The organism is Pseudomonas reinekei (assembly GCF_001945365.1).
GTDB lineage: Bacteria > Pseudomonadota > Gammaproteobacteria > Pseudomonadales > Pseudomonadaceae > Aquipseudomonas > Aquipseudomonas reinekei.
The window spans coordinates 343,504-401,174 of record NZ_MSTQ01000003.1; the positions used below are offsets into that span (position 1 = coordinate 343,504).

The window sequence follows — 57,671 nt, forward strand, 5'->3', positions numbered from 1 at the left end:
AAAACCCGCCCTGCTCGTCGCCCTCCTGATCATCCTGGCAGCGCTGGGCGTGTGGTACGCCACCAAACCCGCCAAAGCAAAACCGGCCACCCCCACGGCCATCCCGGTGCGCGTGGTCAACGTCACCGAAAAAGATGTCCCGCGCTTCGTCAGCGGCATCGGCTCGGTGCTCTCACTGCACAGCGTCGTGGTCCGCCCGCAAATCGACGGCATCCTCACCCAAATCGTGGTCAAGGAAGGCCAACGGGTGAAAAAAGGCGACCTGCTGGCCACCATCGACGATCGCTCGATCCGCGCCAGCCTCGACCAGGCCAGGGCGCAACTGGGTGAAAGCCAGGCGCAACTGCAAGTGGCGCTGGTCAACCTCAAACGCTACAAACTGCTGAGCGTCGACGACGGCGTCTCCAAGCAGACCTACGACCAGCAACAGGCGCTGGTCAACCAGCTCAAGGCCACCGCCCAAGGCAATCAGGCTTCAATCGATGCCGCGCAGGTACAACTGTCCTACACACAGATTCGCTCTCCAGTCACCGGTCGCGTCGGCATTCGTACAGTGGATGAGGGCAACTTCCTGCGCATGACCGATGCTCAGGGCCTGTTCACCGTGACCCAGATCGACCCGATCGCCGTGGAGTTCTCTCTGCCGCAACAAATGCTGCCAACCTTGCAGGGCCTGATCAACGACCCGCAGCACGCCCAGGTTAAGGCCTACATCGGTGCCGACACCGACGGCGAAACCGGCAACCTGTTGGGCGAAGGCCATTTGACCCTGATCGACAACCAGATCAACGCCAACACCGGCACCATCCGCGCCAAAGCCGAATTCAACAACCCGGGACAGAAACTCTGGCCGGGCCTGCTGGTGACGGTGAAAATTCAGACCGCACTGGATAAAGATGCGCTGGTCGTGCCGCCCAACGTCGTACAAAGGGGCCTCGATCAACATTTCGTCTATCGCCTCAAGGGCGACAAGGTCGAAACCGTCCCGGTACAAATGGTCTATCAGGACAGCGGCCAGAACATCATCAAAGGCGTACAGCCTGGGGATAAACTGGTCAGCGACGGTCAATCCCGCCTCAAGCCCGGCTCGACGGTGCAGGTGCTGACCGAACCGCCGCAGGTGGTGCAATCGGAGCCAACACCATGAAAGGCCAAGGCTCGATCTCCGCCTGGTGCATCGACCACCCGGTGGCGACCATTCTGTTGACCTTTGCCCTGGTGCTGCTGGGCGCGATTGCCTTCCCGCGCCTGCCCATCGCGCCGCTGCCGGAAGCGGAATTCCCGACCATCCAGGTGGCCGCGCAACTGCCCGGCGCCAGCCCGGAAACCATGGCCTCGTCGGTGGCCACCCCTCTGGAGGTGCAATTCAGCGCCATTCCGGGCGTGACCCAGATGACCTCGAGCAGCGCCCTCGGCTCGACTAACCTGACCCTGCAATTCACCCTCGACAAGAGCATCGACACCGCCGCCCAGGAAGTGCAGGCCGCGATCAACACCGCCGCCGGCAAGCTGCCCAAGGACATGCCCAACCTGCCGACCTGGCGCAAGGTCAACCCGGCCGACAGCCCGGTGTTGATCCTCAGCGTCAATTCGTCGTTGATGCCCGGCCCGGAACTCAGCGACCTGACGGAAACCCTGTTGTCCCGTCAGCTCAGTCAGATCGACGGTGTAGGACAGGTCTCCATTACCGGTCAGCAACGTCCGGCGATTCGTGTCCAGGTGTCCGCCGATAAACTGGCGGCCATCGGCTTGACCCTGGCCGACATCCGTCTGGCCATCCAGCAAACCAGCCTCAACCTGGCCAAAGGTGCGCTCTACGGCGAGTCGAGCATCTCAACGCTGTCGACCAATGATCAACTGTTCCATCCCGACGAATACAGCCAGCTGATCGTTTCCTACAAGGATGGCGCACCGGTTCATCTCAAAGATGTCGCCAAAGTCGTCAACGGTTCGGAAAATGATTACGTTCAGGCCTGGGCCGGATCGCAGCCGGGCGTAAACCTGGTGATCTTCCGCCAGCCAGGCGCCAACATCGTCGAGACCGTGGATCGCATTCAGGCGGCACTGCCGGCGCTGCAAGCGATGTTGCCGGCCTCGGTGCAGGTCAAGGTGCTGATCGACCGCACCCAGACCATCCGCGCGTCGCTGCATGAAGTGGAAATCACCCTGCTGATCGCCGTGCTGCTGGTGGTGGCCGTGATGGCGCTGTTCCTGCGTCAGTTGTCAGCCACGCTGATTGTGTCGGCGGTGCTCGGCGTTTCGCTGATCGCCAGTTTTGCCCTGATGTACGTCATGGGCTTCAGCCTGAATAACCTGACGCTGGTGGCGATCGTGGTGGCCGTGGGGTTTGTGGTCGACGATGCGATTGTGGTGGTGGAAAACATCCACCGTCATCTGGAGGCCGGCGACGGCATGCGCGAGGCGGCGATCAAGGGTGCCGGGGAAATCGGCTTCACCGTGGTCTCGATCAGTTTCTCGCTGGTGGCAGCGTTCATTCCGCTGCTGTTCATGGGTGGTGTGGTCGGGCGGCTGTTCAAGGAGTTTGCCTTGACCGCCACCTCGACCATCATGATTTCAGTGGTGGTGTCCCTGACATTGGCACCCACCCTGGCCGCGCTGTTCATGCGCGCGCCGGTGCATCATGCCCACGACAAACCGGGCTTTGGCGAGCGCTTGTTGGCGTGGTACGAAAAAGGCCTTCGCCGCGCCCTCGCCCATCAGAAAACCATGATTGGCGTGTTCGCGCTGTCGCTGGGTCTGGCCGTTGCCGGGTACATCTTCATTCCCAAGGGCTTCTTTCCGATTCAGGACACTGGTTTTGTCCTGGGAACCACTGAAGCCGCTGCCGATATTTCCTACGGCGACATGGTGAAAAAACACCTGGCGATGGCCGAAATCGTCGCCGCCGATCCAGCGGTCGAAACCTTCTCGCATTCGGTCGGGGTGTCGGGCAGCAACCAGACCATCGCCAACGGACGGTTCTGGATCACCCTGAAAAAACGCGGAGACCGCGACGTCTCGGCCAGCGAGTTCATTGACCGGATTCGCCCGCAATTGATGAAAGTGCCGGGCATCGTCCTGTACCTGCGTGCCGGGCAAGACATCAACCTCAGTTCCGGTCCGAGCCGCGCCCAATACCAATATGTGCTCAAGAGCAACGATGGCCCGACCCTGAGCACCTGGACCCAGCGCCTCACGGAAAAACTGCGCGCCAACCCGGCCTTCCGCGATATTTCCAACGACCTGCAACTGGGCGGCAGCATCACCCACATCAGCATCGACCGCAGCGCCGCGGCCCGTTTTGGCCTGACCGCCAGCGATGTCGACGAAGCGCTGTACGATGCGTTTGGCCAGCGGCAGATCAACGAATTCCAGACCCAGATCAATCAGTACAACGTGATCCTGGAACTCGATACCCGGCAACGCGGCAAAGCCGAAAGCCTCAACTATTTCTACCTGCGCTCGCCATTGAGCGGGGAGATGGTGCCGCTGTCGGCCCTGGCCAGATTCGATGCACCGACCATCGGCCCGCTGTCCATCGCCCACGACGGCATGTTCCCGGCCGCCAACCTGTCGTTCAACCTGGCCCCCGGCGTGGCGTTGGGTGATGCGGTGATCATGCTCGATCAAGCCAAGCTCGACATCGGCATGCCGGCGGCCATCAGCGGTAATTTCCAGGGGGCGGCGCAGGCGTTCCAGAGTTCGCTGGCCAGCCAGCCATGGCTGATTCTCGCGGCACTGCTGGCGGTGTACATCATTCTCGGCGTGCTCTACGAGAGCTTCGTGCATCCGCTGACGATCATCTCGACATTGCCTTCGGCCGGCCTCGGCGCGGTGATCATGTTGTGGATCTGCGGCCAGGACTTTTCGATCATGGCGCTGATCGGGCTGGTGCTGTTGATCGGTATCGTGAAGAAGAACGGCATCCTGATGATCGACTTCGCACTCGAAGCGCAGCGCAACGATGGCCTGTCGCCGGAAGAGGCGATCTTCAAGGCCTGTATCACCCGTTTCCGGCCGATCATCATGACCACCCTGGCCGCGCTGCTCGGCGCCCTGCCGCTGATGCTCGGCTATGGCACCGGTGCCGAACTGCGCCAACCGCTGGGGATCGCCGTAGTCGGCGGTTTGCTGGTGAGCCAGGCGCTGACGCTGTTCACCACGCCGGTCATATACTTATGGCTGGAGCGTTTACTTCATAGGCACACTCTCCCACCAGCACCTGCGCCCACACCGGCGCTGGCGACCACAGACTGAGGCGGGGTCATGCGCGTTCTGATTATCGAAGACGAAGAAAAAACCGCGGACTATCTGCACCGCGGCCTGACGGAACAGGGTTACACCGTGGACCTGGCTCGCGATGGCGTGGAAGGTCTGCACATGGCGCTGGAAAGCGACTACGCGGTGATTGTCCTCGATGTGATGCTGCCGGGCCTCGACGGTTTCGGCGTCCTGCGCGCCTTGCGTGCGCGCAAGCAAACCCCGGTGATCATGCTCACTGCCCGCGAGCGGGTGGAAGATCGTATCAGGGGCCTGCGCGACGGGGCCGACGATTACCTCGGCAAACCGTTTTCCTTCCTTGAACTGGTGGCGCGCCTGCAAGCGCTGACCCGCCGCAGTGGCGGTCACGAACCGGTGCAAGTGAGCATCGCCGACCTGTGGATAGATTTGATCAGCCGCAAGGCCACCCGGGCCGGCACGCGACTGGACCTGACCGCCAAGGAGTTCTCGCTGCTCAGCGTCCTGGCCCGGCGCCAGGGTGAAATCCTCTCGAAAACCGCCATCGCCGAAATGGTCTGGGACATCAATTTCGACAGCGACGCCAACGTTGTCGAAGTCGCGATCAAACGCCTGCGGGCCAAGCTCGACGGGCCTTTCGACGAGAAACTGCTGCACACGATTCGTGGCATGGGTTATGTGCTGGAGAGCCGTGGTGTCCAGTAATTCCATTGCGCTGCGCCTGAGCGGGATGTTCACGCTGGTGGCGCTGCTGGTGTTTTTGTTGATCGGTTGGGCGCTTTACCAGCAGGTCGACAAAGGCCTGGGATTGTTGCCCGAAGCCGAACTGGATGCGCGCTACAGCGTGCTCGAGTCCACCGTCGGCCGCTACGGCACGCCCGAGCATTGGGTGAAGATCAACAACAAGCTCAAGCTGCTGGGCGAAGAAGACAAGCGCATCCGTTTCTGGATCGTCAGCGGCGATCCGCGCTACGAATACGGCAACCCGACGCCGCAGATCCGCGCCTTCGCCGAAGGCTCGCTGGGCATGCGCGACATGCTCCTGCCAGGTCAGCCCTACCCGCTGAAAGTGCTGGTCAGCGAATTCCCGGCCAAGGATCAGCGCCCGCCACTGCGCTTCATGATTGCCATCGACACCGAGACCTTTCACCAGACCCAGCATCAACTGCTGATTGCCTTGATCGCTCTGGCGATCATTGGCGTGCTGATGGCCTCGGCACTGGGGTATTGGGTGGCGCGCATAGGCCTCAAACCATTGATAAAACTGTCCCACGAAGCCCAGCGGCTGGCCCCGCCCCTGCGTTCCGGGCGCTTGCGCCTGTCGCCGTTACCGCCGGAGCTGGATCAGTTCGTCAACGCCTTCAACTCCACCCTGGAGCGGGTCGAACAGGCTTACTCGCGCCTGGAGTCGTTCAACGCCGATGTCGCCCATGAGTTGCGCTCACCGCTGACCAATCTGATCGGCCAGACCCAGGTGGCACTGACCCGTGGTCGCTCGGCGGAGCATTATTTCGAAGTGCTGCAATCGAACCTCGAAGAGCTTGAGCGGCTGCGCTCGATCATCAATGACATGCTGTTTCTCGCCAGTGCGGATCAGGGCAGCAAGGCGACCAAACTGACCTCGACTTCGCTGGCCGATGAAGTGGCGACCACCCTGGAGTACCTGGATTTCATCCTTGAGGACGCCCGGGTCGAAGTGCAGGTCAGCGGGGATGCCCGGGTGCGCATCGAGATCGCGCATTTGCGCCGGGCGTTGATCAACCTGTTGAGCAACGCGGTGCAGCACACCGAGCCCGGGCAGGTGATTGAAGTACGGATCGACGCCGGGGAGCATCAGGTCAGCATCGCTGTGGCCAACCCCGGTTCACCGATTGCCAGCGAACATCTGCCGCGGCTGTTCGAGCGCTTCTACCGCGTTGACGCCTCGCGCAGCAACCGCGGCAACAACCATGGTCTGGGGCTGGCGATCGTCAAGGCGATTGCGTTGATGCATGGGGGGGATGTGTTTGTACGCAGTGACCACGGGATGAACACGTTCGGCATTCACCTTCCTGTCTGAGACACACAAAATACCGTGGCGAGCGAGCTAGCCCGCGCTGGGATGGCATCACCACTATTGCCGTAACCGCAACAGTCCTTTCATGAATCCGCGCTTTTTCCCAACGCCCGACATCCTTATCTTTGCCCGCACCAAACAGCACTTGCCAAGCAAGAAGGTTTTAAAGATGTCCAACAGTATGGGTATTGCCAGCGCTTTCGTTTTGTCCTCTTTGTTCCTGTCGCCATTCGCCATGGCTGAAGAGTCGCAGGCCTTTGTTGCACAAAACAGTGCACGCGCGGCTGCGTATCAAGCGCATCAGAGTGAGATGACGGCCAAAGCCCAGGAAGCCACCCAAGCTCCGCAAGCGGCGAACACTCAAGGTCGAATTGAGAAAGACAGCTGACCCAGGCGCATCGCTCCAGTTTCCCTCGACACTTTTCATCGGCTCTTCCCTTTGAAAAGTTGTCTTCAAAAGCCGCTACCATCAGCGGCTTTTTTTTTGCATAAAAAAAGGCCACCCGAAGGTGGCCTTTAAAAAACTAGAGAGGTTTTTTACTTACACGGCCGCAACAGGACGCATGTAAGAGATCGGTGCAGTGCTGGCGTCTTCGAAAGTCACGACTTCCCAAGCATCTGTCTGCTCAATCAACTTGCGCAGCAGCTGGTTGTTCAATGCATGTCCGGACTTGAAGCCCTTGAACTCACCAATCAGGCTATTGCCCAGCAGGTAGAGGTCACCAATTGCATCGAGGATCTTGTGCTTCACGAATTCGTCTTCATAGCGAAGGCCGTCTTCGTTCAGTACACCATCCGCGTCGACCACAATAGCGTTTTCAACGCTGCCGCCGAGTGCGAGGTTGTGCTTGCGCAGGTACTCGATGTCACTCATGAAACCAAAGGTACGGGCGCGGCTGACTTCTTTTACGAACGAAGTGCTGGAAAAATCCACGCTTGCACTTTGTGTGCGGTCACGGAAAACCGGGTGATCGAAATCGATCTCGAAGCTCACCTTGAAACCTTCGAAAGGGACGAAAGTGGCGCGCTTGTCGCCGTCTTCCACTGTCACTTCACGCAGGATCCGGATGAACTTCTTGGCGGCGTCCTGTTCTTCCAGGCCAGCCGACTGAATCAGAAATACGAAGGGTCCAGCGCTACCATCCATGATCGGGACTTCGGACGCGGAGAGCTCGACGTAGGCGTTATCGATGCCCAGGCCAGCCATGGCCGAGAGCAAGTGCTCCACCGTATCCACTTTGGTGTCACCATTGACCAACGTGGTCGACATCGTGGTTTCACCAACGTTTTCCGCGCGAGCCGGGATCTGCACCACAGGGTCCAGGTCGGCACGAACAAACACGATGCCGGTGTCGACAGGCGCAGGCTTGAGGGTCAGGTAGACCTTCTCCCCGGAGTGCAGACCTACACCTGTGGCACGGATAATATTTTTCAGTGTGCGTTGTTTAATCATGGCTTGGGCCGCTTCAGCGCAAATTGCGAACTGGTATCAACAAAGGCTGGCGATGATAGCAGACCACGCCTTTGCTGAACACCAATCACCTTCATAGCCCTGATACATTTCATCAATCGGCCTGACGACGCAGGAATGCCGGGATGTCCAGGTAGTCCAGATCATCTTGCGGATTCATCTTCGCGGCAGCCGCAGCACCGGCCTGAGCCTGGTTGCGCATGACGGTCGGACGGTCCAGGTCACGGTAGTTAACCGCTGGAGCTTCCTGACGAACAGGGGCTTGTTGTTGTGGCTGCGAAGGCATCGAAGTGTGAACAGTATTGTCGATGACCTTCACAGGCTTCTCGATTTTAGCGCCCAGACCGGTTGCAACGACAGTCACGTGCAGCTCGTCGCGCATGTCCGGATCGATAACGGTACCGACCTTGACCATCGCGTGCTCCGAAGCGAAGGCTTCGATGATGCTACCCACGTCGGAGTACTCACCCAGGGACAGGTCAGGACCGGCGGTGATGTTCACCAGGATGCCGCGTGCACCTTGCAGGTTCACGTCTTCGAGCAACGGGTTGCGAATGGCCGCTTCAGTGGCTTCACGTGCACGGTTCGGACCGCTGGCGCAGCCAGTGCCCATCATTGCCATGCCCATTTCGCTCATCACGGTACGCACGTCGGCGAAGTCGACGTTGATCATGCCCGGACGCTTGATGATGTCGGAGATACCGCGAACGGCACCAGCCAGTACATCGTCGGCCTTGGCGAAAGCCGACAGCAGGCTGGCGTCTTTACCGAGGATGGTCAGCAGCTTCTCGTTGGGGATGGTGATCAACGAGTCGACGCTTTCAGACAGCAGGCGAATACCTTCGTCGGCCAGCTGCATGCGCTTGCGACCTTCGAACGGGAATGGACGGGTCACCACCGCAACGGTGAGGATTCCCATTTCCTTGGCCACTTCGGCAATGATCGGCGCAGCACCGGTACCGGTACCACCGCCCATGCCAGTGGTGATGAACACCATGTTGGTACCCTGCAGGACTTCGGCAATGCGCTCACGGTCTTCGAGAGCGGCCTGACGACCTACTTCAGGGTTGGCACCGGCACCCAGACCTTTGGTCACGCCGGTACCCAGTTGCAGGATGGTCCGCGCGCTGATGCTTTTCAGCGCCTGGGCATCAGTGTTGGCGCAGATGAACTCAACGCCTTCAATGTTGCTCTTGACCATATGATTCACGGCGTTGCCGCCGCCACCGCCAACACCGATAACTTTAATGACCGGGCTTGCGGGGATGTTGTCTACGAGTTCGAACATTTTCCCTCTCCTTTACGTTCTCTAGTTTTTTTCGCCTACTGCGTGTCTCTACAACGGTGCTGCGGTAAATCGTTAGAAGTTGCCCTGTACCCAGCTCTTGATGCGATCGAGCAAGGCGCCTTTGGGCTCTTCGTTGCTGTAGCTGTCGCGACTGCCGATGCCCGAGAACGAAATGCCGTCGGATTGCTTCTGCAGGCCGTACATCAACAGGCCAACGCCAGTGGAATAAATCGGGTTGCGGACCACGTCATCCAGGCCCCTCACGCCATGAGGAACGCCCAGGCGTACCGGCATGTGGAAGATTTCTTCGGCCAGTTCGGTGGCGCCTTCCATCTTCGACGTACCGCCGGTCAGCACGATGCCGGCCGGGATCAGGTCTTCGTAGCCGCTGCGACGCAGTTCGGCCTGGATCAGCGTGAACAGCTCGTCGTAACGCGGCTCGACCACCTCGGCCAGGGCCTGACGGGACAGTTCGCGCGGTGGACGGTCGCCAACACTCGGCACCTTGATGGTTTCACCGGCACCCGCCAGTTTGGCCAGGGCGCAGGCGTAGCGAATCTTGATTTCTTCGGCGTACTGGGTCGGGGTGCGCAACGCCATGGCGATGTCGTTGGTCACCTGATCGCCTGCAATCGGGATCACTGCAGTGTGGCGGATCGCGCCTTCGGTGAAGATCGCGATGTCGGTGGTGCCGCCGCCGATATCCACCAGGCACACGCCCAGCTCTTTCTCGTCGTCGGTCAGGACCGAATAGGCCGAAGCCAGTTGCTCGAGAATGATGTCGTCGATTTCCAGGCCACAGCGGCGCACGCATTTTTCAATGTTCTGTGCGGCGTTGACGGCGCAGGTGACCACGTGAACCTTGGCCTCCAGACGAACGCCGGACATGCCCAGTGGCTCACGGACGCCTTCCTGGTTATCGATCACGTAATCCTGCGGCAGGGTGTGCAGCACACGCTGGTCGGCCGGGATCGCCACGGCCTGGGCGGCGTCGAGTACGCGCTCAAGGTCGGCGGAGCTGACTTCGCGATCACGAATCGCCACGATGCCGTGGGAGTTCAGGCTGCGGATGTGATTGCCGGCCACGCCGACAAATGCCGAGTGAATGCGGCAACCCGCCATCAGCTGCGCTTCTTCAATCGCGCGCTGGATCGATTGCACGGTGGACTCGATGTTCACCACCACGCCTTTTTTCAGGCCACGGGACGGGTGCGTACCGATCCCGACGATTTCCAGCGTGCCGTCGTCCGAAACCTCGCCCACCAGCGCCACCACCTTGGAGGTGCCGATATCGAGACCGACGATCATTTTGCCGCTTTGCACGTTTGCCATGGGTCCTGCCTCTTCTTAATTCTTCGCGACAGCGGGTTGGGCTGCCGTCGGCGCTACTGGTTCCCGCCAGCCAACAGCGAGGCCGTTGGCGTAGCGCAGATCGATGCGCGCAATGTTCGTAATCTGTTCTTTGAGCGTCTTGTCATAGATGGCAATGAAACGGCGCATCTTTTCCACCTGGTTGCCGCGCCCCAGCAGCAGTTCGATCCCGGGGCCCGCACTGCCTGGGCCGGTGGTCAGGAACCAGCTGCCTCGCTCACGCAACTCCAGGCGCGCAATCGAGAAGCCCAGCGGTCTGAGCATCTGGCTCAGAACCTGGTATTGCTGCATCACCTGCTGTTGAGCCCGTTGTGGGCCAAACAGCTGAGGCAAGTGTTCGTAGTTCGCCAACTCACGCGGGGTGAAGGCCTGGCCCTGGTTGTTCAACAGCGATTCATCACCCCAACGGGCTACCGGCAGTTGCTCCTCCAGGCGGATCACCACCTGATCCGGCCACACCCTGCGCACTTCGGCGTGGGCAATCCATGGCATCTGTTCCAGCTCGGTGCGCATGCTCGCCAGGTCGATGGTGAAGAAACTCGACGCCACATAGGGGGCGATTCGCTGCTGTACCGCTTGCTGGCTGATGTAACTCAAGTCGCCCTGCACATTGACCTTGGTGATCGGCCGGTCGGCGTACGGCAGCAACCGCTGCGCGCCTTCGTAGGTACCGAACCCCAATGCCACCAGCAGCACCGGCCAGAACAGGCTTTTCAGAAAGCCAAAATTGGCTTTCGGCAGGCGCGCAGACATCGGCTCTTTGGCAACCATTCGGCTGGCACCCCGCGGCACCGGCTTGCGGCCGGGAGCGGGTGGCTGATGACGAAGCTGAGCGCCTTGCATGGTCTTAACCTCTTGCCTCGATACTTGCGGCCAGGATCGCCAGAACCAGTTGCTGGAAATCCAGACCGGCCGCACGGGCCGCCATCGGAACCAGACTGTGATCGGTCATCCCCGGTGCGGTATTCACTTCCAGAAACCAGAACTGCCCATCGGCGTCCTGCATTACGTCTGCCCTGCCCCAACCGGCGATACCCAGCGCTTCACAGGCTTTCGCCGTGAGGTCCATGAGTTCCTTTTCCTTGGTGCTGTCCAGCCCGCATGGAATGCGGTACTGGGTATCGTTGGCGATGTACTTGGCGTCGTAGTCGTAGAAACTGTGCGTCGTGCCCAGGGCGATAGGAGGCAACACCTGGTCACGCAAAGTGGCGATGGTGAACTCAGGACCTTGAATCCATTGCTCGACCAACACTTGCGAATCGTAGGTACTGGCCGCTTTCCAGGCGTCGATCAATTCGGACGCGGAAGTCACTTTGGCCATACCGATACTTGAACCTTCATGGGCCGGTTTGACGATCAAAGGGAAGCCCAGTTCCGTCGCTGCCGAAATACAATCGGCCTCGCTGCGCAACACTGCGTGACGCGGCGTCGGAATCCCGAGGCTGTGCCAGACCTGCTTGGTACGCAGCTTGTCCATGGCCAGTGCCGAGGCGAGGATGCCACTGCCGGTATACGGAATGCCCAGGCATTCGAGCAGGCCCTGCATGCTGCCGTCTTCACCGCCGCGACCGTGGAGGATGATGAAGGCGCGGTCGATTTTTTCACTCTGCAGACGCTGCAACAGGTCATCGCCCACGTCGAGTCCGAACGCATCCACGCCCGCGCTTTGCAGCGCGTCGAGAACGGCATTGCCCGACTTCAGGGACACTTCGCGCTCGGCACTCTTGCCGCCGAACAACACGGCGACGCGGCCGAAGTCCTTCGGCGCGAGGGTGGAGACGAGGTTGGCGTAAGCAGCAGTCATTTCAACTTCCCCTCGACCGGTGCGGCAACGGCACCGGCGAACAACGGACTATTCAACAGTTTTGGCGCGAGGCCACCGATATCACCGGCGCCCTGGCACAGCAGAATGTCGCCGGCACGCAGCAGCGGCTTGACCACTGGCGCGAGGTCGACACCGCGCTCGATGTAGATCGGGTCGAGCTGACCGCGCTGACGGATGCTGTTGCACAGCTTGCGGCTGTCGGCACCCGGGATCGGCTCCTCGCCAGCCGGATAGACCTCCATCAGCAGCAGCACGTTGGCGTCGGCCAATACATTGACGAAGTCGTCGTACAGGTCGCGGGTACGGCTGTAACGGTGTGGCTGGTAGACCATCACCAGTCGGCGCTCCGGCCAGCCGCCGCGCACAGCCTTGATCACCGCTGCCACTTCGGTCGGGTGATGCCCGTAGTCGTCGACCAGCATCACGCTGCCGTCGTCCACCGGCAGTTCGCCGTAGACCTGGAAGCGTCGGCCGACACCCTGGAACCCGGACAGGCCCTGGACGATGGCTTCATCGTTGACGCCTTCGTCGGTGGCGATGCAGATGGTTGCCAGTGCGTTCAATACGTTGTGGTTGCCCGGCATGTTCACCGAGACATCCAGCGGCTCGCGATCCGGACGCAGCACGGTGAAGAAGGTCTGCATGCCTTGCTGACGCACATTGATGGCGCGCACGTCGCAGTCGTCGCCGAAACCATAGGTGACGGCCGGACGCTTCACCTGTGGCAGGATTTCCCGCACCACCGGATCGTCCAGGCACACCACGGCCAGACCGTAGAACGGCAGGTTGTGGAGGAATTCGACGAAGGTTTTCTTCAGCTTGTTGAAGTCGCCGTCGTAGGTCGCCATGTGATCGGCGTCGATGTTGGTGACCACGGCCACCAGCGGTTGCAGGTGCAGGAAACTGGCATCGCTTTCGTCGGCTTCGGCGATCAGGTAACGGCTGGTGCCGAGTTGGGCATTGGTGCCCGCGGCATTCAAACGACCACCGATGACGAACGTCGGATCCAGGCCACCGGCGGCGAACACCGAAGCGATCAGGCTGGTGGTGGTGGTTTTGCCATGGGTACCGGCGACGGCGATGCCGTGGCGATAGCGCATCAGCTCAGCCAGCATTTCTGCACGCGGAACCACCGGGATGCGGCGTTCCAGTGCGGTCGCGACTTCCGGGTTTGACGTGTTCACGGCACTCGACACCACCAGCACGTCGGCGGCGGCAGCGTTCTCGGCACGGTGGCCGATGAAAATCTGTGCGCCGAAGGTTTCCAGGCGCTCGGTGACCGGCGAAGCCTTCAGGTCGGAACCGGATACTTCATAGCCCAGGTTCAACAACACTTCGGCGATCCCGCACATGCCCACGCCGCCGATACCGACGAAGTGGATGCGGCGGATGCGGCGCATTTCCGGTTGCGGCATGGCTTTCTGATTCTCAACCATGGGCCACCTCCAGACAGGTATCGACCACGTTACGGGTAGCGTCGGGTTTGGCCAGACGGCGGGCCGCTTGGGCCATTTCTTCGAGTCGTTGCGGTTGCATCAGGACCTCTGTCAGGCGCGCGGCAAGATCCGCTGCACCAGTCGTTCTTTGTGGCATCAGGAAGGCAGCGCCTTCACGGGCCAAATAATCGGCGTTGCGGGTCTGGTGATCGTCGATTGCATGGGGCAAAGGCACCAGCAACGAAGGCAGACCGGCGGCAGCCAGTTCACTGATGGTCAGCGCGCCTGCGCGACATACCACCAGGTCGGCCCAGCCATAGGCTTGGGCCATGTCTTTGATGAAAGGCTGCACTTGCGCCTCGACACCAGCCGCGCGATAGCGCTCTGCAGTCACTTCATCGTGGTTTTTGCCGGCCTGATGGAACACGTCCGGGCGCAGGTCGATGGCGACTTGTGACAGGGCTTCAGGCAGCAACTTGTTCAACGGTTCTGCGCCAAGGCTTCCGCCGAGGATCAGCAAACGCGCCTTGCGGCCAGCCAGGGCGGGTCGCGATGTTTCGAGGAACAGCTCGGTGCGCACCGGATTACCGGTGGTCCGACGGCTGCTCGACAGGGTAAAGGTGTCGGGGAACGCTTCACAGACTCGGGCGGCGAACGGCACCAGCAACCGATTGGCGGTGCCGGCGACGGCGTTCTGTTCGTGAACGATCACCGGCACACCGGCCAGTTTGGCCGCGACACCACCAGGACCGGTCACATAACCACCAAAACCGACCACACAGACTGGCCGCAGCCGACGAATGATCGCCCGCGCCTGCCAGACCGATTTGAGCAACATGAACGGCGCCTTGAGCAGCGACAATTTGCCCTTGCCCCGCAGACCGCTGGCGTTGATCCGATGTAACTCAATGCCGGCCGCCGGGACCAGATCGTTCTCAATGCCGCGCGGCGTACCGAGCCAGTGCACGGTGTAGCCACGGGCCTGGAATTCACGGGCACAAGCCAGTGCCGGGAACACGTGGCCCCCGGTGCCGCCCGCCATGATCAATACGTTAGCGCCCATGGGTCGGCTCCTCGGCGAAGTCGCTCTCATGGAACTCCATCTCTTCGCTGCCCAGGTGGGTTCGACTCTCCCACTCAATGCGCAGCAACAACCCGAGACAGGCACAGCAGATCACCAGCGAGCTACCTCCATAACTGAGGAACGGCAAGGTCAGCCCCTTGGTCGGCAGCAGGCCCACGTTTACGCCGATGTTGATCAGGAACTGACCAATCCACAGGAATGACAACCCGTAGGCAACATAGGCGGCGAAGAACTGCTTGGCCTTCTCGGCCCACAAGCCGATGTACATGCCACGAATACACACGAAAACGAACAACGCGACGGTGCACAGGGAACCGACCGCACCGAGTTCTTCGGCGAGCACCGAGAACACGAAGTCGGTGTGGGCTTCCGGCAGGTAGAACTGTTTCTGCACGCTGTTGCCCAGGCCAACGCCCAGCCATTCGCCACGGCCGAATGCGATCAGGGCCTGGGACAGCTGATAACCGGCACCGAACTGGTCAGCCCATGGGTCGGCAAAGTTGGTCAGACGCGCCATTCGATAAGGCTGCATCTGAATCAACAGCACCACGGCCCCGACGGCCAGCACCACCATCAAGGAGAAACGGAACAGGCCCACCCCGCCAAGGAACAGCATCGCCGCCGCAGCCCCCATCATCACGACGGTGGCACCGAAGTCCGGCTCCATCAGCAAAAGGCCCGCCATGGGCAGCAGCACGATGAACGGCTTGAAGAAACCCATCCAGCTTTCACGCACTTCTTTCTGGCGACGCACCAGATAGCCGGCGAGGTAGATCACCACGAACACCTTGGCGATCTCGGACGGCTGGACGTTGAAGAAACTGAAACCGATCCAGCGCATCGAACCGTTCACTTCGCGGCCGATGCCCGGGATGATCACCATCACCAGCAAGCCGAACGCACCGATCAGCATCAGCCAGCCCAGGCGTTGCCACGTAGCGATCGGGATCATCATGGTGACGATGCAGGCGCCCAGGCCCAACACCACATAGATAAGGTGGCGAATCATGTAATACAGGGCACTGCCCGATTGCACCGCCGCCACTTCGGTGGAGGCCGACGCGATCATGATCAGGCCGAGACCGAGCAACGCCAGGCAACCGACGAGCATCGGGAAGTCGAGGTCGATGCCACGCCCGGTGATCAGCGGCGAAGGATACGGCTTGATGATGTTGAGCAGACTCATGCCAGATCCCCCACGGCTTGGACGAACTGGTGACCACGGTCTTCGTAGTTCTTGAACATGTCGAAACTGGCGCAAGCCGGCGACAGCAGCACCACGTCACCCGGTTGGGCCGCAGCACGGCATTGCGCCACGGCTTCGACCAGGGAGTTCGCACGAATCAGCGGCACGCCATCACCGATGGCCTCGCCGATCTTGTCGGAGTCGCGGCCCATCAGGATCACCGCGCGGCAGTTGACCGCCACCGGATCGCGCAGGTCCTTGAACTCGGCACCCTTGCCATCGCCACCGGCGATCAGCACGATCTTGCCGTCGATGTCCGCGCCCAGTCCCTCAATGGCCGCCAATGCAGCGCCCACGTTGGTGGCTTTGGAATCGTTGTAGTAACCCACGCCATCCAGGTCGCGCACCCACTGGCAACGATGCTCAAGCCCAGCGAAGGTCCGCAGGGCCGAGAGCATGGCATCGAACGGCAGGCCGACCGCATGGCCCAGGGCCAGGGCTGCCAACGCGTTGGACTGGTTGTGTGCGCCACGAATTTTCAGCTCGCGCACTGGCATCAGGTTCTGGAATTCGAAGGCCAGGTACTTTTCACCGTCTTCTTCGCGAATACCGAACGCCTTGAAATCGGGCTTGCTCAAACCGAAGGTCCAGCACGACTGGCCCTCGCCCATCAGCGGACGGCTCAGGGCATCCTGACGGTTGACCACGAACTGCCTGGCGCCACGGAAGATCCGGTGCTTGGCCAGGTGATAGGCCGGCAGACCGCTGTAACGGTCCATGTGGTCTTCACTGATGTTGAGCACGGTCGCCACTTCGGCGTTGAGCTGATCGGTGGTTTCCAGTTGAAAACTCGACAGCTCCATCACGTACAACTCGATGTCGTCGCTGAGCAAGTCCAGCGCCGGCGTACCAAGGTTGCCACCGACGGCGACACGTTTACCGGCCGCAACCGCCATCTCGCCGACCAGGGTGGTCACGGTGCTTTTCGCGTTGGAACCGCTGATGGCCACGATCGGCGCCTTCGCGTTTCGCGCGAACAGCTCGATGTCGCCGGACAATTTCACGCCACGGGCGGCGGCAGCCTGCAGGGCCGGGGTCGCCAGGGCCAGGCCGGGGCTCACGTAGAGCTCGTCGGCACGGCACAGGAATTCGACGTCCAGCTCGCCACAACGCACTTCCACGTGCGGATAGTCACGCTTGAGCGTGGCCAGTTCCGGTGGATTTTCCCGCGTATCGGCCACGGCAAACGCCACGCCCCGGTTCGCCAGGAAGCGAACCAGGGACATGCCGCTCTTGCCGAGGCCGACAACGATGCGGAAGTGGTCAGAAGCGATCAGAGACACGCGTTTCTACCTCAGCTTCAGGGTGGCAAGGCCGACCAACACGAGAATCACGGTGATGATCCAGAAACGGACGATCACGCGCGGCTCGGGCCAGCCCTTGAGTTCAAAGTGGTGGTGAATCGGTGCCATGCGGAACACACGGCGACCGGTCAGCTTAAAGGAGGCAACCTGAATGACGACTGACAGGGTTTCCATCACGAACACGCCGCCCATGATGAACAGGACGATTTCCTGACGGACGATCACTGCAATGGTGCCCAGGGCTGCGCCCAGCGCCAGCGCGCCGACGTCACCCATGAAGACTTGCGCCGGGTAGGTGTTGAACCACAGGAAACCCAGGCCCGCACCGATCAGTGCGCCGCAGAACACGATCAGCTCGCCCGCGCCGGGTACATAAGGAATCAGCAGGTATTCGGCGAACTTCACGTTACCCGACAGGTAGCAGAAAATGCCCAGGCCACCGCCGACCATCACGGTCGGCATGATCGCCAGGCCGTCGAGGCCATCAGTCAGGTTGACGGCGTTGCTCGAACCGACGATCACGAAATAGGTCAGGACAATGAAACCGGCGCCCAGCGGAATGCTGTAGTCCTTGAGCATCGGCAGGATCAGCGTGGTTTCCACCGGCGTGGCAGCGGTCATATAAAGGAAGATCGCCGCGCCCAGGCCGAACACCGACTGCCAGAAATACTTCCAGCGGCTCGGCAAGCCACGGGAGTTCTTCTCGATCACTTTACGGTAGTCATCGACCCAGCCGATGGCGCCGAACAGCAAGGTCACCAGCAGCACTACCCAGACGTAGCGGTTGGTCAGGTCGGCCCACAGCAGGGTGCTGACGCCGATCGACGACAGAATCAACGCGCCGCCCATGGTCGGGGTACCCGACTTGGACAGGTGCGATTGCGGACCATCGTTACGAACGGACTGGCCGATCTGACGGTTCTGCAGAGTGCGGATCATCCACGGGCCATAGCACAGCGACAAAACCAGCGCGGTCAGTACACCGAGAATCCCGCGCAGGGTCAGGTACTGGAAGACCGCGAAGCCTTTGTAGAACTGTTGCAGATACTCCGCTAGCAGCAGCAGCATTAATGTTTCTCCAGACTGGTCCCGCACAAAGCGGCGACGATGTTTTCCATCGCGGCGCTGCGCGAGCCCTTGATCAAAATGGTGGTGTTTGTATCTTGCTCGGCGCCCAGGGCGCTGATCAGTTCAGCCTGCGTGCTGAAGTGAAAGGCCTGTGGACCGAAAGCGTTGACGGCGTGAACCATCATGGGGCCGACGGCGTACAGCGCAGAAACCTTGCCACGGGCATACTCGCCCACGTCGCGGTGCCCCTGCTCCGCCCAATCGCCCAACTCGCCGATATCCCCGAGCACCAGAACGGTGCGACCGGAAAAGCCGGCGAGTATATCAACGGCGGCACACATCGAGGTGGGGTTCGCGTTGTAAGTGTCGTCAATGACGCGCATGCCATTAGCGGCCAGTTGCGCGACGGTACGGCCCTTGACCGGCTGCACGGCGCCAAGACCGGTGGCGATACCGAACAGCGACACACCCAGGGCATGGGCAGCAGCGGCAGCAGCCATCGCGTTGGCAACGTTATGGGTGCCGAGCAGGTTCAATTGCACACGCTCCACACCTTCAGGCGTGTGCAGATTGAACGCCGGGCAACCCCGGGCATCGGTGGTCAGGTCACTGGCATAAAAGTCGGCGCCGCTGTTGCTCAAGGCAAACGTCAGCACTTTGCGTTCGCCGGCACGCGCTTTCCAGATAGCGAATGCCTTGTCGTCAAGATTGAGAACGGCGACGCCATCGGCATCCAGCCCTTCGATAATCTCGCCCTTGGCTTCGACGATTTTTTCCGGCCCGCCGAATTCGCCAACGTGGGCGGTTCCGGCGTTATTGAGAATGGCCACGTGGGGCTTGGTCATGCCGACGGTGTAGGCAATTTCACCCAGACGCGAGGCACCGAGCTCAATCACCGCAGCGGTGTGTTCCGGCGCCAGTTCGAGCAGGGTCAGCGGCGCGCCGAGGTCATTGTTCAGGTTGCCACGGGTCGCCAGCACCGGACCACGGGTGCGCAGGATGCTCGCGAGCATTTCCTTGACCGTGGTCTTGCCGCTGGAACCGGTAATGGCGGCGACCGGCTGCGTGAAAGCCTGGCGGTTCAGGGCACCCAACTGGCCGAGGGCCTTGCGGGTATCGCTGACCAGCAATTGCGGCAGCGTGCTATCGGCGACTTCACGCTCGACCAATGCCGCCACAGCGCCTTTCGCTGCCACGTCATTCAGATAATCGTGACCATCGAAACGCGGACCGGTCAGGGCTATGAACAGTTGGCCCGGCTTGATCGCACGGCTGTCGATGCTGACACCGTCGAAGCTGGCATCGGCGCCAATCAGACGCGCATTCAGCGCGCCGGTCAGTTCGCTCAGTTTCAAGGCTTCAAGCATGGGCCACCTCCCACGCGGTCAAGGCATGATCGGCTTCGACCAGGTCGGAGAAGGCATGGCGTTCGCCGTTGATTTCCTGATAGTCCTCGTGACCTTTACCCGCCAGCACGATCACGTCGTCCGCAGACGCGGCGGCGATCAATTGGGCAATCGCCTGGCCACGACCAGCCACGAAGGTAACTTTATCTACCGCCGTGAAACCGGCACGAATGTCATCGAAAATAATCGCCGGGTCTTCGGTGCGCGGGTTGTCGTCAGTCACCAGCACGCCATCGGCCAGGCGCTCGACCACTTCGGCCATCAGCGGACGCTTGCCGCGATCACGGTCGCCGCCACAGCCGAACAGGCACAACAGCCGACCTTTGACGTGCGGACGCAGTGCGGTCAGGACTTTTTCCAGGGCATCCGGGGTGTGAGCGTAATCGACCACCACCAACGGCTGAGTACCGCCACCGAGACGCTGCATGCGTCCGGCGGGGCCTTCGAGTTTCGGCAACACCTTGAGAATTTCGTCCAGTGCGTAATCGAGGCCGAGCAAGGCACCGACCGCCGCCAGGACGTTGCTCAGATTGAAGCGACCGAGCAAGGCGCTGCGCAGATGGTGCTCGCCCTGAGGCGTGACCAGCGTGGCGCGTACGCCTTCGTCGTCGAACTGCGCTTCACGGCAATACAGGTAGGCGCTGCTGTCGAGCAGGCTGTAGGTGATCAACCGCGATTCGCGTTTTTCAGCCGCCAGTTGCCGGCCGAAATCGTCGTCGAGGTTAACCACCCGGCACTTCAAATCGTTCCAGGCGAACAACTTGGCCTTGGCTTCGCCGTAGGCCTGCATGGTGCCGTGGTAATCCAGATGATCGCGGGACAGGTTGGTCATCACCGCCACATCAAATGCCAGGGCAGTGACACGCCCCTGATCCAGGCCATGGGACGACACTTCCATGGCGACAGCTTTGGCACCGGCCTTTTTCAGGTCGCCCAGGGTCGCTTGCACGGCAATCGGATTCGGCGTGGTGTGCAGGCCGCTTTCCAGCGCGCCGTAGAAACCGGAACCCAGCGTGCCGACGATGCCGCAGTGCTGACCAAGCAGATCCAGCGCCTGGGCAACCAGCTGGGTCACGCTGGTCTTGCCGTTGGTGCCGGTCACGCCGACCAGGTTCAGATGATGACTCGGCTCGCCATAAAAGCGACCGGCGATGTCTGACAGCTGCGCAGCCAGGCCTTTGACCGGAATCAATGGCACTTCAGTGATCGGCAGCACGGTGGCGCCTTCCACTTCATACGCCACGGCGGCGGCACCGCGCTGCAACGCATCATCAATATGTGCACGACCGTCGAATTTGCCGCCTGGCACAGCGAGGAACAAATCACCCGCGCGCACCTTGCGGCTGTCGAGCGCCAATTCACGGATCAACAGATCGTGTCCGGCGTGGGGAAAAATCTTGTTCAAACTTAGAGACATCAGCCGCGCCCTCCATTGGCTTTCAGTGGAACGACCGGCGTTGCGTTCGCTTGTTGAGTAGGTGGCAGGTTGTCCGGGGTGACGTTCATCAAGCGCAGGGTGCCGGACATCACGCGGCTGAACACCGGCGCCGATACCAGGCCACCGAAGTATCCGGCCTTGGTCGGTTCGTCGATGACGACCACTATGGCGTAACGTGGATCGCTCATCGGGCCGAAACCGGCGAACAGCGAGCGGTAGGAGTTTTCGGCGTAGCCCTTGGTACCCACCGAGGTTTTGCGCGCAGTACCCGACTTGCCGCCCACGTGATATGCCGGCACCTGCGCACGGAACACGCCGCGCGGCGCCTCGATCACTTGTTGCAACATGGTTTGCATGGTTTTCGCGACCGCTTCGGGCAGCACTTGCGTCGTTTGCGGCGCTTTGTCGGTTTTGATCAACGTCAGCGGCGCGAGGCGACCGTTGTTGGCCAGGGCCGAGAAGGCGTGAACCAACTGGATCGCGGTCACGGAAACGCCGTAGCCGTAGGACAGCGTAGCGGTCTCAGCCTTGCGCCATTCGCGGTAGTTCGGCAGGTTGCCAACGCGCTCGCCGGGGAAACCGAGGCCGGTGTCCTGGCCGAGGCCGACTTTCTGTGCCAGACGGAAAATCGTCTCGCCACCGATATCGAAGGCAATCTTGCTCATGCCGACGTTACTGGAATTGATCAGAATACCGGTCAGGTCGAGTACCGGACCTTCGGTCTTGGACACGTCCTTGATGGTGTACTTGCCGATCTGCAAGGAGCCTGGGTACACCTCGACAGTGTCGGTGGGTTTCCAGCGGCCGGTTTCGATCGCGGCGCTCATGGAAATCGCCTTCATGGTCGAACCCGGTTCGAACACGTCGATCATCGCGCGGTTACGCATCATCGCCGGCTGCAGGTTGCGACGGTTGTTCGGGTTGTAGGTCGGCTGGTTGACCATGGCGAGAATCTCGCCGGTCTTCACGTCCATGATCACCAGGCTGCCGGCCTTGGCGCCGTTCTCGATGATCGCGTTGCGCAACTCGCGGTTGGCCAGGTATTGCAGGCGCAGGTCAATGGACAACGCCAAGGGCTTTCCGGCCTTGGCGTTTTTAGTAACCTGGACATCCTTGATCAACCGGCCGCGCCGGTCCTTGATCACCTGACGCTTGCCCGGCACCCCGGCCAGCCATTCGTCATAAGCCAGTTCAACACCTTCTCGACCGTGATCGTCGATGTCGGTAAAGCCGACCATATGCGCGGTGACTTCACCGGCCGGATAAAAACGGCGGAATTCTTCGATGCCATAGACGCCCGGCACTTTCAGATCGAGCACAGACTGACCCTGCTCAGGCGTCAACCCGCGCACCAGGTAAATAAATTCTTTATTGGCTTGGGCTTCAAGTCGCTCGGCCAGGGCTTTCGGGTCTTGCCCGAGCGCGGCGGCGAGTGCCGGCCACTTCTCTTTGGCCAGCTGCATTTCCTTGGCGTTGGCCCACAGGGTGGTCACCGGTGTACTGACGGCCAGCGGCTCGCCGTTACGGTCGGTGATCAGACCACGGTGAGCCGGAATAGGAATATGTCGCACGCTGCGCGCGTCGCCCTGACCTTTAAGGAAGTCACGGTCGACCACTTGCAAGTCGATGATGCGCCAGCAAATCGCAGCCACCATGACGCCGAGCAAACCCAGCACCAGACGGAAACGCCACGGAAAGAGCGCGCCTTCGAGTTTCATCATGGCGCCACCATCTGTACGTCGGCGGCGCCAGGAATGCGCATTTTCAGTTGTTCGGTGGCCAGCACTTCGATACGGCTATGGGCGGTCCAGGTGCTCTGTTCCAGAATCAGGCGTCCCCATTCAGCCTGAGCCTTGTCGCGCACGCTCAACTCGTTGTACAGCGAGTTCAACAACTGGCGATTCCAGTGCGCGCTGTAGGACACGCCGATGGCCGACACGAGCACGCCGACAAACAACAGCAGCATGAAAAAGCTTCCGCCGGGAAGTGGCTTGGCGAAAAGCTTGCTCACCGCAGCTTCTCCGCCACGCGCATGACAGCGCTACGGGAACGTGGGTTGGCTTTGAGTTCGGCGTCGGAGGCCGTCTGCGCTTTGCCATGGACTTTGATTTTCGGTTCGAAGGCGACGTGCCGAACCGGCAGGTTGCGCGGCAGGTTGTCGGCTTCGCCTTTCACCAGTTTGCGCATGAACAACTTGACGATGCGGTCTTCCAGCGAGTGGAAGCTGATGACCACCAAACGACCACCGACTTCCAGGCATTCCAGAGCAGCTTCGAGGCCGGCTTCCAGATCACCCAGTTCGTTGTTGACGTGAATACGCAGGCCCTGGAACGCACGGGTTGCAGGGTTTTTACCTTTTTCCCAGGCAGGGTTGGCAACTTTCAATACTTCGGCCAGATCGGCGGTGCGTTCGAACGGCTTGATATCACGACGCTCGGCCACGGCACGGGCCATGCGCCCCGAGAAACGCTCTTCGCCGTATTCCTTGAACACACGGGCAATTTCTTCCACCGGCGCGGTGTTGACGAACTCGGCAGCGCTGATCCCGCGGGACGGGTCCATGCGCATGTCCAAAGGACCATCGTTGAGGAAACTGAAACCGCGCTCCGGGTCGTCGAGCTGCGGCGAAGAGACGCCGAGGTCGAGCAGGATACCGCTGACCTTGCCGGTCATGCCGCGCTCGGCCACTTCGGAACCGAGCTCGGCAAAGCTGCGCTGCACAACGACAAAGCGGCCGTCTTCGGCCGCTAGCGTTTGCCCGGTGGCAATCGCTTGAGGATCTTTGTCAAATCCGAGCAACCGTCCATCGGGACCAAGCTGGCTGAGGATCAATCGACTGTGCCCGCCGCGCCCGAACGTGCCATCCAGATAGCAGCCATCAGGACGTACGGCGAGAGCCTCGACGGCTTCGTCAAGCAGTACGGTGATGTGGTTAAAGCCGCTATCAATAGTCACAGGATCAAATCACGCAGTTCATCAGGCATCGCGCCCGGTTGTTGAATAGCAGCCAGGTCAGCGGCAGAAACCGCATTCCAGGCATCCTCGTCCCACAATTGGAACTTGTTCAGCTGGCCTACCAACATCGCGCGCTTATCCAACTTGGCATATTCACGAAGACGCGGCGGAACCAGAAAACGACCACTGCCATCGAGCTCGAGGTCGACGGCATTACCAATCAGTAAACGTTGCAGGCGGCGGTTCTCTTCGCGAAGCGAAGGCAGTGCGCGCAGTTTGGTTTCAATAATTTCCCACTCATCGAGAGGGTAAACACACAAACACGGATCAACGGCATCAATAGTGACGATCAACTGGCCGGAACTACGCGAATCGAGCTCGTCACGGTACCGGCTCGGCATAGCGAGACGGCCCTTTGCATCGAGACTGATTGCGTTGGCTCCGCGAAACACGTCAGCGTTTCTCCAAATATTAGCGTTTTGCGTTCAAAAAACCCACTTCATGCCACTTTCCGCCACTTGCGCACACTATAGGAATGCGCCCACCACACCGTCAAGGCGCGCAGTAAAGGAAAACCCTTACAGAACTGAGATTTAGGAGCATAAAAGGAGGGGTAACGAGAATCTGGCGGATGAAACCGTCCAATAACTTGAATCAGCTCGGAAGGCTGCGTTCGAAAGTTAAAGTAATTTATTAAGAGTAAGATTTTTTTGGTATTACGAAAGTGCTTCTGCCGACGATTCTGAAAGGAGGGAAACCCGTGCTGCGTGGAGTGATTGCGATCATTAAAAACGCAGGCTAATCGATATCACAAAAGCGCTTCTCCTGGCGACTCCGAGAGGAGGGAACCAATACTGCGTGGAGCTATTGCGATCGCTAAAAGCGTGGGCTAATCGATATCACAAGAGCGCTTCTCCTGGCGACTCCCAGAGGAGGGATATTGCTATCACCAGGCCCCTGCTCAATGATCCAAGCTGAGGGAAGAAAAAGGTGGAGAGTCGATCTGTAAGCCGGGTTCTGTCTTGAACAGTCATTCGTCTACGATGGCCATCACTGGACATCTTTAGCAACCTACCCGGTCCCAGCGCGGGCCACGCCTTGGGACCCTATTTGGTCTTGCTCCAAGTGGGGTTTACCTAGCCACGAACTGTTGCCAGACGTGCGGTGCGCTCTTACCGCACCTTTTCACCCTTACCGGCGCCGAAGCGCTTAGGCGGTTATTTTCTGTGGCACTTTCCGTAGGCTCACGCCTCCCAGGCATTACCTGGCACTTCGCCCTATGGAGCCCGGACTTTCCTCCCCCCCCTAATTTTCATAGAGGGCAGCGACTGTCCAATCGACTCTCCGCCGCGCAGGTTAACGGCAGAGCGCCCGAAGAACAAGCGCTAAAAGCCTTCGAGGACGCCTGCACGTCGGGTTTCACTCGCTTTTCTGTTTATCCAGCGCGACCTGATAAAGAACATTCTTACGCTCGCCGGTAATTTGCGCCGCCAATGCGGCCGCCCGCTTGAGCGGCATTTCTTCGAGCAACAGGTTGAGAACGCGCATGGCCTCGCTGCTGACCGCTTCTTCAGACTCAGGCGCCGTCCAGCCAGCGACCAACACCACGCATTCGCCGCGCTGCTGATTGCTGTCCGACTCGACGAATTCGCGCAATTCGGCAAGCGGCAACCCTTTGAGCGTTTCAAAGGTTTTAGTCAGTTCGCGAGCCAGCAGTGCCGGACGCTCAGGCCCAAACACCAGCTCCATGTCCTGCAAACATTCCAGGATGCGGTGTGGGGCTTCGTAGAAAATCAATGTGCGCGGCTCTTCCTTTACCAACTCAAGACGCGCACGCCGCCCCACAGCCTTGGCCGGCAGAAAACCTTCAAAGATGAAACGGTCCGACGGCAATCCGGCTGCCGACAGCGCGGCAACCAGTGCGCAGGCGCCCGGCACTGGCACCACGTTGATCCCGGCAGCGCGGGCCTGGCGCACCAGATGATAACCAGGGTCGGAAATCAGCGGCGTACCGGCATCGGAGATCAGCGCCACATTGTCACCCGCTAGCAGACGGGTAATAAAGCGACTACCTCCATCGCGCTCGTTGTGTTCATGGCACGCCGCCAGCGGCGTTGGAATACCGAAGTGCTGCATCAAACGCTGTGAATGGCGAGTGTCCTCGGCGGCGATCAAGGCAACCTCGCGCAGGATCTTCAGCGCGCGCGCACTGATGTCGTCCAGGTTGCCGATGGGCGTCGCCACCACATAAAGCGAGCCGGCAGCGGAATTCAAAGCACCTGGAGCAGTCAAAGCGCACACCTCATGATCGATAAAGCGGCCATTGTAACCCGTAGCGACAGTTGCGATACGCGCGAGCAACGCTCGCTTTTGCCAACTTTTGTGCCGTGCAGCAACATTTGCGCAAGCTAAATTGATCGATTCACGCCACTAACATCGCGCCCCGGCCAGTGCTTGGGTACAATTCCACGCTAATTTGATCGAGTATCGGGAACACTTACATGATCGCTTGCCTGCGGCTGTTTACTGCCCTCTGCCTCGCTGCCTTGTTGGCGGCTTGCGCCAGCTCGCCCTCCTCCAGCCTTGGCGAACTTCCACGGACCCCGGATGCCAGCATCGAGCAACTGCTCGAGAAGGCCGCCCAAAGCAAATCACCGGAAGACGCGGCGCTGTTGCGCCTGAGCGCCGCTGACCTGGCCTACCGACAGGGCAATGCCGCCCAGTCCGCGCAAATCCTGCAGCAAGTACCCGTGGAGCAACTCAAGCCCGGCCAGCAGGTGTTCGCCAGCACACTGGCCGCCGAACTGGCGATGACCCGCAACCAGCCGAAAGCTGCGCTGACAGCCTTGAGCCATCCAAGCCTGCAACGCCTGGGCGAACTGCCGGAAGAGCAACAGGTCCGCACCGGCACCGTCCGCGCCCGCGCTCTTGAAGCCGACGGCCAGACCCTGGCCGCCGCACGGGAGCGGATCTTCATCGCGCCGATGCTCAAAGGTGAGGCCGCCAGCAAAAACCACGAGGCGATCTGGACACTGATCGCCTCGCTGCCGACCGATCAACTGCAGCCCAATACCACCGACGACCTCGGCGGCTGGATGGGCCTGGCGCTGGCCGTGAAGACTGCCGGCACCCTGGAACAGCAACAGGCCGCCATCGACACCTGGCGCGAGCAGAATCCGAAACATCCGGCCGCCGTTCAATTACCGCTGCAATTGACCAAGCTCAAAGAGCTGGCCAGTCAGCCACTGGGCAAAATCGCCTTGTTGCTGCCGCAAGACGGCCCGCTGGCCTCCGTGGGCAAAGCACTGCGCGAAGGCTTCATGGCCGCTCACTATCAGGCGCAACAAGCCGGGCAGAAGCCGCCAGCCATTGAGTTCTATGACAGCTCGCGCATGACCTCCCTCGACGAGTTCTACCGCAAGGCCCAGGCAGACGGCGTGCAACTGGTCGTCGGCCCGCTGGAGAAGCCGCTGGTCAAGCAACTGAGCACTCGCCCGCAACTGCCGCTCCCTACCCTGGCGCTGAACTACAGCGAAGGCGAACAAGGTCCGGCGCAGTTGTTCCAGTTCGGCCTTGCCGCTGAAGACGAAGCCCGCGAAGTGTCCCGCCGCGCTCGCGCCGACGGCCTGCATCGTGCCGCCATCATGGTGCCGAAAGGCGAATGGGGCGACCGCGTACTCCGGGCGTTCAGCCAGGACTGGCAAGCCAATGGCGGCAGCATCGTTGCCACCGAGCGCGTTGACCAGCCGGTTCAACTGGCGCAACAGATTGCCGACATGTTCCAGCTGCGCCAGAGCGAAGGTCGCGCCAAGAGCCTGCAAAGCACCGTAGGCTCTACGGTCGCCGCCCAGCCTTCGCGCCGTCAGGACATCGAGTTCATCTTCCTCGCCGCCACGCCGCAGCAAGCGCAACAGATCAAACCAACCCTGAACTTCCAGTACGCCGGTGACGTTCCGGTCTACGCCACTTCCCATGTGTTCAGCGCCAGCGGTGATGTAAACCAGTACAACGACATGAACGGCATTCGCTTCTGCGAAACCCCATGGCTGCTGGACGCGAATGATCCGCTACGCCAACAAGTCACGGCACAATGGCCACAAGCGGCCGGCAGCCTGGGTCGCCTGTATGCAATGGGTGTCGACGCCTATCGCCTGGCGCCACGTCTGGGGCAACTCAAGGCCCTGCCGGACAGCCGCATCGAAGGCCAGTCGGGCAGCCTGAGCATGACCCAGAACCAGCGTGTCGTGCGGCAGTTGCCGTGGGCCGAGTTCGTCAACGGCCAGGTTCAGCGCCTGCCGAACACGCCACGCTAATGCCTGACAGATCACGCCAGCAAAGCGGCAAAGATGCCGAGCGCCATGCACTCGAGCATCTTCAACAACAAGGTCTGCGCCTGCTGGCGCAGAACTGGTTGTGTAAACGCGGCGAGCTTGATCTGGTCATGCTTGATGGCGATACAGTAGTATTCGTTGAAGTTCGCTACAGAAAAAACACTCAATGGGGTGGCGCGCTCGATAGTATTGATGAGCGCAAACGGCAGAAACTGATTTTTGCCGCACAGTATTTTCTTCAGTGCGAGTCGCGCTGGGCCAACTCCCCTTGCCGTTTCGACGTGGTTGCCATCGACAGCAACCTCGATCAGTTGAACTGGTTGCAGAATGCCTTCGACAGCTGATCGCTCAAGCTCCGAACCGGACACCCGACAACACTTTTGCTCTTTGCTTTGCGGGCTGCACATTCACGTGCCGGACAGCCGCGCTCATTAAGGTCACACAGATGGACATGCAATCCCGAATTCGCCAGCTTTTTCAGGCCAGCATCGACACCAAGCAACAGGCGATGGACGTACTTGCACCGCACATCGAGCAAGCCAGCCAGGTGATGGTCAACGCCTTGCTCAGCGACGGCAAAATGCTCTCCTGCGGTAATGGCGGCTCTGCTGGCGACGCCCAGCATTTCTCGTCCGAACTGTTGAACCGCTTCGAGCGCGAGCGACCAAGCCTGCCAGCCATTGCACTGACCACCGACAGCTCGACGATCACCTCGATCGCCAACGATTACAGCTACAACGAAATCTTCTCCAAGCAGATCCGCGCCCTGGGCCAACCGGGCGACGTATTGCTGGCGATTTCCACCAGCGGCAACTCGGCAAACATAATTCAGGCGATCCAGGCCGCACATGATCGCGAAATGATTGTCGTAGCATTGACCGGTCGCGATGGCGGCGGCATGGCTTCACTGCTGTTGCCCGAGGACGTGGAGATTCGCGTACCCGCCAACGTCACCGCACGCATTCAAGAAGTCCACCTGCTGGCGATCCACTGCCTTTGCGACTTGATCGACAGCCAACTGTTCGGGAGTGAAGAATGACCCCTAATCGCCTCGGCCTACTGGCCCTGACTCTGTGCCTCGGCATCAGCGGCTGCACCTCGGTGGTTAATGCCAGCCGTGAAGCCCCCATTGAAGACGACCGCGGTACCCGCACTTTCGGCAGCAAGATCGATGACTCGCTGATCGACACCAAGGTCGGCGTGAACATCGCCAAGGCCGACCCGGCCCTGGACAACGACTCGCATATCGTCGTGACCAGCTTCAACGGCGTGGTGCTGCTTGCCGGCCAAACCCCGCGAGCCGACCTCAAGGCCAAGGCTGAACAGGCCGCCGCGGCTGTTCAGCGCGTGAAGACGGTGCACAACGAACTGCAGATTCTCCCACCCTCCGGCTTCCTGGCTCGCCAGAACGACACCTGGCTGACCTCCAAGATCAAGACACAGATGCTCACCGATCCGAATATCCCGGGCTCGCGCATCAAGGTTGTCACCGAAAACGGCATCGTTTACTTGCTGGGCCTGCTGACCAAACAGGAAGCCGCCCAGGCGACCAACCTCGTGCAGGGCGTCTCTGGCGTGCAGAAGATTGTGAAACTGTTTGAGTACATCGACTGACCCATAACCGTCAGACATAAAAAAGGCGATCCATCGGGATCGCCTTTTTTATTACTTCACCACCTTCAAACTGGGTCGACCGCTGGGACGCGGCGGCTCGCTGCCGGGCGGCGGAATATCATCATCCGGCTCGATCTCTTCCTCGTCGTCCATAGGCGATTCCAGATCAAACACCATGCCCTGACCGTTCTCCCGGGCATAGATACCCAGGATCGATGCGATAGGCACGTACAGCGTATGCGGCACACCACCAAAGCGGCCTTCGAAACTTACCGCCTCGTTGTCCATGTGCAGATGACGCACCGCTTGTGGCGATACATTCAGTACAATCTGCCCGTCGCTGGCAAAACCCTGCGGTACCTGCACCGAGGGATACTCGGAGTTCACCAGCATGTGCGGGGTGCAATCGTTATCAACAATCCACTCGTAGAGCGCGCGGACCAGATAAGGTCGACTGGAGTTCATAGCGGCTCCTTAAGCCTTTAGCGCATATCGCGTTCGACACCAGACAGACTCGCCTGGAAAGCCTCACGCGCAAACTGGCGCTCCATGTAATCAAGCAGCGGCTTGGCTGGCCGCGGCAGTTCTATACCCAGGACCGGCAATCGCCAGAGTATGGGTAATAGGCAGCAATCCACCAGACTTTGTTCCTCACTGAGGAAAAACGGCTTGTCGGCGAACAACGGCGAAACACCCGTGAGGCTTTCACGCAATTCCTTGCGCGCCACAACACGCGCGGCTTCCTTGGTCCGCGAATCCAGAATCAGATCCACCAGACCACACCAGTCGCGCTGAATACGGTGCATCAGCAGACGGCTGTTGGCTCGCGCCACAGGATAAACCGGCAGTAGCGGCGGGTGCGGGTAACGCTCATCCAGATATTCCATCACCACCGTTGACTCCCACAACGCCAGGTCACGATCGACCAGGGTGGGCAAGCTGCCATAAGGGTTCACCTCGATCAGTTTAGGCGGCTGACGGCCAGCTTCAACGTAAATGATCTCGGCGCTGACACCCTTCTCTGCCAGTACGATTCGCACTCGGTGGGAATAGTGGTCGGCGGGGTCGGAGTAGCAGGCCAACCGATTGGTCACGCCCATGGCGATCCTCCTCGCTTGTAGAAATTATCGGAAGCGGAAAAACGAGCGCGCCCAGAGGGCGCCTCCCGTAACGCCTGGAACACCAGGCTCGTTACATTTTCAGAGGCGCCCTTGGGCGCGCGCGATTAACAGCAATTGCTTAAAGCTTTATCAGTGCACATCTTTCCAGTATTCGCGCTTGAGCAAGTAGGCGAATACGAAGAAGAACGCGAGGTACAGCAATACATACGTACCGATGCGCTGATGTTGCAGCTTAACCGGGTTAGCCGAGTAAGCCAGGAAGGTTACCAGATTCTTGACCTTCTCATCGAACTGCTCTTCGGTCAAAGCACCACTTTTCGGCACAATGGTCAGCTGATCGCACGCTTCATGAGTCAGCGCGGTACCGGTCAGCGGATCATATTGCTTCTTGCCGTCTTCGACGATCTGAACCTGTTTGCAACCGACCACCTGACGACCTTGCAGGCCAACCAGAACATTAGGCATGCCGACGTTCGGGAAAACCTTGTTGTTCACACCCCAAGGACGCGACGGGTCTTCATAGAACGACTTCAGATAACCGTAGAGCCAGTCGGTGCCGCGAACGCGGGCAACCAGGGTCAGGTCGGGCGGAGCCGCACCGAACCAGGCCTTGGCGTCAGCCGGCTGCATGCCGATGTTCATGTGATCGCCGATCTTGGCGCCGGTGAACACCAGCTTTTCGAGCATCAGTTCGTGAGGAATGCCCAGGTCATCGGCAACACGCTCATAACGCTGGAACTTGGCGCTGTGGCAGCCCATGCAGTAGTTGGCGAACGTACGCGCGCCATCCTGCATGGCAGCTTTGTCAGACACGTCGATGTCGACTTTTTCCAGCTCCGGACCACCGTGTGGTGCCGCGAAGGACAGCACCGGCAGGGCAGCAAGCATCAATACAGCAAATAGTTTTTTCATCAGCCAGTCACCCTTTCCGGAACCGGTTTGGTCTTCTCGAGCCTGGTGTAGAACGGCATCAGAATGAAGTAGGCGAAGTACAGGAAGGTGCAGACCTGCGACAGCAGCGTGCGACCTGGCGTTGGAGCCAGAACCCCCAGAATGCCGAGGATCACGAACGAAATGCAGAACACCACCAGCCAGATCTTGCTCAGCCAGCCTTTGTAGCGCATGGACTTGACCGGACTGCGGTCGAGCCACGGCAGCACGAACAGCACCGCAATGGCCGCGCCCATGGCGATAACACCCAGGAGCTTGTCCGGAACCGCACGCAAAATCGCGTAGAACGGGGTGAAGTACCAGACCGGCGCAATATGCTCAGGCGTCTTGAACGGGTTGGCCTGCTCAAAGTTCGGCTTCTCGAGGAAGTAACCGCCCATTTCCGGGAAGAAGAACACGATCGAGCAGAAGATGAACAGGAACACCACCACGCCGACGATATCTTTCACGGTGTAGTACGGGTGGAAGGCAATGCCGTCCAGCGGTACGCCGTTTTCGTCTTTGTGTTTCTTGATGTCCACGCCGTCCGGGTTGTTCGAACCGACTTCGTGCAGCGCCAGAACGTGCAGCACCACCAGGCCGAGAATCACGATCGGCAAGGCAACCACATGCAGAGCGAAGAAGCGGTTCAGGGTAATACCGGAAATCAGGTAGTCACCACGAATCCACTGGGTCAGGTCGTTACCGATGACCGGGATCGCACCGAACAGCGAGATGATCACCTGGGCGCCCCAGTACGACATCTGGCCCCAAGGCAGCAGGTACCCCATGAAGGCTTCTGCCATCAGCGCCAGGTAGATCAGCATGCCGAAGACCCACACCAGTTCACGCGGCTTCTGGTACGAACCGTAGAGCAAGCCACGGAACATGTGCAGATAGACCACGATGAAGAACGCCGAGGCGCCAGTGGAGTGCAGCAGACGCAGGATCGAGCCGTACTCGACGTCGCGCATGATGTATTCGACGGAAGCAAATGCCTCTTCCGCCGACGGGGTGTAGCTCATGGTCAGCCAGACACCGGTGACGATCTGGTTGACCAGAACGAGCAGCGCCAGGGAACCAAAGAAATAGAAGAAGTTGAAGTTCTTCGGGGCGTAATACTTGCTGAGATGGTCTTCCCACATTTTGGTCGCGGGAAAGCGCGCATCAACCCAATCCATGAACTTGCTCATCACGCTTTCTCCGTATCGACGCCAATGACAATGACGTCATCGGTCTCATAGGAATGCGGGGGAACTGGCAGGTTCAAAGGCGCAGGTTGCGACTTGTAGACGCGGCCAGCCAAATCGTAGTGGGAGCCGTGGCAAGGGCAGAAATAACCACCGACCCAGTCCTTGCCCAAGTCGGCAGGCGCCACTTCGGGACGGAATGTCGGCGAGCAACCCAGATGGGTGCAAATGCCGATCAACAGCAGAACTTCAGGTTTGATCGACCGCGTTTCCGGGTCGACATAGGTCGGTTGTGTCGAGTTCTTGGAGGTCGGGTCGGACAACTGGCCCTCGATCTTTTTCAGATTCCCCAGGATTTCCTCGGTACGGCGGACGATAAATACCGGCTGACCGCGCCACTCAGCAATCATCTGCTGGCCTGGCTCGATTTTGCTGACATTCACTTTCACCGGTGCACCTGCGGCTTTCGCCTTGGCACTGGGAAACCATGACCCCACGAACGGGACCGCAGCCCCCACCGCTCCTGCAGCACCCACCACGGATGTGGCTGCTACCAAGAAGCGACGCCGGCCTGCATTCACGCCGTCATTGCTCATTCAGTCCTCTCCCATCAGCTTTGTGGCCTGTTAAATCAGGCATCTACTAAGTAAATCTATGCACTTATAAAAATTTTGCCGAATGGTAATGAAAAGCCCCAATTCTGACAAGGTAATTACCCCGAGGCACTACTGCCAAGCCTTGTAGTATAGGGGGTCTACGGATGTGGCAAGTTGTCACAGCGCAATTCTTTGATAAATCGCACGCACAAAAAAACGCCCGGTTCCGTGAGGAATCCGGGCGTTCTTTTTTGAACGTGGAAACGAATTAACGCTTCGAGTACTGCGGACGCTTACGCGCTTTACGCAGACCAACTTTCTTACGTTCAACTTCACGAGCATCGCGGGTTACGAAGCCGGCTTTACGCAGAGCGCTGCGCAGAGTCTCGTCGTAATCCATCAGAGCGCGAGTGATACCGTGGCGGATTGCGCCAGCTTGACCACTTACACCACCGCCGATCACGGTGACGTAGATGTCGAATTTCTCGACAGTCTCAGTCAGCTCCAGCGGCTGACGAACTACCATGCGGGCAGTTTCGCGGCCGAAGAAGTTATCCAGCGAACGGTTGTTGATGGAGATGTTACCAGTACCCGGACGCAGGAAAACGCGTGCGGTTGCGGTCTTGCGACGGCCAGTGCCGTAATTTTGAGTCGCCGACATAATGTACTATTCCGTTAAAACTTCAGTTCTTGGGGCTGCTGAGCAGTATGTGGGTGTGTAGCGCCCGCATAGACTTTCAGCTTACGGTACATGTCGCGACCCAGTGGGTTTTTAGGCAGCATGCCTTTAACCGCGGTCTCGATCACGCGCTCAGGGGCCTTGGCGATCAGCTTTTCAAAGTTGATCGACTTGATGCCGCCCGGGAAACCGGAGTGGGAGTAGTACATTTTGTCAGTGGTTTTAGCACCGGTAACACGGATCTGCTCAGCGTTGATTACGACGATGTAGTCGCCGGTGTCAACGTGAGGAGTGTACTCAGGCTTGTGCTTGCCACGCAGACGGCTCGCGATTTCGGTGGCCAGACGACCCAGGGTCTGACCAGCAGCGTCGACGACAAACCAGTCGCGCTTTACTGTTTCCGGTTTAGCAGTAAAAGTTTTCATTCTTTATAGCCTCAGGGGCCGCCCTGTAAATTAGACGGCGGATCTTACTGAATAGTGCGTACTTTGACAAGTCAAAGGCAGCCGGATACAGACGCTTTCGGGGGCTCGGGTCGGCGCGTCCGTTCAACGGCAAGATTCTTCGGCGGCGGCGCATCACTTCCACTGCAGAAAGAGGTGCGCAATTATGCAGATTGCGAAAAATAATTCAACCTGCTTTTATGATTGTTTTGCCCAAGGAGCACCCGATGGACTATCGCCAGCTAGGCCGGACCAATCTGAATGTGAGTGCCCTCTGCCTCGGAACCATGACGTGGGGCGAGCAAAACAGCGAGGCAGACGCCTTCGCCCAGATCGAACGGGCCAAGAGCGCCGGGATCAACTTCATCGACACCGCCGAGATGTATCCGGTGCCGCCCAAGGCCGAAACCTACGCCACCACCGAGCGCTACATCGGCAATTACTTCAAAAGCCGCGGTGATCGTGCCGACTGGATCCTGGCCAGCAAGATCGCCGGCCCCGGCAACACCATCGACTATATCCGCGACAAAAACCTTCGGCACAATCGACAGCACATTAGCGAAGCCGTGGATGCCAGCCTCAAGCGCCTGCAGACCGATTACATCGACTTGTACCAGTTGCACTGGCCGGAGCGCAGCACCAACTTCTTCGGTCAACTGGGCTACAAACACAAGATCGAAGCCAACCTGACGCCACTGGAAGATACCCTCGAAGCGCTGGACGAACAGGTCAAGGCCGGCAAGATCCGCCATATCGGCCTGTCCAACGAAACACCGTGGGGCACCATGCGTTTCCTCGCCCTGGCCGAAGCCCGTGGCTGGCCGCGCGCGGTGTCGATCCAGAATCCGTACAACCTGCTCAACCGCAGCTTCGAAGTCGGCCTGGCGGAAATCGCCATCCGCGAACAGTGCGGTCTGCTGGCCTATTCGCCGCTGGCGTTCGGCTTCCTGTCGGGTAAGTACGAAGGTGGCGCGCGTCCGCCAAAAGGTCGCCTGAGCCTCTACAGCCGCTTCAGCCGCTATTTCAACCCACAGTCGGAAGCCGCTTGCAGCCGTTACGTGGCTTTAGCCCGTGAGCACGGCCTGAACCCGGCGCAGATGGCCCTGGCGTTTGTGACCCAGCAACCGTTCGTGACCAGCAACATCATCGGCGCCACGACGCTCGAGCAGTTGGACAGCAACATCGCCAGTTTTGATTTGAAACTTTCGGATGAAGTGCTGGAAGGGATCGAGGCGATTCACAAGGATCACCCGAATCCAGCACCTTGATGGATTCAGAGATCCAATCGCGGGCAAGCCCGCTCCCACAAGGATTACGCCGTACCTGTGGGAGCGGACTTGCCCGCGATGGCGTCGGTCCTGGCGCCCTGATCAGAGCGACCTGGCAATGATCTCCTTCATGATTTCATTGGTCCCGGCGTAAATCCGCTGCACCCGCGCATCCGCCCACGCCCGCGCAATCGGGTATTCCCACATGAACCCGTAGCCGCCATGCAACTGCACGCATTCGTCGAGCACCTGGCATTGCAGGTCAGTGCCCCAGTACTTGGCCATCGCCGCCGTCGGCACGTCGAGCTTGCCTTGCAGGTGCAGCTCCAGACAGCGGTCGACGAAGACCCGGCCAATCTGAATTTGCGTCGCCATTTCCGCCAGCTTGAAACGAGTGTTCTGGAAGTCGGCAATGGCCTTGCCGAATGCCTTGCGATCACGGGTGTAATCCAGCGTCCATTGCAGCGCCGCTTCGGCCGACGCCAGACCGCCAACGGCCACGGTGAGCCGCTCCTGGGGTAATTCCTGCATCAAGTAGGCGAAGCCCATCCCGGCCTGCCCCAGCAGATTCTCCTTCGGTACGCGGACATCCTGGAAGAACAGCTCGGATGTGTCCTGAGCCTTCATCCCGACTTTTTCCAGACGCTTGCCTTTTTCGAACCCCGGCGTGTTGGCTTCAACCAGGAACAGACTTGTACCTTTTGCTCCCGCCTTCGGATCGGTCTTGGCCACGACAATGACCAGGTCCGCAAGAAAACCGTTGGTGATAAAGGTCTTGGAGCCGTTGATCACGTACTCGTCACCCTCGAGCACCGCCGTGGTTTTCACCCCTTGCAGGTCTGAGCCCGCGCCCGGCTCCGTCATGGCGATGGCCGTGACCATTTCGCCGGACACCAGTTTCGGCAGGTATTTGTGTTTCAGCGCTTCACTGCCGTAATGCAGGATGTACGGCGCCACGATGTCCGAGTGCAGAGAAAAACCGATACCGGTCAAGCCCAGGCGCCCCACCTCTTCGATGACGACCGCGCTATAGAGAAAGTCCGCCCCCAGCCCGCCGTACTCTTCCGGCAGGTGCGAGCACAACATCCCCGCCTCCCCGGCCTTGTTCCAGAGTTTACGGTCGATGTAGCCCTGTTTTTCCCATTGACCATGGAACGGCACCGCCTCTTTTTCGAGGAACGTTCGCACGCTGTCACGGAAAAGTTCGTGCTCGGGACTGAACAGGGTTCTAGGGATCATGCGGCACCTTTTCATTGTTTTTAGAAGGAGTTGACCTCCAGAGACTATGCCTCGCTTCCGATACAGGACACTGGACACATCCGACAAAAAATAAGACGATCCAGCCGTCTGGTGACCACTTCCCCCTATAAAAATAAAGTTGAATTATGTCTAACCAAGCCTCCACGCCGTTACGGCGCGTCAGCATCCTGGCCATTGACCGGGTTTTCGCTTCCACCCTCCTGCAAGCCAAGGATTTCTTCCATCTCGCCAGCCTGCGCTACGGCAAACAACTGGGCCAGGGCCTGACACCGGCGTTCGAGACCCGCCTGGTCAGCCCCGACGGCAAACCGGTCAGCACTTTCAGCGACGTGCTGATCCCGGTGGATGGCGGACTGGAAAACGCCGACATCATCGTTCTTCCCGCGTTTTGGGACGATTTCGACAGCCTCTGCAAACGTTACCCGCAAGTGTTGCCCTGGTTGCGCCAGCAACATGCGCGCGGCGCGGTCCTGTGCGGCGAGGCGACCGGTGTGTTCTGGCTGGCCGAAGCGGGATTGCTCAATGGCAAGGAAGCGACCACTTACTGGCGTTTCTTCAACGCCTTCGCCGAACGCTTTCCGCGGGTTCACCTCAATCAGGACAAACACCTGACCGACGCCGACAACCTGTACTGCGCCGGCGGCACCACGTCGGCGTGCGATCTGTACATTTACCTGATCGAGCGCTTCTGCGGCACCAATGTGTCCCAGGCCGTGGCGCGGGACATTCTTTACGAAGTGCAACGCAGCTATTCGCCGGGGCGCATCGGCTTCGGCGGGCAGAAACTGCACCAGGACGTGATCATCCTGCAGATCCAGCATTGGCTCGAAGAACACTTCGCCGACAAATTCCGCTTCGAAGACGTCGCCCGCGAGCACGGCATGAGCATCCGCAACTTCATGCGCCGTTTCCAGACCGCCACCGGCGACAAGCCGTTGCATTACCTGCAACGCCTGCGCATCGAAACCGCCAAGGGCCTGCTGTCCGGTAGCCGCAAGAGCATCAAGACCATCAGCTACGAAGTCGGCTATGACGATGCGAGCTTCTTTGCGCGGCTGTTCCGCCAGCACACGGAACTGTCGCCGAACCAGTATCGGCAGCAATTTCAGCAAGCGGCTTGAACACATCCCCCCTGCAGGAGCGAGCAGGTTCGCTCCTGCAGGGCCTCGGTGTACTCACTTTCCTACGTAAAACCCGGAATATGGAGCGCCGACGAACCCGTTTTGGCTCATGTACGCCCACCCCCCAAATCTCCAACATACGTCCCTGCAAACATCATCAATGCTGACATGGACGTGCAACTGTGACTATCGGATCAAGCTACAACTACCCCGCATTCGTGGCCAAGGACGCCCCCCGTAAAAAGCGCGAGACGGCCAACAAATGGGCCGCGCGCTTCCCCAATCCTCCAGACTTGTGCTTCGACTATCGAACACTGCTCGAGCAGGAAAACGGTATCGCCAGGGCAACGGACCCACGTCATAGAATCTGCATCATCGGTGCCGGAGTAACCGGCCTGACCGCCGCCAGAGAGCTCTATCGCTGCGGCTTCACCCACATCACCCTGATCGAACAAGCCAGGCGGATCGGCGGCCGGCACCTGACCGTTCCTGGCAGCCGGCACGCAACGCAAAGCCACACACCGTTTGAGATGGGCGCCATGCGCATGCCCTTCTTCAATCGTGCGGACGAGCCACCGACTGCCGGTCGTTCGTTGATGGCTTACTACGCCCAGGCTTTCGACTTGTCGTTTTCTGACTTTGCCAATCCAGGCAGCCAGTGGGTGAACTCCACCGGGATTTATCTGCGTGAAGGCAGCATGGGCGACGCCCCCAACCCGCAGATGCTGATCTGGAAAAACCTCGATGGCCTCACCCCGCCGCCCGGCAAAGACCTGCAACGGGTGTATGCCAAGTGGAAGGCTTTTGCCGATCGCATGACGCAACAGGTTGCCGAGCTTTATGCCAGTCCTGAGTGGGAATCGACGTGGGCGGCCATCGTCAAGACGTATCAAGGCGTTTCTTTCCGAGATTTGGTCAGCATGCCCGTCTTGCCAATCTGGGACAGGCATTCGCCGGGTGATTTTGGCGGGATGGGCATGTCCGCAGAGGAATCGGCGATTTTCTATGCCATTGGCATTGGCGACGGCAGTTGGGGGGCCTTTTACGACGTGTGTTGCCTTTATCCCCTGCGTACCGCCATCTTTGGTTTTAGCAGCCAGTTGCAATTGATCCACGGCCGAGTGGACTCAATGGGAAACCCGCTGGATGCACCGCACCTGAACAGCGAAGCCGTATTTGATTCAACAGGAAAAACGTTTGACCGCCCCCGCTACATCGGCCTCGCTGCGCTGGACGAATGCCTGTTGTTCATGAAAATCGATGAAACCGGCAAATCCGTCTACGAACATAGCCGCGAACGAACCCATGGTTTGCTGACGGACTCATCCGTCACCCGACTCAAAAAACTGGCTAACCAGCAAACCCGCGTTTACTTCAACGGCAATCACAGCCAACCCAAAGAAACCCGGGAACACTTCGAAGACTTTGATTCAGTCATCGTGACCCTTCCGTCCTGGTTGATCGAAACCCGCATCAGGCTTGAAAACTTCACGCAAGAGATGCTGCCGTTCGAGACGATCAACGCCTGGAAAACCGCGCACTGGGAAACCAGCTGCAAAGTCTATGCACCGCTGAAAAAATCATTTCTTTCAAAAAACACCAACATCCCGCAAGCCATCGTCACCGACAGTTTTATCCACGACGTCTACACCTACCGCTACAACGAGAACTACAGCTATGACTGCATCCTCTTGAGTTACACATGGGAGGACGACGCCACCAAACTCGCCTCATTCAGCGATAAAGAGTTGGTCACCCAGTGCGCTGAAGAGCTGGACCGCATCCTGATGAACGCCGCCAACATCCAGGAAAAAATCTCCCCCTACATCGGCATTGATCAAGCCGTGGTCCAGCGCTGGATCACCGATAAAAACTCACTGGGCTGCGCAAAGCTGTACCGGCCCGGCACCTATTACGATGCGGTCAGCCTGATGAAGTACAACCGGGACTACGCGCATGTTTCGGGCCTGTATTTTTCCGGTGAGTCCTTTTCGGTTGACGCCGGATGGACCGAACCGTGCTTTCGCGGCGCCGTCGATGCGGTTATTCACATTTGCAACAAAACCGCTGCGAGATTCAACGGCGGGTTTGCCATGAGCGACTATCCGCACTACCAGCTCAAAGCCTGACTCCTCCGCCTTTCCAGAGCCATGCACGACCTGCATTGGCTCTACCTCCGATCCGATATCAAAAACCCGCCCCTGCATCTTCGGACAAGTACTACAACGTTACCGGAAGCTGCTGACTTACGAGCACTGCCCGATTCAACTCTTATAAACACGCAGTTCAACAGCGTGAAACAACAATAAAAAAAGAGGTTATCGGGAATGAGCGAGCCAACGAGTCCTGTTCGTGTAGCAGTCGTGCAATTCGATCCGCAAGTGGGCGTTGAGAAACGCGAAGGCAATCTGCGGCGCAGCCTGGAACTGGCGCTGGAAGCGGTGAACGGCGGCGCGAATCTCATCGTGTTGCCCGAACTTTGCAGCACCGGGTATTTCTTCAGCAATCGGCAGGATGCCTTCGACCATTCGCAGGCCGTTCCCGAGGGGCCAAGCGTGAAAGCCTGGATGGGCTTCGCCCGCGAGCACAAGGTTTACCTCGTGGCCGGCCTGACCGAGCGCGACGGCATGCAGCTGTTCAACACCGGTGTTCTGGTGGGGCCGGAGGGGTTTATCGGCAAGTATCGCAAAGCCCATTTATGGAACCTGGAGAAGCTCTGGTTCACGCCGGGCAACCTCGGTTTCCCGGTTTTCGACACGCCCATCGGCCGTATCGGTTTGCTGATCTGCTGGGACATCTGGTTCCCGGAAGTGCCACGCATCCTCAGCCAGCAAGGCGCGGACATCATTTGCAGCCTGAACAACTGGGTGTGGACGCCACCGCCGCTGTTCGATGATGCCGGCAAGTGCATGGCGTCGTACCTGACGATGACCGCGGCCCACGTCAACAACGTGTTTATTGCAGCGGCCAGCCGGATCGGCGAGGAGCGTGGCGCTCGCTATCTCGGTTGCTCGCTGATTGCCGGGACCAACGGCTGGCCGATTGGCCCGGTGGCATCGGCGGACCAGCAGGAAATCCTGTTTGCCGATATCGACCTGACCCGCTCCCGCAGCGCGCCGATCTGGAACGACCTGAACGACCTGCATCGTGACCGTCGAGCCGATCTCTACGATCCGATGCTCGGTTACACCCTGCACCCGTGTCTCCCACGCTGATAAAGGAGACATGAAACATGGAAATCACACCTGAGAAAAACCGGTTTGCACAGCGATCGCCGGTTGATACCGCGATCATTCTGCTGATGATTGGCACGGCGCTGCTGATCATTTGGCTGTCTTTCACCAACCGTACGTTCTGGGAAGCCCACTGGCCAGGCTACAGCGACATGGTGTCTGCGCTTCCGCAGCCGAGCGCCTGGTTACGCTGGGTACTTGGCGACATCAGCGAAGTCGCCTTCTATAAACACGAGTTCGCCTCAATCGGGTTGCTGGCGGGCGCCTATCTGGCCTACTGGGCGAACCGGACGGGAAAATCCTGGCAAGGTTTTGCCATCTGCTATGGGACCGGTTTGTGGCCATGGCTGATCACCAGCTCATTGCTGGGCCTGCTGCTGAGCAATCTGCTGTGGGGCTGGACGGTGACGGCCGACAGTTGGCAACCGACCTTTGTCGCGTTCGTTTCACTGCCGGCGGCGATGGTGTTGATGTTTGGCGGCGGCTGGAAGGTCACGATCAATGGCGCAATCATGGGAGCCGTACTCGTCACGCCGATCTGTCTGCTGATGGTCAATTACGTGTGCAACCCGCTGGGCTTGCCCGTGGTAATCGGCAATGTCTCGGGCATGGCGATCGCCAGTGTGATTGCCTTTGTGCTCTGTCGTTACCTGCCGAGCCTGGTGAAGTCCGCGGAATCGGACCTTGCCGAGAAGCCCAGCGAAGCGCCACCCGCCAACACCCGGACGCCGGATTACGGCGTCATCTGGACCCTGCGCCGGATCCTCGCCGACTTTTCCGAGGCACCATTCTTCGGCAATGAACTGGCCAGCATCGGGTTGATCCTGGGGGCATTACTGGCCTACAGCTTGAACCCCTCGAGCCCGGTCTACGGTTCGGGCTTGCTGCCGCAACTGATCGGTGCCCAGGCGTTGACCTCGGCCATCGGCATCATGATCTGGCGTCGACAGTGGATGTTGCGTGGCTGGTACCCCACCTACATTCCACTGGTGTCCGTGGTGCCGGCGGCACTGTTGACCCATGGCGGCAGTTGGCAGGTCATCGCCTCAAGTGCATTGTTGGGCGCGTTGATCGCCCCGCCCCTGGCCTGTGCGATCGCCAAGCGGTTGCCGGCCGATATGCACGCCTACATCGGTAATGTCCTGTCCATGGCCATCAGCACGTTGCTGATCATCCCGCTGATTGGGTGGCTGATCGCCAACTGACACACTCTGCCACTCGGCTGTATCGCGGCCTCAACAGCGGATACAGCCCTTTCTCATCACAACCCTGCGAGGTATCAAATGGACCTGCCCAAACTGGCCATCGCGGCGCTCGGCGGCACGGTGAGCATGCAAGCCAGGAATGCCGGTGAAGGCGTCATCCCGACCGTCAGCGGCGAAACCCTGCTGGCCTGCGTGCCGGAGTTGGCGACACTGGCCCGGGTCAGTGTCGAAACACTCGGCCTGCTGCCCAGTGCCTCATTGAGTTTCGAGGTCTTGCTCAGCGTCCTGTCCTGGGCGAAATATCAGGTGGAGCAAGGCGCCCGTGGCGTTGTTATCACCCAGGGCACCGACACCCTTGAAGAAACCGCCGTGTTTTTTGATTATCTGTGGGATTGCGATGAACCGTTGGTCCTGACCGGTGCCATGCGATCGGCAAAACAGGCCGGCGCCGATGGGCCGGCCAACCTGCTGGATGCCTGCCGTGTTGCCCTGGCCGATAGCAGTCGACAGCGCGGCGTTCAGGTGGTGATGAACGGGCAGATTCATCAGGCTGACTGTGTACGCAAAACCGATTCGCTGGCCTTGCAGGCGTTCTCCTCCCCGGTCTTCGGCCCCGCCGGGCTGCTCGTGGAAGGCGTGGTTCGCTATTCCCGTCCGCCGGCCGAGCGCCGATGTTTACCCTTGCCGCAACACACCACGCAGAAGGTGGCCCTGCTGGAGGCGTCGCTTTCTGCCGATACGCTGTTATTGGAAAACATCCTGAAGCTGGGTTACGACGGGCTGGTGATCGCTGGCTTCGGCGCCGGGCACGTCTCGGCTAGCTGGGCCGAAGTGATCGAGCAGCTTGCCGAAAAGATCCCGGTGATCGTTGCGACCCGCACCGGTTCCGGCTCCACTGCGCAAGCCACCTACGGCTTTATCGGCAGTGAGATGGACCTGGTTCGCAAGGGCGCACACATGGCAGGATTTCTCTGCCCGCGCAAAGCGAGAGTCCTGCTGTGGTTGCTGCTTGGCGGTGAGCGGCAGCATGAGCTGGCGCGCTATCTGACCACATGAAAACCGCAATCAAAATTGACGCATGATCCTGTGGGAGCGGGCTTGCTAGCGATAGCGGTGTGACTGACCCACCGCGTCGTCGAAATCGCCAGCAAGCCGGCTCCTACAGACCTTGTCGAGTCAGCAGCAAGGGAGACAGCCATAAAAAAAAGGCCTGCAATCGCAGGCCATTTTTCGAAATCCTACGGCTTGTGCGCCCGGGACAGGAATTCGTGGGACTGCATTTCCAGCAAGCGACTCAACGTACGCTGGAACTCGAAGTTCAAGCGGCCGCCGGTGTACAGATCCTTGAGTTCGACTTCAGCAGAAATGATCAGCTTCACGTTACGGTCGTAGAATTCGTCGACCATGTTGATGAAGCGTCGGGCGATGTCGTCGGTGGTGACGCTCATCTGCTCGACACCGCTGAGCAGCACGGCGTGGAAAATCTTGCCCAGTTCGATGTAGTCGTTCTGGCTGCGCGGGCCGTCGCACAGTTCGCGGAACTCGAACCACGCCACGTCATCGCAGGTGCGCAACGCACGGATTTCGCGGTTCTCGATCATCAGCACATCGTTCTCGATGGCGGCGGTGCATTCCGGCGTCAGCGCGCGGAAGCTCTTGCGCAGGCTTTCGTGGGACGCTTCGTCGAGCGGGAAGTGGAACAGTTCCGCTTGTTCGAGGTGACGCAGACGATAGTCGACGCCGCTGTCGACGTTGACGATCTCGGTATTCTGCTTGATCAACGCGATGGCCGGCAGGAAGCGCGCACGTTGCAGGCCATCCTTGTACAGGCCGTCCGGCACGATGTTCGACGTTGCGACCAGGGTCACGCCGTTTTTGAACAGTTCTTCCATCAACGTGCCGAGGATCATGGCGTCGGTGATGTCGGAAACGAAGAATTCATCGAAGCAGATCACCCGGGATTCGGTGGCGAAGCGCTTGGCGATGATGGTCAGCGGGTTCTTTTCGCCGCCGAGGGTCTTCATCTCTTCGTGCACACGCTTCATGAAGCGGTGGAAGTGAGTGCGAGTCTTTTCCTTGAACGGCAGCGCTTCGAAGAAGGTGTCGACCAGGTAAGTCTTGCCGCGACCTACGCCGCCCCAGAAGTACAGGCCCTTGACCGGGGTCTGATCCTTTTTGCCAAACAGTTTGCCCAGCAGGCCCGGCTTGTTTTGCTCGGCGGCGACCAGATCGTCGTACAGGCGCTGCAAATGACGCACGGCAGTTTCCTGCGCGGCATCATGGAAGAATTCCGGGCGTTTCAGATCAGCTTGATATCGTTCTAGGGGCGTCATAATTCGTTAGCAAGGCAACAAAAACGGGCCGTCACTGTAGCGACGGCCCGCAGGAATGGCAATCGGCCCTTGGTATGGCCGTGCCGCTGTTTATTCCTGAACCGGGGTCAGGGCAATCCGCAAAGCTTCAATGGCCGCGTCGCGAGCAGGGCTGTCGGCGAAGGCCGGGCTGTCGGCGACACACTCGCCTTCGAGCCAGACGCTAAAGCTCAGGTCTTCATTGCGCACGTCCAGAGGCTGGCCCGATTGCAGTTGCTTGGTCACCAAACCTGCGGTTTTGCCGTCGGCGAAATGGCGCGACAACAGCAGTTGTTCGCCATCGGCCGCCAGCAGACGGAAGCGGAAACTGCCGTCGTCTTCGCGGAAGCTGACAAAACGCGGCGCTTTCGCGGCTTTCTTCTTGCTGGTGGCCGCCACTTGGGTCTGGGCCACGAACGAACGCAGGCCTACGGCTTCACGCAATTGGTTGAGGAACGGCGTCGCCACCGCGCGGGCTTTTTTCGCGCCGTGTTGCAGGATGTCTTCCAGGTCCGCCGGGCGCTCGATCAACTGGTGATAGCGCTCGCGGGACTCGCCCAGATCGCTGTCGAGCAACTGGAACAGACGATTCTTCGCCTCGCCCCAACCCAGGCCGCCCAGCAGTTCGCTGCGGAACTCGTCGGCTTGTGCTGGAGTGGCGAACGCCTGGAACAGCGTGAACAGATGCGAGTTGTCCGGATCTTTCGCTTCGCCCGGCGCACGGGAGTCGGTGACGATCCGTGAAATCGCGTCCTTCATTTCTTTGGCGCTGCTGAACAACGGAATGGTGTTGTCGTAACTCTTCGACATCTTCCGGCCATCGAGACCCGGCAGCGTGGCGACGCTTTCTTCGATCAGCGCCTCAGGCATGGTGAAGAATTCTTTGCCCTGACCGAACAGGTGATTGAAACGCTGGCCGATATCACGGGCCATTTCCACGTGCTGGATCTGGTCGCGACCGACCGGCACCTTGTGCGCGTTGAACATCAGAATGTCGGCGGCCATCAGCACCGGGTAGCTGTACAGGCCCATGGTGATACCGGCATCCGGGTCTTCGCCGGTTTCGACGTTCTTGTCCACCGAGGCCTTGTAGGCGTGGGCGCGGTTGAGCAGGCCCTTGGCGGCGACGCAGGTCAGCAGCCAGGTCAACTCGGGGATTTCCGGAATGTCGGACTGGCGATAGAAGGTCACGCGGTCCACATCCAGGCCACCGGCCAGCCAGGTCGCGGCGATTTCCAGACGCGAGCGCTGGATGCGCAGCGGGTCATCGCACTTGATCAGGGCGTGGTAGTCCGCCAGGAAGTAGAACGAATCGGCATTGCTGTCACGGCTGGCCAGGATCGCCGGGCGAATGGCACCGGCGTAGTTGCCCAGGTGCGGCGTGCCGGTGGTGGTGATGCCGGTGAGGATACGGGTTCGAGTCGTCATGGGTAATCGCTTGTCAGACTGCAATCAATTCGAAAGACGCGGCAGGATCAGATCCTTGAGATCGGTCAGCTTGCCATGAAAAAAGTGTCCGCATTCTGCCACTTTCAGCAGCTCATGGGGACGTTCAAGCGCGTCGGACCATTGGTAAACCAACTGCGGATCGATCACTTCGTCGGTTTCCGGCTGGATCAGGGTCAGTTCGCCGTGCTGAGGCAGTTGATCCTGCGCGCCCAGACGCATGACCGCCGGGGCGACCATGAACAGGTGCTTGATCTGTTCGCCCTGCGCTTCCAGGCGTCCGCCGAGACTGGCCGCAACAAAACCGCCAAAGGAGAAACCGAACAGGGTCAGCGGCAAATCCGGGTGTTGGCTGCGAAACCATTCAGCCACGGCCTGGGCATCGTCGACTTCACCGGTGCCCATGTCATGGCTGCCTTCGCTGGCGCCGACGCCACGGTAGTTGAAGCGCACCGTAATCAAACCGGCATCGCGCGCGGTGCGTTGCAGGGTCGAGACCACTTTGTTGAGCATGGTGCCGCCCTGCACCGGGTTCGGATGGCAAATCAGCGCCAGGCCGCGCGGCTGCTCGTTGTCGAGGTAAAGGGCTTCCAGTTGGCCCACAGGGCCATCAATCACTACAGGGGTTTCACGCATAAGCAAGGAAGGAACTCCGTGACCCCGGATCGGGTCGACTCGTCTAGCAAATTGTCTGTGGCTGTCTATTGCGAGCGAATCGCGGTATACAGCGCAGGTTCGAGCCGTTAACGTAAAGCAAAGCCGTTTATAGAGGAAGGACTCGTGGAACACTCGCTCTTAGTTTGGTTGTTGCCGACTCTTGCCCTGGTTGTGGGTGTCGCCATTGGTTTCCTGATCGCTCGCCTGGCGCCGAATGCCGCGCCGAGCAGCACACAACGTCAGCTGGACGATATTCAGGAACGTTTCGACAGTTATCAGAACGAAGTGGTGACCCACTTCAACAGCACTGCGACACTGGTCAAGAAACTGACTCAGAGCTATCAGGAAGTGCAGGATCATCTCGCCGAGGGCGCCAACCGCCTGGCCCTGGACGAGCAGACCCGCCAGCGCCTGCTGGCCTCCCTGCACGCCGACGCAGCGCAGGCCCCACGGGAACGCCTGACGCCACCGCGCAATCAGGAACCACCGCGCGACTACGCGCCAAAAGCCCCAAACGCACCGGGCATGCTCGATGAGCATTACGGCCTGAAGAAGTAATCAGGTTTCGCGCGACACAAAAAGCCCCCGGACAAATGGTTGTCCGGGGGCTTTTTGGTTTTGATGCGGTTTCGCGAGGCGGGGATCAGCCAAGCACTTCACTGGCGACCTGATCAATCGCGCCTTTAGTGATCTCGACAATCAGGTCCGCCTCGGCCTCGGTCAGGATCAGCGGCGGGGCAAAACCCAGGATGTCGCCATGGGGCATCGCTCGCGCAATCATTCCGCGTTCCAGGCAGGCCGCCGACACTTTCGGACCGACCTTCAAGGCTGCATCGAACGGCGTGCGCTGTTCACGATCGGCCATGAACTCGACCGCCGCCAGCATGCCATCACCGCGCACTTCACCCACCAGCGGATGGCCCTCGAGGGTTTCGCGCATCCGCCGGTTCAGATAAGCGCCGACCTTGTCGGCATTGCCCGTAAGGTTTTCCCGCTCCAGGATGTCGAGGTTGGCCAATGCCGCCGCCGCACAGATAGGATGCCCGGAATACGTCCAGCCATGGCCCATGGCACCTTGGGATTCGGAGGCTTTTTCGATCACATCCCAAACCTTTTCGCCGACGATCACCGCTGACAATGGCGCATAGGCACTGGTCAGGCCTTTGGCAGTCGTGATCAGGTCCGGACGCATGCCATAACGCTGGCTGCCCATCTTCGAACCCAGGCGACCGAAGGCGCAGACCACTTCGTCGGCGATCAACAGCACGTCGTACTTGTTCAACACCGCCTGGATCGCCGCCCAGTAACCGGCGGGTGGAACGATGATGCCGCCAGTGCCCATCAGGGGTTCGCCAATGAAAGCCGCCACAGTGTCCGGGCCTTCGGCGAGGATCATTTTTTCCAGCTCGTCGGCGCAATAACGGACGAACGCGGCTTCATCCATGCCGGTCGGCGCCTTGCGATACCAGTGCGGGCACAAGGTGTGCTTGATGCCTTCGGCCGGCAGATCGAAATGCTGATGGAAACTCGCCAGGCCAGTCAGGCTACCGGTCATGATGCCCGAGCCGTGATAACCGCGATCGCGGGAGATGATTTTCTTCTTCTGCGGGCGACCGAGCACGTTGTTGTAATAACGCACCAGTTTGATCTGGGTTTCGTTGGCGTCGGAACCGGAGAGGCCGTAATAGACCTTCTTCATGCCTTGGGGCGCCCAGTCGATGATGCGGCTCGACAGCTCGATGATCGCTTCGGTCGAGTGCCCCACGTAGGTGTGGTAGTAGGCCAGTTCCTTGGCCTGCTTGTAGATCGCATCGGCCACTTCGGTGCGGCCGTAGCCAATGTTCACGCAGTACAGGCCGGCGAAGGCGTCGATCAGTTCACGGCCTTCGTGGTCGCGGATGCGGATACCCGAGGCCCCTTTGATGATGCGTCCCTTGAGTGCGCCGCTGGCGTGGTCATGGGCGTGAGTCGAAGGGTGCATGAAGTGCGCGCGGTCTTGTTCGAACAGCGAGTCGAATTCTTGATTCATGGCATGTCTCCTTAGAACTGGCCTTGATGGTGCAGGCAAAAGTATTTGGTTTCGACAAAGGCTTCGAAGCCCTCGGTGCCGCCTTCACGGCCCAGCCCGGAGGCTTTCATGCCACCGAACGGAATCGGATGGCCGGTGAACTTGACGCCATTGACGGCGACCATGGCGTGGTCGAGTCGGCGGATCAGCGGGTAAATCAGGTCCAGGCGATTGGAACAAAGGTAGGCCGCCAGACCGTATTCGGTGTCGTTGGCCATCTCGACGGCCTGATCGAGGGTGTCGAACGGCATCACCCCGGCAATCGGCGCGAAGTTTTCTTCGCGGTAGATGCGCATCTGCGGCGTGACGTCGGCCAGCACCGTCGGCTGATAGAACAAACCGCCAAGGGCATGGGCCTCACCGCCCACCAGGCGTTGCGCGCCGTGTTGCAGGGCATCGGCGACACGCTCGGCGGTGACATCGAAAGCGGCCTTGTGCATCAACGGGCCGACATCGACCTGCTGCTCACGGTCGCCGATCATGGCCGGGCCGACGCGCAACTCACGCACCGCCGTGGCAAAACGGCTGAGAAACTCCGGGTACACCGCGCGATCGACCATGATGCGGTTGGCCGCACAGCAATCCTGGCCGGAGGTCTGGAACTTGGCGGCCACCGCGACGTTCACCGCCAACTCGAGGTCGGCATCGGCGCAGACAATGAACGGCGCGTTGCCCCCCAATTCCAGCGCAACCTTTTTCACATCCTGGGCTGTGGCTTGCAGCACCAACTTCCCGACACGAGTCGAGCCGGTGAAACTCACCGAGCGCACGCGACTGTCCTGCACCAGGGTTTGCATGGCCATTTGCGGTTCGCCCAGCACCACGTTGAACACGCCGGCAGGGAAACCCGCTTCTTCGGCGAGTTGCGCCAGGGCGAACGCCGAGTACGGTGTTTCATGGGCCGGCTTGATCACCACCGTGCAACCGGCGGCCAGGGCCGCAGCGGCTTTGCGGGTGATCATTGCCGAGGGGAAATTCCACGGCGTCAGCAAGGCGCAAACGCCAACCGGCTCCTTGACCGTGCCCAGATGCGCTCCCGGAATGTGGCTGGGAATGTTTTGCCCGTACAAGCGCCGGGCCTCTTCGGCAAACCACGGAATGAAACTGGCTGCATAGGCGATTTCGCCACGGGACTCGGCCAGGGACTTGCCCTGCTCCAGGCTGAGAATCCGCGCCAAGTCTTCCTGATGTTCAAGTATCAATGCCGCCCAGCGCCGCAGAATCACCCCGCGTGCCTCCAGGCTCTGTTCGCGCCAATCAGCGAACGCGCGGTGCGCGGCAGCGACGGCGGCGACGATTTGCGGCGGGTCGAGCATCGGTACATGGCCGATCAGTGTTTGATCAGCCGGGTTATGCACGGCGATGCTGTGGCCGCTGTCACTGTGCACCCAATGCCCATCGACGTAGCAAAGGGCCTTGAACAACAGTGGATGTTTGTAAGTCATGGCGTTCACTCCAATCCGTGTGCGTGGAACCATGCTAGGGCAGCTGAGCCATCGGGATTTGCGGTTTGAACGGGATCAGGCAGGTGGTTTTTTCTGATTGGGCGGGGCTGAACAGCGGATTTTGCGGTTGGAGCACACGCAATGTGGGAGCGAGCCTGCCAGCTCCCAAGGGTTTTCGGTGTGCTCAGGATTCTTGCGACAGCTCGGCCGGCAGGGCGCCGCCGGTCTTGATGGTTTTGGTGACGATGTAGGTGAAGTAGCGTTCGATCCCCAGATCATCGAGCAGCAGCTGGTCGATAAAACGCTGGTAATGATCGATGTCCGGTGCCTGGATCATAGCCATGTAGTCGACACCGCCACCGGTGGCATAACAGAACGCGACTTCGGGCGCTTCACTCATGCGCAGCTCGAAACGCCGCATGTCCTGCGCGGTGTGTCGGGCCAGGGTGATTTCCACCAACACCTGCTGGCTCTTGAACACCGCCCCCCAGTCGATCTGTGCGCGGTAACCCTTGATCAGGCCGAGGGCTTCAAGTTTGCGCACCCGTTCCCAGGCCGGGGTCACCGACAGATTGATCGCCTCGGCCAGGCTCGATTTGGTGATACGCCCGTCGTCAGCGAGGATCCGCAGGATTTTCAGGTCATAGCGATCGAGTTTGTGCATGGGCCGATGATCTCCTGAATGAATGGGAAACCCTACAGGTGGATGTTTACAACAACACATCGGCGATCACCGCGACGGTATCGCCACAGCCCACCAGCCCCGGAAAATGCCGCGCCGCCAGCAAACCGCTGCGCGCCGCACGGTATTCCACCGGGGCCGCGCCGCTGCGGGTGACGTCGTAGATGCGGGCGATCACTTCGCCCTGGTCCACGTTATCGCCCAGGTCACGGCACATTTCCAGCAGGCCGTCGTGCTCGCTGGCGATGAAGCAATCGCCGTCGGGCATGTCGAGCATGATTGACGGCGCCGTCTGCACTTCGCCCTGGAGAATCCCGGCATGCACCAACAGATTGCGCACCCCGCGCTCGGCTATCGCCACGCTGCGTGCTGTCGACGAACCACCGCCGCCCAACTCCGTGGTCACGAAAACTTTACCTTGCGACTCGGCGGCGGTGTCGTACATCGCCCCGGCATCGAGTTCGAGCATGCGCATGCTGTACGGCGCATTGAACGCACGCATGCCGGCCTCGCATTGCGCCTGTTGCTGCTTGTCCGGCAGCACATGACACGCGGCGAACGGCAGGAAATCCAGGGTGCGCCCGCCGGAATGAATGTCCAGCACGATGTCGGCCAGGGGCAGCAAGGTGCGAGTGAAATAGTCGGCGATCTTCTCGGTCACCGTACCGTCCGGCTTGCCGGGAAAACTGCGGTTGAGGTTGCCCTTGTCGATCGGCGAGGTGCGCCGCCCGGCGTGGAACGCCGGGGTGTTCATGAACGGAATGATGATCACCCGCCCGCTGACGTCGGCGGCCGTCAGGCTTTGTGCCAGTTTGCTCAAAGCCACCGGGCCTTCGTATTCGTCACCGTGGTTACCACCAGTGAGCAGTGCGGTCGGCCCACGACCGCGCTGGACGACCGTGACCGGGATCATCACCGCGCCCCACGCGGAGTCATCCCGGGAATACGGCAACTTGAGAAAACCGTGCTGCACGCCTTCGCGGCTGAAATCCACGGTGGCGCTGATCGGGTTGTCAGGCAGTTCACTCATGACTCAATCCTTCACGAACAATTGGCGAGGCACATTGCACAACGTCTCGACACCCGTTTCGGTGATCAGAATGCTCTCGGTGATTTCCAGTCCCCAGTCATCCATCCACAGGCCCGGCATGAAGTGGAAAGTCATGCCCGGTTGCAACACGCTGGTGTCGCCGGGACGCAGGCTCATGGTGCGCTCGCCCCAATCCGGCGGATAACTGATACCGATCGGGTAGCCGCAGCGGCTGTCCTTGTGGATGCCGAATTTTTCCAGCACTTTGAAAAATGCCACGGCGATGTCGCCGGTGGTGTTGCCAGGCTTGGCCGCTTCCAGCCCGGCAGCGATGCCTTCGACCACGGCTTTTTCGCCGTCGAGGAAATGCTGCGGCGGCTTGCCCAGGTAGATCGTGCGCGACAACGGGCAGTGATAGCGTTTGTAGCAACCGGCGATTTCGAAGAAGGTGCCGGCGCCCTTTTCGAACGGCGAATCGTCCCAGGTCAGGTGCGGTGCGCTGGCGTCGGCACCGGTCGGCAACAGCGGCACGATGGCCGGGTAGTCGCCGCCGTGCCCGTCGGCACCGAGGATGCCACTGCTGTAGATCTCGGCCACCAGTTCGTTTTTGCGCATGCCCGGTTCGATCCGTTCGAGGATCCGCCCGTGCATCTTTTCGACGATGCGCGCGGCAATGCGCATGTAGGTGATTTCCTGCGGCGACTTGACGGCCCGCTGCCAGTTCACCAGCCCGACCGCGTCGATCAACCTGGCCTTCGGCAGGTTGTTCTGCAGCGACAGGTAAGCGGCGGCGCTGAAGTAATAGTTGTCCATCTCCACACCGATGGTCAGCGCATCCCAACCCCGGGCGCTGATCACTTCCCGCGACAGGTAATCCATGGGATGCCGTTCGCGCGACTGTACGTAGAAGTCCGGGTAGCCCACGATGTTTTCCTGCTGCATGAACACCGTGCGCCTGGCGCCGTTGGCGTCCTGGCCGCGACCGAACCACACCGGTTCGCCGTCGAGCGCCAGCAGCACGCATTGATGAACGTAGAACGACCAACCGTCATAGCCGGTCAGCCAGGCCATGTTCGACGGATCGGTGACCAGCAACAGCTCGATGCCCTGCGCCTGCATGGCCACTCGCACCTTGGCCAGACGCTGGGCGTATTCCTCCCGCTGGAACGGAAGATTGACGACTATCTGAGACATGCACATGCCCTCTGATAAATGACGCACGGATGAAAAAAGCGGTTTAACTGCCGAACTGAAAACCCTTGCCCGCCGAACGCGCCCGCTCGAAGGCCAGGTTGGCCATGGCCGTGTCCTGGGCGCCGGTGCCGGTGAGATCGCAGAGGGTGATTTGCATTGAATCGGTTCGACCGGGCCGTTGCCCGGCCAGCACCTGGCCCAGTTCCGCGAAGCCGGATTCGTCGCTGACCAGGCCCGCAGCGAGGGCGTGATGCAGCTCGCCGAGGAGGCGTGTCTGGCTCAAGCGATCTGCCACGTAGCGGTCGACCTGCGCCAGCGCACGGGGGGAAATTTCGTTCTTGTGCTCGGCGTCCGAACCCATCGCGGTGATGTGCAGGCCGGGGTGCAGATGGCGCACATCGATCAGCGGCTCACGGCTCGGCGTGCAGGTGATTGCAATGTCGACCCCGGCCATCGCCTCGTCGATGCTGGCGCAAGGTTTGACCGCCAGTCCCGTGTCACGGGCCAGTTCAACGCTGAAGGCCTGGGCCTTGGCAGCATCCCGTGCCCAGACCCTTACGCTGTCGATCGGCCGCACCAGACGCAGGGCTTGCAGTTGCAACACGGCCTGCTCACCGGCACCGATCAGCGCCACGCTGCGGCTGTCTTCCCGCGACAGCGCCCGCGCCGCCACGGCACCGGCCGCCGCTGTACGCACGGCGGTGAGGTAACCGTTATCCAGCAACAGGGCATCGAGCAGACCGGTGCGGGCGGACAACAACATCATCATGCCGTTGAGGCTGGGCAAGCCGAGTTTCGGGTTGTCGAAAAAACCCGGGCTGACCTTGATCGCAAAACGCTCAAGGCCCGGCAGATAAGCGGTTTTTACGTCCACCTCGCCGTTATGTTCGGGAATGTCCAGGCGCAGGATCGGCGGCATGGCCACGGCGGCGATGGCCAGCAGCACGAAGGCCTGCTCGATGGCTTCGACGCTGGGCAGGTCCAGTGACACGCAGGCGCGCAGGTCCGCTTCGTTCAGCAAGGTGACTTCACTCATCAACGCGGCACTCCATGGAGTCGTTATGGTTGGAATTCATGCGTCGGCACCGGCGAGCACGCGCAGGTGCTGATCGATATCGACGTTGCGTCCGCTGACCACCACCACGATCGGCCCGCGCGCCTCGATCACGCCTTCGAGCAACGCGGCAATCCCCACCGCCGCCGCGCCTTCCAGCACCAGACGTTCTTCGCGATAGGCATGGCGGATGGCGTTGGCGATGGCGGCTTCACTGAGCAGGTGCAGGTGATCGCAGGTATCGCGGGTCATGGAAAAGGTGTAACGGTTGTCGAGGCCGATGCCGCCGCCGAGCGAGTCAGCCAGGGTCGGCAGCTCTTCGACCGCCACCGGTCGCCCGGCCGCGAGGCTGGCGTGCATCGCCGCACCGCGATGCATGCTGATGCCGTGGGTGACGATCTGCGCACTGGCACTTTTCAGCGCCAGCGCCACGCCGGCGAACAAACCGCCGCCAGACAATGGAATCAGTACTTGAGAGACGTCTGGCTGCTGTTCAAGGATCTCCAGCCCCAGCGTGCCTTGCCCGGCGATGATCGCCGGATGGTCGAACGGCGGCAGCAGCGTCGCGCCCTGTTCATGGGCAATGCGCTCGGCTTCACGCTGGGCGTCATCCTGGGACTGGCCGACGATGCGCACGTGTGCACCGAGATCGCGGATGGCCTGAACCTTGTTGCCCGGCACCAGGTGCGACAGGCAAATTGTTGCCGTCACGCCTTGTTGCGAGGCGGCGTACGCCAGCGCCCGCCCATGATTGCCGGTCGACGCAGCGACGACGCCACGGGTCTTTTGCTCGGCCGTGAGTTGCGCCACGGCATTGCTCGCGCCGCGTAACTTGAAGCTGCCGGTGATTTGCTGAGACTCAAGTTTGAGATAGACCGGCACGCCCAATCGTCGCGACAGGCTGGGTGAATGTTCCATCGGTGTATGCCGCACCAGCGCTTCGATGCGCTGGCGGGCGAGGTAAATATCGTTGAGCTGGAGCGCTGACATGACCGCATCCCGATGAGGTGTTGGGCGCAGTCTAAGAGGGCTGGATTGTCACGCTGAATGTACTAGGGCAATTTAGTCGACAAATTTTTCCAGGTCTTTTTTCCGCTCAAAAGTCGTGGATTTGCGGGTACTGACCAAAAATCTCGCGCATCCCCATCAACGCGTCGCGCATTTCCTCATCACCGCATTCCGCCCCCACGCACACCCGCACCGCCCGCGGCCGCGGCGTACCGCGCACGGTGAACGGGTCGGGTGATGTGACTGCGATATGCTTGTGGCGCAGGGCGCGAACCAGGCTGTCGAGCTCCCAATGCGGCGGAATACCGACCCAGGCATTCAGTGCATAGGGATGCTGGCCGAGCAGGTATTCGCCGAGGTATTCGCTGACCATCGCCTGGCGCCCACCCAACAGCTTGCGCTGCAGTCCCACCAGCGTGTCGGCGCGGCCATCGCGAATCCAGCGGGCGGCGATCTCCGACACCATGGGCGTGGCCATCCAGCTGTTGACCCGCAAAATGCTTTCGGTGCGCAACGCCAGGCGCTTGGGCATCACCAGATAACCGATGCGCAAACCGGTGAGCACCGATTTGGTCATGCTCGTGCAGTAGAACGACAACTCCGGCAGGTAATGGCTGATCGGCGGCGCTCGGCGCTCATCCAGCAGCGGTCCGTAGACGTCGTCTTCGATGATGTGCACACCGAAGCGCCGGGCAATCTCGGCGATTTCCCGACGACGGTTGTCCGGCATCAGGCTGGTGGTCGGGTTGTTCAGGTTCGGCGTACAGACCAGCGCAGTGATGCGTTCATTGCTGCACATGTCCTCGAAATGCTCCGGGTCAATGCCGTAGCGATCCATTTCAAGGCCTTTGAGGGTGAAACCCAGCACCTGGGAGTTGCCGATCACGCCATGGTCGGTGATGCCTTCGCAGAGCACCACGTCATCGGGGCCGGCCAGGGAGGCCAGGGCGAGGAAAATCCCGTGGGCCGCGCCATTGGTGATCAGGATGTCATCGCGCTCAACGCGCAGGCCTTGTCGCCCGATCCAGTGCATCGCCGCGTCACGGTGCGACTCGAACCCGGCAATGGGACGGAAGGCGTGAATCCACGGCTGGTCTTCTTCAGTGCTGAGTTCGCGGCAGGTCTCGCGCCAGAACTGGTCGTGCTCGCGGGTGTGCATGATCCGCGTGATGGAGAAATCCACCAAAGCGCGTTCGGGACTGTCGAGAATATACGTGGCAACCCGGTCGCTCATGCGCCGCGATACGAAGCTGCCGCGCCCCACTTCGCAACGCACCAGGCCCTGGCGCTCCAGTTCCTTATAGGCGTTGGTGACCGTCTGCACGCTGATACCCACGGCATCGGCCACCTGCCGTTGCGGCGGCAGGCGCTGATCGTTGACCAGCACGCCCTGCTCGATGTCATCGGCAATCGCCTGCACCAGAATCTTGTATTTCGACTCGCCGCTGCGGGCGATTTCCAATGCTGCCTTCCACTTGTCCATCGGCGCCGAACCCACGTGTTTGCCAGTGCCGACAGCATCCCGCGAGAAACCATGCAAAGCAATTGTCCTAGTGCA

Annotated in this window: 52 protein-coding genes and 1 other RNA gene (1 of these 53 running past the window's edge); 16 read left to right on the forward strand and 37 right to left on the reverse strand. The window is 60.1% G+C overall.

Annotation, left to right across the window (positions count from 1 at the left end; genetic code table 11):
* The 5 genes from BVK86_RS06285 to BVK86_RS06305 form a co-directional block, all read left to right on the forward strand.
* On the forward strand, positions 1-1,147 hold the 3' portion of the coding sequence (locus BVK86_RS06285; protein ID WP_075945607.1) for an efflux RND transporter periplasmic adaptor subunit. The gene continues 14 nt to the left of window position 1, outside the view; only the last 1,147 of its 1,161 coding nucleotides appear in the window; the start codon falls outside the window, past its left edge; the stop codon is at positions 1,145-1,147.
* On the forward strand, positions 1,144-4,257 hold the full coding sequence (locus BVK86_RS06290; RefSeq protein ID WP_075945608.1) for a multidrug efflux RND transporter permease subunit: 3,114 nt from the start codon (positions 1,144-1,146) through the stop codon (positions 4,255-4,257). The genes BVK86_RS06285 and BVK86_RS06290 overlap by 4 nt, the downstream gene beginning before the upstream one ends.
* Positions 4,258-4,266: 9 nt before the next feature.
* Positions 4,267-4,944, forward strand: a complete 678-nt coding sequence (locus tag BVK86_RS06295) for a heavy metal response regulator transcription factor (protein ID WP_034149512.1) — start codon at positions 4,267-4,269, stop codon at positions 4,942-4,944.
* The gene (locus tag BVK86_RS06300) at positions 4,934-6,298 is read left to right on the forward strand and encodes a heavy metal sensor histidine kinase (RefSeq protein ID WP_075945609.1); all 1,365 of its coding nucleotides are present in this window, start codon (positions 4,934-4,936) and stop codon (positions 6,296-6,298) included. Before BVK86_RS06295 ends, BVK86_RS06300 begins: the two co-directional genes overlap by 11 nt.
* 166 nt (positions 6,299-6,464) lie before the next feature.
* Entirely contained in the window at positions 6,465-6,683 is a 219-nt protein-coding gene (locus BVK86_RS06305; RefSeq protein ID WP_075945610.1) for a hypothetical protein, read from the forward strand.
* 153 nt (positions 6,684-6,836) lie between these two features.
* Here the strand turns inward: BVK86_RS06305 and lpxC are convergent, their stop codons facing one another.
* The 18 genes from lpxC to rsmI form a co-directional block, all read right to left on the reverse strand.
* The gene (gene lpxC / locus BVK86_RS06310; RefSeq protein WP_075945611.1) at positions 6,837-7,748 is read right to left on the reverse strand and encodes a UDP-3-O-acyl-N-acetylglucosamine deacetylase; all 912 of its coding nucleotides are present in this window, start codon (positions 7,746-7,748) and stop codon (positions 6,837-6,839) included.
* 112 nt (positions 7,749-7,860) lie between these two features.
* A complete protein-coding gene (ftsZ, locus tag BVK86_RS06315; RefSeq protein ID WP_075945612.1) occupies positions 7,861-9,054 on the reverse strand; it encodes a cell division protein FtsZ in 1,194 nt (397 codons plus the stop codon).
* 72 nt (positions 9,055-9,126) lie between these two features.
* The gene (gene ftsA, locus BVK86_RS06320; protein WP_056853192.1) at positions 9,127-10,386 is read right to left on the reverse strand and encodes a cell division protein FtsA; all 1,260 of its coding nucleotides are present in this window, start codon (positions 10,384-10,386) and stop codon (positions 9,127-9,129) included.
* Between the two features lie 15 nt (positions 10,387-10,401).
* Positions 10,402-11,268, reverse strand: coding sequence for a cell division protein FtsQ/DivIB (locus BVK86_RS06325; RefSeq protein ID WP_075945613.1), 867 nt, complete (start codon positions 11,266-11,268; stop codon positions 10,402-10,404).
* Between the two features lie 4 nt (positions 11,269-11,272).
* Entirely contained in the window at positions 11,273-12,229 is a 957-nt protein-coding gene (locus BVK86_RS06330) for a D-alanine--D-alanine ligase (RefSeq protein WP_075945614.1), read from the reverse strand.
* Positions 12,226-13,686 carry a UDP-N-acetylmuramate--L-alanine ligase gene (gene murC, locus BVK86_RS06335; RefSeq protein WP_075945615.1) on the reverse strand — a complete coding sequence of 487 codons (1,461 nt, stop codon included), beginning with the start codon at positions 13,684-13,686 and terminating at the stop codon, positions 12,226-12,228. Before murC ends, BVK86_RS06330 begins: the two co-directional genes overlap by 4 nt.
* Positions 13,679-14,749, reverse strand: coding sequence for an undecaprenyldiphospho-muramoylpentapeptide beta-N-acetylglucosaminyltransferase (murG, locus tag BVK86_RS06340; RefSeq protein WP_075945616.1), 1,071 nt, complete (start codon positions 14,747-14,749; stop codon positions 13,679-13,681). Before murG ends, murC begins: the two co-directional genes overlap by 8 nt.
* Complete coding sequence (gene ftsW / locus BVK86_RS06345; protein WP_075945617.1) at positions 14,739-15,956, reverse strand: putative lipid II flippase FtsW; 1,218 nt, start codon at positions 15,954-15,956, stop codon at positions 14,739-14,741. Before ftsW ends, murG begins: the two co-directional genes overlap by 11 nt.
* Positions 15,953-17,299, reverse strand: coding sequence for a UDP-N-acetylmuramoyl-L-alanine--D-glutamate ligase (gene murD, locus BVK86_RS06350; RefSeq protein WP_075945618.1), 1,347 nt, complete (start codon positions 17,297-17,299; stop codon positions 15,953-15,955). Before murD ends, ftsW begins: the two co-directional genes overlap by 4 nt.
* A 6-nt stretch (positions 17,300-17,305) precedes the next feature.
* Positions 17,306-18,388: a phospho-N-acetylmuramoyl-pentapeptide-transferase gene (gene mraY / locus BVK86_RS06355; protein ID WP_008005012.1), complete on the reverse strand. Its 1,083-nt coding sequence runs from the start codon at positions 18,386-18,388 to the stop codon at positions 17,306-17,308.
* Complete coding sequence (locus BVK86_RS06360; protein ID WP_075945619.1) at positions 18,388-19,755, reverse strand: UDP-N-acetylmuramoyl-tripeptide--D-alanyl-D-alanine ligase; 1,368 nt, start codon at positions 19,753-19,755, stop codon at positions 18,388-18,390. The genes mraY and BVK86_RS06360 overlap by 1 nt, the downstream gene beginning before the upstream one ends.
* Positions 19,748-21,211 carry a UDP-N-acetylmuramoyl-L-alanyl-D-glutamate--2,6-diaminopimelate ligase gene (locus BVK86_RS06365; RefSeq protein ID WP_075945620.1) on the reverse strand — a complete coding sequence of 488 codons (1,464 nt, stop codon included), beginning with the start codon at positions 21,209-21,211 and terminating at the stop codon, positions 19,748-19,750. Before BVK86_RS06365 ends, BVK86_RS06360 begins: the two co-directional genes overlap by 8 nt.
* Entirely contained in the window at positions 21,211-22,950 is a 1,740-nt protein-coding gene (locus BVK86_RS06370; protein ID WP_173668876.1) for a peptidoglycan D,D-transpeptidase FtsI family protein, read from the reverse strand. Before BVK86_RS06370 ends, BVK86_RS06365 begins: the two co-directional genes overlap by 1 nt.
* Entirely contained in the window at positions 22,950-23,243 is a 294-nt protein-coding gene (gene ftsL / locus BVK86_RS06375) for a cell division protein FtsL (RefSeq protein ID WP_075945622.1), read from the reverse strand. Before ftsL ends, BVK86_RS06370 begins: the two co-directional genes overlap by 1 nt.
* Positions 23,240-24,187: a 16S rRNA (cytosine(1402)-N(4))-methyltransferase RsmH gene (gene rsmH / locus BVK86_RS06380; protein WP_075945623.1), complete on the reverse strand. Its 948-nt coding sequence runs from the start codon at positions 24,185-24,187 to the stop codon at positions 23,240-23,242. Before rsmH ends, ftsL begins: the two co-directional genes overlap by 4 nt.
* Positions 24,184-24,639 (reverse strand): division/cell wall cluster transcriptional repressor MraZ, encoded by a 456-nt coding sequence (gene mraZ, locus BVK86_RS06385; protein ID WP_007917012.1) that lies wholly within the window; start codon positions 24,637-24,639, stop codon positions 24,184-24,186. Before mraZ ends, rsmH begins: the two co-directional genes overlap by 4 nt.
* Positions 24,640-25,177: 538 nt before the next feature.
* Positions 25,178-25,531, reverse strand: an RNA gene (gene rnpB / locus BVK86_RS06390) — RNase P RNA component class A.
* Positions 25,532-25,606: 75 nt separating this feature from the next.
* Positions 25,607-26,479: a 16S rRNA (cytidine(1402)-2'-O)-methyltransferase gene (gene rsmI, locus BVK86_RS06395; protein WP_075945624.1), complete on the reverse strand. Its 873-nt coding sequence runs from the start codon at positions 26,477-26,479 to the stop codon at positions 25,607-25,609.
* Between the two features lie 209 nt (positions 26,480-26,688).
* Here rsmI and BVK86_RS06400 point away from each other — a divergent pair, with 209 nt between their 5' ends.
* The 4 genes from BVK86_RS06400 to BVK86_RS06415 all read left to right on the forward strand — a co-directional run bounded on the left by BVK86_RS06400 (position 26,689) and on the right by BVK86_RS06415 (position 30,132).
* Entirely contained in the window at positions 26,689-28,500 is a 1,812-nt protein-coding gene (locus BVK86_RS06400) for a penicillin-binding protein activator (protein WP_075945625.1), read from the forward strand.
* Positions 28,500-28,862, forward strand: a complete 363-nt coding sequence (locus tag BVK86_RS06405; protein WP_075945626.1) for a YraN family protein — start codon at positions 28,500-28,502, stop codon at positions 28,860-28,862. The genes BVK86_RS06400 and BVK86_RS06405 overlap by 1 nt, the downstream gene beginning before the upstream one ends.
* Before the next feature lie 101 nt (positions 28,863-28,963).
* Positions 28,964-29,557, forward strand: coding sequence for a phosphoheptose isomerase (locus BVK86_RS06410; protein WP_075945627.1), 594 nt, complete (start codon positions 28,964-28,966; stop codon positions 29,555-29,557).
* Positions 29,554-30,132, forward strand: coding sequence for a BON domain-containing protein (locus BVK86_RS06415; RefSeq protein ID WP_056853208.1), 579 nt, complete (start codon positions 29,554-29,556; stop codon positions 30,130-30,132). The genes BVK86_RS06410 and BVK86_RS06415 overlap by 4 nt, the downstream gene beginning before the upstream one ends.
* A 51-nt stretch (positions 30,133-30,183) precedes the next feature.
* On the opposite strand, the gene BVK86_RS06420 is transcribed toward BVK86_RS06415, so the two are convergent.
* The 7 genes from BVK86_RS06420 to rplM all read right to left on the reverse strand — a co-directional run bounded on the left by BVK86_RS06420 (position 30,184) and on the right by rplM (position 35,073).
* Entirely contained in the window at positions 30,184-30,597 is a 414-nt protein-coding gene (locus BVK86_RS06420) for a ClpXP protease specificity-enhancing factor (protein WP_075945628.1), read from the reverse strand.
* Positions 30,598-30,614: 17 nt separating this feature from the next.
* Positions 30,615-31,232 (reverse strand): glutathione S-transferase N-terminal domain-containing protein, encoded by a 618-nt coding sequence (locus BVK86_RS06425; protein ID WP_075945629.1) that lies wholly within the window; start codon positions 31,230-31,232, stop codon positions 30,615-30,617.
* Between the two features lie 150 nt (positions 31,233-31,382).
* On the reverse strand, positions 31,383-32,165 hold the full coding sequence (locus BVK86_RS06430; RefSeq protein ID WP_075945630.1) for a cytochrome c1: 783 nt from the start codon (positions 32,163-32,165) through the stop codon (positions 31,383-31,385).
* Positions 32,165-33,376, reverse strand: coding sequence for a cytochrome b (locus tag BVK86_RS06435; protein ID WP_075945631.1), 1,212 nt, complete (start codon positions 33,374-33,376; stop codon positions 32,165-32,167). Before BVK86_RS06435 ends, BVK86_RS06430 begins: the two co-directional genes overlap by 1 nt.
* On the reverse strand, positions 33,376-33,969 hold the full coding sequence (gene petA, locus BVK86_RS06440) for a ubiquinol-cytochrome c reductase iron-sulfur subunit (protein WP_038981621.1): 594 nt from the start codon (positions 33,967-33,969) through the stop codon (positions 33,376-33,378). The genes BVK86_RS06435 and petA overlap by 1 nt, the downstream gene beginning before the upstream one ends.
* Positions 33,970-34,237: 268 nt before the next feature.
* Positions 34,238-34,630 (reverse strand): 30S ribosomal protein S9, encoded by a 393-nt coding sequence (gene rpsI, locus BVK86_RS06445; RefSeq protein WP_003228056.1) that lies wholly within the window; start codon positions 34,628-34,630, stop codon positions 34,238-34,240.
* Positions 34,631-34,644: 14 nt separating this feature from the next.
* A complete protein-coding gene (gene rplM / locus BVK86_RS06450; protein WP_075945632.1) occupies positions 34,645-35,073 on the reverse strand; it encodes a 50S ribosomal protein L13 in 429 nt (142 codons plus the stop codon).
* A gap of 245 nt (positions 35,074-35,318) precedes the next feature.
* On the opposite strand from rplM, the gene BVK86_RS06455 reads away from it, so the two are divergent.
* Positions 35,319-36,359 carry an NADP(H)-dependent aldo-keto reductase gene (locus BVK86_RS06455; protein WP_075945633.1) on the forward strand — a complete coding sequence of 347 codons (1,041 nt, stop codon included), beginning with the start codon at positions 35,319-35,321 and terminating at the stop codon, positions 36,357-36,359.
* 102 nt (positions 36,360-36,461) lie between these two features.
* On the opposite strand, the gene BVK86_RS06460 is transcribed toward BVK86_RS06455, so the two are convergent.
* Positions 36,462-37,598, reverse strand: a complete 1,137-nt coding sequence (locus BVK86_RS06460; protein ID WP_075945634.1) for an acyl-CoA dehydrogenase family protein — start codon at positions 37,596-37,598, stop codon at positions 36,462-36,464.
* Positions 37,599-37,744: 146 nt separating this feature from the next.
* On the opposite strand from BVK86_RS06460, the gene BVK86_RS06465 reads away from it, so the two are divergent.
* The 5 genes from BVK86_RS06465 (at position 37,745) to BVK86_RS06485 (ending at position 44,234) form a co-directional block, all read left to right on the forward strand.
* Positions 37,745-38,740, forward strand: coding sequence for a GlxA family transcriptional regulator (locus tag BVK86_RS06465; RefSeq protein ID WP_075945635.1), 996 nt, complete (start codon positions 37,745-37,747; stop codon positions 38,738-38,740).
* A 182-nt stretch (positions 38,741-38,922) separates the two neighbouring features.
* Positions 38,923-40,869 (forward strand): flavin monoamine oxidase family protein, encoded by a 1,947-nt coding sequence (locus BVK86_RS06470; RefSeq protein ID WP_075945636.1) that lies wholly within the window; start codon positions 38,923-38,925, stop codon positions 40,867-40,869.
* A gap of 198 nt (positions 40,870-41,067) precedes the next feature.
* Entirely contained in the window at positions 41,068-41,955 is an 888-nt protein-coding gene (locus BVK86_RS06475) for a nitrilase family protein (RefSeq protein ID WP_075945637.1), read from the forward strand.
* Between the two features lie 17 nt (positions 41,956-41,972).
* Entirely contained in the window at positions 41,973-43,178 is a 1,206-nt protein-coding gene (locus BVK86_RS06480) for a hypothetical protein (protein WP_075945638.1), read from the forward strand.
* Positions 43,179-43,256: 78 nt separating this feature from the next.
* The gene (locus BVK86_RS06485) at positions 43,257-44,234 is read left to right on the forward strand and encodes an asparaginase (RefSeq protein WP_075945639.1); all 978 of its coding nucleotides are present in this window, start codon (positions 43,257-43,259) and stop codon (positions 44,232-44,234) included.
* Positions 44,235-44,416: 182 nt separating this feature from the next.
* Here the strand turns inward: BVK86_RS06485 and zapE are convergent, their stop codons facing one another.
* From zapE to BVK86_RS06500, 3 genes are all read right to left on the reverse strand, one after another.
* Positions 44,417-45,511, reverse strand: a complete 1,095-nt coding sequence (gene zapE, locus BVK86_RS06490; RefSeq protein ID WP_075945640.1) for a cell division protein ZapE — start codon at positions 45,509-45,511, stop codon at positions 44,417-44,419.
* 90 nt (positions 45,512-45,601) lie between these two features.
* Positions 45,602-46,957, reverse strand: coding sequence for a tryptophan--tRNA ligase (locus BVK86_RS06495; RefSeq protein ID WP_075945641.1), 1,356 nt, complete (start codon positions 46,955-46,957; stop codon positions 45,602-45,604).
* 24 nt (positions 46,958-46,981) lie between these two features.
* On the reverse strand, positions 46,982-47,611 hold the full coding sequence (locus tag BVK86_RS06500) for an alpha/beta hydrolase (RefSeq protein ID WP_075945642.1): 630 nt from the start codon (positions 47,609-47,611) through the stop codon (positions 46,982-46,984).
* A gap of 144 nt (positions 47,612-47,755) precedes the next feature.
* On the opposite strand from BVK86_RS06500, the gene BVK86_RS06505 reads away from it, so the two are divergent.
* The gene (locus BVK86_RS06505; RefSeq protein WP_047533043.1) at positions 47,756-48,190 is read left to right on the forward strand and encodes a Z-ring associated ZapG family protein; all 435 of its coding nucleotides are present in this window, start codon (positions 47,756-47,758) and stop codon (positions 48,188-48,190) included.
* An 85-nt stretch (positions 48,191-48,275) separates the two neighbouring features.
* Here the strand turns inward: BVK86_RS06505 and BVK86_RS06510 are convergent, their stop codons facing one another.
* The 8 genes from BVK86_RS06510 to ehuR all read right to left on the reverse strand — a co-directional run bounded on the left by BVK86_RS06510 (position 48,276) and on the right by ehuR (position 57,596).
* Positions 48,276-49,661: an aspartate aminotransferase family protein gene (locus tag BVK86_RS06510; RefSeq protein ID WP_075945643.1), complete on the reverse strand. Its 1,386-nt coding sequence runs from the start codon at positions 49,659-49,661 to the stop codon at positions 48,276-48,278.
* A gap of 11 nt (positions 49,662-49,672) precedes the next feature.
* The gene (locus BVK86_RS06515) at positions 49,673-51,145 is read right to left on the reverse strand and encodes an NAD-dependent succinate-semialdehyde dehydrogenase (RefSeq protein ID WP_075945644.1); all 1,473 of its coding nucleotides are present in this window, start codon (positions 51,143-51,145) and stop codon (positions 49,673-49,675) included.
* Positions 51,146-51,329: 184 nt separating this feature from the next.
* On the reverse strand, positions 51,330-51,809 hold the full coding sequence (locus BVK86_RS06520; protein ID WP_075945645.1) for an Lrp/AsnC family transcriptional regulator: 480 nt from the start codon (positions 51,807-51,809) through the stop codon (positions 51,330-51,332).
* A gap of 46 nt (positions 51,810-51,855) precedes the next feature.
* The gene (doeB, locus tag BVK86_RS06525) at positions 51,856-52,857 is read right to left on the reverse strand and encodes a N(2)-acetyl-L-2,4-diaminobutanoate deacetylase DoeB (protein ID WP_075945646.1); all 1,002 of its coding nucleotides are present in this window, start codon (positions 52,855-52,857) and stop codon (positions 51,856-51,858) included.
* A gap of 3 nt (positions 52,858-52,860) precedes the next feature.
* Positions 52,861-54,051, reverse strand: coding sequence for an ectoine hydrolase DoeA (gene doeA / locus BVK86_RS06530; RefSeq protein WP_075945647.1), 1,191 nt, complete (start codon positions 54,049-54,051; stop codon positions 52,861-52,863).
* Positions 54,052-54,094: 43 nt separating this feature from the next.
* Positions 54,095-55,087, reverse strand: coding sequence for an ectoine utilization protein EutC (gene eutC, locus BVK86_RS06535; protein ID WP_075945648.1), 993 nt, complete (start codon positions 55,085-55,087; stop codon positions 54,095-54,097).
* 36 nt (positions 55,088-55,123) lie between these two features.
* The gene (gene eutB / locus BVK86_RS06540) at positions 55,124-56,095 is read right to left on the reverse strand and encodes a hydroxyectoine utilization dehydratase EutB (RefSeq protein ID WP_075945649.1); all 972 of its coding nucleotides are present in this window, start codon (positions 56,093-56,095) and stop codon (positions 55,124-55,126) included.
* Positions 56,096-56,201: 106 nt separating this feature from the next.
* Positions 56,202-57,596 carry a MocR-like ectoine utilization transcription factor EhuR gene (gene ehuR, locus BVK86_RS06545; protein ID WP_075945729.1) on the reverse strand — a complete coding sequence of 465 codons (1,395 nt, stop codon included), beginning with the start codon at positions 57,594-57,596 and terminating at the stop codon, positions 56,202-56,204.
* Positions 57,597-57,671: the final 75 nt, after the last annotated feature.

Coding starts and splice junctions, on each gene's coding strand:
- BVK86_RS06500 (WP_075945642.1), bottom strand. CDS start 47,611: ATGCGTGAAACCCCTGTAGTGATTGATGGCCCTGTGGGCCAACTGGAA.
- ftsA (WP_056853192.1), bottom strand. CDS start 10,386: ATGGCAAACGTGCAAAGCGGCAAAATGATCGTCGGTCTCGATATCGGC.
- BVK86_RS06485 (WP_075945639.1), top strand. CDS start 43,257: ATGGACCTGCCCAAACTGGCCATCGCGGCGCTCGGCGGCACGGTGAGC.
- rpsI (WP_003228056.1), bottom strand. CDS start 34,630: ATGTCGGCGACTCAAAATTACGGCACTGGCCGTCGCAAGACCGCAACC.
- murC (WP_075945615.1), bottom strand. CDS start 13,686: ATGGTTGAGAATCAGAAAGCCATGCCGCAACCGGAAATGCGCCGCATC.
- rplM (WP_075945632.1), bottom strand. CDS start 35,073: ATGAAAACTTTTACTGCTAAACCGGAAACAGTAAAGCGCGACTGGTTT.
- BVK86_RS06475 (WP_075945637.1), top strand. CDS start 41,068: ATGAGCGAGCCAACGAGTCCTGTTCGTGTAGCAGTCGTGCAATTCGAT.
- BVK86_RS06370 (WP_173668876.1), bottom strand. CDS start 22,950: ATGAAACTCGAAGGCGCGCTCTTTCCGTGGCGTTTCCGTCTGGTGCTG.
- BVK86_RS06330 (WP_075945614.1), bottom strand. CDS start 12,229: ATGACTGCTGCTTACGCCAACCTCGTCTCCACCCTCGCGCCGAAGGAC.
- BVK86_RS06425 (WP_075945629.1), bottom strand. CDS start 31,232: ATGGGCGTGACCAATCGGTTGGCCTGCTACTCCGACCCCGCCGACCAC.
- doeA (WP_075945647.1), bottom strand. CDS start 54,051: ATGTCTCAGATAGTCGTCAATCTTCCGTTCCAGCGGGAGGAATACGCC.
- murG (WP_075945616.1), bottom strand. CDS start 14,749: ATGGGCGCTAACGTATTGATCATGGCGGGCGGCACCGGGGGCCACGTG.
- BVK86_RS06455 (WP_075945633.1), top strand. CDS start 35,319: ATGGACTATCGCCAGCTAGGCCGGACCAATCTGAATGTGAGTGCCCTC.
- eutC (WP_075945648.1), bottom strand. CDS start 55,087: ATGAGTGAAGTCACCTTGCTGAACGAAGCGGACCTGCGCGCCTGCGTG.
- BVK86_RS06325 (WP_075945613.1), bottom strand. CDS start 11,268: ATGCAAGGCGCTCAGCTTCGTCATCAGCCACCCGCTCCCGGCCGCAAG.
- eutB (WP_075945649.1), bottom strand. CDS start 56,095: ATGTCAGCGCTCCAGCTCAACGATATTTACCTCGCCCGCCAGCGCATC.
- zapE (WP_075945640.1), bottom strand. CDS start 45,511: ATGACGCCCCTAGAACGATATCAAGCTGATCTGAAACGCCCGGAATTC.
- BVK86_RS06515 (WP_075945644.1), bottom strand. CDS start 51,145: ATGACTTACAAACATCCACTGTTGTTCAAGGCCCTTTGCTACGTCGAT.
- ftsW (WP_075945617.1), bottom strand. CDS start 15,956: ATGAGTCTGCTCAACATCATCAAGCCGTATCCTTCGCCGCTGATCACC.
- BVK86_RS06435 (WP_075945631.1), bottom strand. CDS start 33,376: ATGAGCAAGTTCATGGATTGGGTTGATGCGCGCTTTCCCGCGACCAAA.
- mraY (WP_008005012.1), bottom strand. CDS start 18,388: ATGCTGCTGCTGCTAGCGGAGTATCTGCAACAGTTCTACAAAGGCTTC.
- BVK86_RS06520 (WP_075945645.1), bottom strand. CDS start 51,809: ATGCACAAACTCGATCGCTATGACCTGAAAATCCTGCGGATCCTCGCT.
- BVK86_RS06480 (WP_075945638.1), top strand. CDS start 41,973: ATGGAAATCACACCTGAGAAAAACCGGTTTGCACAGCGATCGCCGGTT.
- BVK86_RS06400 (WP_075945625.1), top strand. CDS start 26,689: ATGATCGCTTGCCTGCGGCTGTTTACTGCCCTCTGCCTCGCTGCCTTG.
- BVK86_RS06465 (WP_075945635.1), top strand. CDS start 37,745: ATGTCTAACCAAGCCTCCACGCCGTTACGGCGCGTCAGCATCCTGGCC.
- BVK86_RS06510 (WP_075945643.1), bottom strand. CDS start 49,661: ATGAATCAAGAATTCGACTCGCTGTTCGAACAAGACCGCGCGCACTTC.
- BVK86_RS06365 (WP_075945620.1), bottom strand. CDS start 21,211: ATGTCTCTAAGTTTGAACAAGATTTTTCCCCACGCCGGACACGATCTG.
- doeB (WP_075945646.1), bottom strand. CDS start 52,857: ATGAGTGAACTGCCTGACAACCCGATCAGCGCCACCGTGGATTTCAGC.
- BVK86_RS06290 (WP_075945608.1), top strand. CDS start 1,144: ATGAAAGGCCAAGGCTCGATCTCCGCCTGGTGCATCGACCACCCGGTG.
- BVK86_RS06415 (WP_056853208.1), top strand. CDS start 29,554: ATGACCCCTAATCGCCTCGGCCTACTGGCCCTGACTCTGTGCCTCGGC.
- BVK86_RS06410 (WP_075945627.1), top strand. CDS start 28,964: ATGGACATGCAATCCCGAATTCGCCAGCTTTTTCAGGCCAGCATCGAC.
- BVK86_RS06495 (WP_075945641.1), bottom strand. CDS start 46,957: ATGACGACTCGAACCCGTATCCTCACCGGCATCACCACCACCGGCACG.
- BVK86_RS06430 (WP_075945630.1), bottom strand. CDS start 32,165: ATGAAAAAACTATTTGCTGTATTGATGCTTGCTGCCCTGCCGGTGCTG.
- ftsZ (WP_075945612.1), bottom strand. CDS start 9,054: ATGTTCGAACTCGTAGACAACATCCCCGCAAGCCCGGTCATTAAAGTT.
- lpxC (WP_075945611.1), bottom strand. CDS start 7,748: ATGATTAAACAACGCACACTGAAAAATATTATCCGTGCCACAGGTGTA.
- BVK86_RS06405 (WP_075945626.1), top strand. CDS start 28,500: ATGCCTGACAGATCACGCCAGCAAAGCGGCAAAGATGCCGAGCGCCAT.
- ehuR (WP_075945729.1), bottom strand. CDS start 57,596: ATGGACAAGTGGAAGGCAGCATTGGAAATCGCCCGCAGCGGCGAGTCG.
- BVK86_RS06420 (WP_075945628.1), bottom strand. CDS start 30,597: ATGAACTCCAGTCGACCTTATCTGGTCCGCGCGCTCTACGAGTGGATT.
- BVK86_RS06460 (WP_075945634.1), bottom strand. CDS start 37,598: ATGATCCCTAGAACCCTGTTCAGTCCCGAGCACGAACTTTTCCGTGAC.
- BVK86_RS06295 (WP_034149512.1), top strand. CDS start 4,267: ATGCGCGTTCTGATTATCGAAGACGAAGAAAAAACCGCGGACTATCTG.
- petA (WP_038981621.1), bottom strand. CDS start 33,969: ATGAGCAATGACGGCGTGAATGCAGGCCGGCGTCGCTTCTTGGTAGCA.
- BVK86_RS06360 (WP_075945619.1), bottom strand. CDS start 19,755: ATGCTTGAAGCCTTGAAACTGAGCGAACTGACCGGCGCGCTGAATGCG.
- BVK86_RS06305 (WP_075945610.1), top strand. CDS start 6,465: ATGTCCAACAGTATGGGTATTGCCAGCGCTTTCGTTTTGTCCTCTTTG.